The organism is Thermotoga caldifontis AZM44c09 (genome assembly GCF_000828655.1).
In the GTDB taxonomy this organism is placed as follows: domain Bacteria; phylum Thermotogota; class Thermotogae; order Thermotogales; family DSM-5069; genus Pseudothermotoga_A; species Pseudothermotoga_A caldifontis.
Map to the genome: position 1 here is coordinate 1,326,447 of NZ_AP014509.1, position 57,671 is coordinate 1,384,117.

63 protein-coding genes (2 of these 63 cut by a window edge) are annotated in these 57,671 nt (G+C 51.7%); 27 read left to right on the top strand and 36 right to left on the bottom strand.

The genetic code is table 11. The annotated features are described in order from the left end of the window. The 4 genes in view from TSP01S_RS06615 to fliJ are tightly spaced (at most 6 nt apart) and all read right to left on the bottom strand, a layout consistent with a single transcriptional unit that may run on beyond the window. Positions 1 to 823 carry the 5' portion of a threonine ammonia-lyase gene (locus TSP01S_RS06615; protein ID WP_041077324.1) on the bottom strand. 146 nt of this gene lie to the left of the window's left edge, so only the first 823 of its 969 coding nucleotides appear in the window; the start codon lies at positions 821 to 823; its stop codon lies off the left edge, out of view. Then, on the bottom strand, positions 820 to 1,524 hold the full coding sequence (rlmB, locus tag TSP01S_RS06620) for a 23S rRNA (guanosine(2251)-2'-O)-methyltransferase RlmB (protein ID WP_041077325.1): 705 nt from the start codon (positions 1,522 to 1,524) through the stop codon (positions 820 to 822). Before rlmB ends, TSP01S_RS06615 begins: the two co-directional genes overlap by 4 nt. Before the next feature lie 6 nt (positions 1,525 to 1,530). Continuing rightward, positions 1,531 to 1,926 (bottom strand): ribonuclease III domain-containing protein, encoded by a 396-nt coding sequence (locus tag TSP01S_RS06625; RefSeq protein ID WP_041077326.1) that lies wholly within the window; start codon positions 1,924 to 1,926, stop codon positions 1,531 to 1,533. After that, positions 1,883 to 2,326: a flagellar export protein FliJ gene (fliJ, locus tag TSP01S_RS06630; protein WP_041077327.1), complete on the bottom strand. Its 444-nt coding sequence runs from the start codon at positions 2,324 to 2,326 to the stop codon at positions 1,883 to 1,885. Before fliJ ends, TSP01S_RS06625 begins: the two co-directional genes overlap by 44 nt. Before the next feature lie 128 nt (positions 2,327 to 2,454). On the opposite strand from fliJ, the gene minC reads away from it, so the two are divergent. The 10 genes from minC to gltX are packed head-to-tail and all read left to right on the top strand — an operon-like array spanning position 2,455 to position 10,524. After that, positions 2,455 to 3,084 carry a septum site-determining protein MinC gene (gene minC / locus TSP01S_RS06635; RefSeq protein ID WP_041078570.1) on the top strand — a complete coding sequence of 210 codons (630 nt, stop codon included), beginning with the start codon at positions 2,455 to 2,457 and terminating at the stop codon, positions 3,082 to 3,084. Positions 3,085 to 3,103: 19 nt separating this feature from the next. Then, positions 3,104 to 4,105, top strand: coding sequence for a M20/M25/M40 family metallo-hydrolase (locus tag TSP01S_RS06640; RefSeq protein ID WP_041077328.1), 1,002 nt, complete (start codon positions 3,104 to 3,106; stop codon positions 4,103 to 4,105). A 12-nt stretch (positions 4,106 to 4,117) separates the two neighbouring features. Further along, complete coding sequence (locus TSP01S_RS06645) at positions 4,118 to 5,137, top strand: M42 family metallopeptidase (protein ID WP_041077329.1); 1,020 nt, start codon at positions 4,118 to 4,120, stop codon at positions 5,135 to 5,137. Next, positions 5,134 to 6,138 carry a M42 family metallopeptidase gene (locus tag TSP01S_RS06650; RefSeq protein ID WP_041077330.1) on the top strand — a complete coding sequence of 335 codons (1,005 nt, stop codon included), beginning with the start codon at positions 5,134 to 5,136 and terminating at the stop codon, positions 6,136 to 6,138. Before TSP01S_RS06645 ends, TSP01S_RS06650 begins: the two co-directional genes overlap by 4 nt. A 2-nt stretch (positions 6,139 to 6,140) precedes the next feature. Continuing rightward, positions 6,141 to 6,851: an SPOR domain-containing protein gene (locus tag TSP01S_RS06655; protein WP_041077331.1), complete on the top strand. Its 711-nt coding sequence runs from the start codon at positions 6,141 to 6,143 to the stop codon at positions 6,849 to 6,851. Further along, complete coding sequence (locus TSP01S_RS06660) at positions 6,848 to 7,387, top strand: ComEA family DNA-binding protein (RefSeq protein WP_041077332.1); 540 nt, start codon at positions 6,848 to 6,850, stop codon at positions 7,385 to 7,387. The genes TSP01S_RS06655 and TSP01S_RS06660 overlap by 4 nt, the downstream gene beginning before the upstream one ends. A gap of 12 nt (positions 7,388 to 7,399) precedes the next feature. Continuing rightward, positions 7,400 to 7,870 (top strand): OmpH family outer membrane protein, encoded by a 471-nt coding sequence (locus tag TSP01S_RS06665; RefSeq protein ID WP_041077333.1) that lies wholly within the window; start codon positions 7,400 to 7,402, stop codon positions 7,868 to 7,870. Continuing rightward, positions 7,870 to 8,577 (top strand): LPS export ABC transporter ATP-binding protein, encoded by a 708-nt coding sequence (gene lptB / locus TSP01S_RS06670; RefSeq protein WP_041077334.1) that lies wholly within the window; start codon positions 7,870 to 7,872, stop codon positions 8,575 to 8,577. Before TSP01S_RS06665 ends, lptB begins: the two co-directional genes overlap by 1 nt. Continuing rightward, positions 8,574 to 9,089 (top strand): TIGR00725 family protein, encoded by a 516-nt coding sequence (locus tag TSP01S_RS06675; protein WP_041077335.1) that lies wholly within the window; start codon positions 8,574 to 8,576, stop codon positions 9,087 to 9,089. The genes lptB and TSP01S_RS06675 overlap by 4 nt, the downstream gene beginning before the upstream one ends. A gap of 4 nt (positions 9,090 to 9,093) precedes the next feature. Next, a complete protein-coding gene (gltX, locus tag TSP01S_RS06680) occupies positions 9,094 to 10,524 on the top strand; it encodes a glutamate--tRNA ligase (RefSeq protein WP_082021669.1) in 1,431 nt (476 codons plus the stop codon). 38 nt (positions 10,525 to 10,562) lie between these two features. Here the strand turns inward: gltX and TSP01S_RS06685 are convergent, their stop codons facing one another. Beyond that, the gene (locus TSP01S_RS06685) at positions 10,563 to 10,916 is read right to left on the bottom strand and encodes a cupin domain-containing protein (protein ID WP_041077336.1); all 354 of its coding nucleotides are present in this window, start codon (positions 10,914 to 10,916) and stop codon (positions 10,563 to 10,565) included. 54 nt (positions 10,917 to 10,970) lie between these two features. Beyond that, positions 10,971 to 12,077, bottom strand: a complete 1,107-nt coding sequence (locus tag TSP01S_RS06690) for a Y-family DNA polymerase (protein WP_231848531.1) — start codon at positions 12,075 to 12,077, stop codon at positions 10,971 to 10,973. A gap of 298 nt (positions 12,078 to 12,375) precedes the next feature. Here TSP01S_RS06690 and TSP01S_RS06695 point away from each other — a divergent pair, with 298 nt between their 5' ends. From TSP01S_RS06695 to nuoF (TSP01S_RS06715), 5 genes are read left to right on the top strand one after another with little or no spacing between them, the layout of a single operon-like run. Next, complete coding sequence (locus TSP01S_RS06695) at positions 12,376 to 12,813, top strand: NADH-quinone oxidoreductase subunit NuoE family protein (protein WP_052463640.1); 438 nt, start codon at positions 12,376 to 12,378, stop codon at positions 12,811 to 12,813. After that, positions 12,813 to 13,190: a (2Fe-2S) ferredoxin domain-containing protein gene (locus TSP01S_RS06700; protein ID WP_041077339.1), complete on the top strand. Its 378-nt coding sequence runs from the start codon at positions 12,813 to 12,815 to the stop codon at positions 13,188 to 13,190. The genes TSP01S_RS06695 and TSP01S_RS06700 overlap by 1 nt, the downstream gene beginning before the upstream one ends. A 1-nt stretch (position 13,191) precedes the next feature. Continuing rightward, positions 13,192 to 14,991 carry an NADH-quinone oxidoreductase subunit NuoF gene (gene nuoF, locus TSP01S_RS06705; protein WP_041077340.1) on the top strand — a complete coding sequence of 600 codons (1,800 nt, stop codon included), beginning with the start codon at positions 13,192 to 13,194 and terminating at the stop codon, positions 14,989 to 14,991. A 15-nt stretch (positions 14,992 to 15,006) separates the two neighbouring features. Continuing rightward, on the top strand, positions 15,007 to 15,495 hold the full coding sequence (nuoE, locus tag TSP01S_RS06710) for an NADH-quinone oxidoreductase subunit NuoE (RefSeq protein WP_041077341.1): 489 nt from the start codon (positions 15,007 to 15,009) through the stop codon (positions 15,493 to 15,495). Then, positions 15,492 to 17,117, top strand: a complete 1,626-nt coding sequence (nuoF, locus tag TSP01S_RS06715) for an NADH-quinone oxidoreductase subunit NuoF (protein WP_041077342.1) — start codon at positions 15,492 to 15,494, stop codon at positions 17,115 to 17,117. Before nuoE ends, nuoF (TSP01S_RS06715) begins: the two co-directional genes overlap by 4 nt. Here the strand turns inward: nuoF (TSP01S_RS06715) and scpB are convergent. The 9 genes from scpB to TSP01S_RS06760 are packed head-to-tail and all read right to left on the bottom strand — an operon-like array spanning position 17,101 to position 24,188. Then, positions 17,101 to 17,598: an SMC-Scp complex subunit ScpB gene (gene scpB, locus TSP01S_RS06720; protein ID WP_041077343.1), complete on the bottom strand. Its 498-nt coding sequence runs from the start codon at positions 17,596 to 17,598 to the stop codon at positions 17,101 to 17,103. The genes nuoF (TSP01S_RS06715) and scpB overlap by 17 nt on opposite strands. Beyond that, on the bottom strand, positions 17,576 to 18,277 hold the full coding sequence (locus TSP01S_RS06725) for a segregation and condensation protein A (RefSeq protein WP_041077344.1): 702 nt from the start codon (positions 18,275 to 18,277) through the stop codon (positions 17,576 to 17,578). The genes scpB and TSP01S_RS06725 overlap by 23 nt, the downstream gene beginning before the upstream one ends. A 9-nt stretch (positions 18,278 to 18,286) precedes the next feature. After that, positions 18,287 to 19,267: a tryptophan--tRNA ligase gene (gene trpS / locus TSP01S_RS06730; RefSeq protein ID WP_041077345.1), complete on the bottom strand. Its 981-nt coding sequence runs from the start codon at positions 19,265 to 19,267 to the stop codon at positions 18,287 to 18,289. Then, the gene (locus TSP01S_RS06735; protein ID WP_041077346.1) at positions 19,264 to 20,079 is read right to left on the bottom strand and encodes a bifunctional 5,10-methylenetetrahydrofolate dehydrogenase/5,10-methenyltetrahydrofolate cyclohydrolase; all 816 of its coding nucleotides are present in this window, start codon (positions 20,077 to 20,079) and stop codon (positions 19,264 to 19,266) included. The genes trpS and TSP01S_RS06735 overlap by 4 nt, the downstream gene beginning before the upstream one ends. A 12-nt stretch (positions 20,080 to 20,091) precedes the next feature. Then, a complete protein-coding gene (locus tag TSP01S_RS06740; RefSeq protein WP_041077347.1) occupies positions 20,092 to 21,738 on the bottom strand; it encodes a formate--tetrahydrofolate ligase in 1,647 nt (548 codons plus the stop codon). Between the two features lie 12 nt (positions 21,739 to 21,750). After that, a complete protein-coding gene (nusB, locus tag TSP01S_RS06745) occupies positions 21,751 to 22,173 on the bottom strand; it encodes a transcription antitermination factor NusB (protein WP_041077348.1) in 423 nt (140 codons plus the stop codon). A 7-nt stretch (positions 22,174 to 22,180) separates the two neighbouring features. Continuing rightward, a complete protein-coding gene (locus TSP01S_RS06750) occupies positions 22,181 to 22,525 on the bottom strand; it encodes an Asp23/Gls24 family envelope stress response protein (protein ID WP_041077349.1) in 345 nt (114 codons plus the stop codon). A 13-nt stretch (positions 22,526 to 22,538) separates the two neighbouring features. Beyond that, positions 22,539 to 23,096: an elongation factor P gene (gene efp, locus TSP01S_RS06755; protein WP_041077350.1), complete on the bottom strand. Its 558-nt coding sequence runs from the start codon at positions 23,094 to 23,096 to the stop codon at positions 22,539 to 22,541. 15 nt (positions 23,097 to 23,111) lie between these two features. Next, positions 23,112 to 24,188, bottom strand: a complete 1,077-nt coding sequence (locus TSP01S_RS06760) for a M24 family metallopeptidase (RefSeq protein WP_041077351.1) — start codon at positions 24,186 to 24,188, stop codon at positions 23,112 to 23,114. Positions 24,189 to 24,244: 56 nt separating this feature from the next. On the opposite strand from TSP01S_RS06760, the gene nth reads away from it, so the two are divergent. From nth to TSP01S_RS06805, 9 genes are all read left to right on the top strand, one after another. Beyond that, entirely contained in the window at positions 24,245 to 24,865 is a 621-nt protein-coding gene (gene nth / locus TSP01S_RS06765) for an endonuclease III (protein WP_041077352.1), read from the top strand. Between the two features lie 56 nt (positions 24,866 to 24,921). Next, positions 24,922 to 26,463, top strand: a complete 1,542-nt coding sequence (locus TSP01S_RS06770) for an ABC transporter substrate-binding protein (protein ID WP_041077353.1) — start codon at positions 24,922 to 24,924, stop codon at positions 26,461 to 26,463. A 12-nt stretch (positions 26,464 to 26,475) separates the two neighbouring features. After that, the gene (locus TSP01S_RS06775; RefSeq protein WP_041077354.1) at positions 26,476 to 27,495 is read left to right on the top strand and encodes an ABC transporter permease; all 1,020 of its coding nucleotides are present in this window, start codon (positions 26,476 to 26,478) and stop codon (positions 27,493 to 27,495) included. A 12-nt stretch (positions 27,496 to 27,507) separates the two neighbouring features. Next, positions 27,508 to 28,362 carry a nickel transporter permease gene (gene nikC / locus TSP01S_RS06780; RefSeq protein ID WP_231848532.1) on the top strand — a complete coding sequence of 285 codons (855 nt, stop codon included), beginning with the start codon at positions 27,508 to 27,510 and terminating at the stop codon, positions 28,360 to 28,362. Next, positions 28,359 to 29,318 carry an ABC transporter ATP-binding protein gene (locus TSP01S_RS06785; RefSeq protein ID WP_041077356.1) on the top strand — a complete coding sequence of 320 codons (960 nt, stop codon included), beginning with the start codon at positions 28,359 to 28,361 and terminating at the stop codon, positions 29,316 to 29,318. Before nikC ends, TSP01S_RS06785 begins: the two co-directional genes overlap by 4 nt. Beyond that, complete coding sequence (locus TSP01S_RS06790) at positions 29,311 to 30,285, top strand: oligopeptide/dipeptide ABC transporter ATP-binding protein (protein WP_052463535.1); 975 nt, start codon at positions 29,311 to 29,313, stop codon at positions 30,283 to 30,285. The genes TSP01S_RS06785 and TSP01S_RS06790 overlap by 8 nt, the downstream gene beginning before the upstream one ends. Next, a complete protein-coding gene (locus TSP01S_RS06795; protein ID WP_041077357.1) occupies positions 30,273 to 31,364 on the top strand; it encodes a DUF917 domain-containing protein in 1,092 nt (363 codons plus the stop codon). The genes TSP01S_RS06790 and TSP01S_RS06795 overlap by 13 nt, the downstream gene beginning before the upstream one ends. Then, the gene (locus TSP01S_RS06800) at positions 31,361 to 32,380 is read left to right on the top strand and encodes an aminopeptidase (RefSeq protein ID WP_041077358.1); all 1,020 of its coding nucleotides are present in this window, start codon (positions 31,361 to 31,363) and stop codon (positions 32,378 to 32,380) included. Before TSP01S_RS06795 ends, TSP01S_RS06800 begins: the two co-directional genes overlap by 4 nt. Before the next feature lie 79 nt (positions 32,381 to 32,459). Further along, a complete protein-coding gene (locus TSP01S_RS06805; RefSeq protein ID WP_041077359.1) occupies positions 32,460 to 34,007 on the top strand; it encodes a bifunctional UDP-sugar hydrolase/5'-nucleotidase in 1,548 nt (515 codons plus the stop codon). Positions 34,008 to 34,039: 32 nt separating this feature from the next. Here the strand turns inward: TSP01S_RS06805 and TSP01S_RS06810 are convergent, their stop codons facing one another. The 21 genes from TSP01S_RS06810 to iolM form a co-directional block, all read right to left on the bottom strand. Continuing rightward, the gene (locus TSP01S_RS06810) at positions 34,040 to 34,711 is read right to left on the bottom strand and encodes an amino acid ABC transporter permease (protein ID WP_052463536.1); all 672 of its coding nucleotides are present in this window, start codon (positions 34,709 to 34,711) and stop codon (positions 34,040 to 34,042) included. Continuing rightward, complete coding sequence (locus TSP01S_RS06815; RefSeq protein ID WP_041077360.1) at positions 34,708 to 35,460, bottom strand: amino acid ABC transporter ATP-binding protein; 753 nt, start codon at positions 35,458 to 35,460, stop codon at positions 34,708 to 34,710. The genes TSP01S_RS06810 and TSP01S_RS06815 overlap by 4 nt, the downstream gene beginning before the upstream one ends. A 1-nt stretch (position 35,461) precedes the next feature. Next, positions 35,462 to 36,124: an amino acid ABC transporter permease gene (locus TSP01S_RS06820; protein WP_231848533.1), complete on the bottom strand. Its 663-nt coding sequence runs from the start codon at positions 36,122 to 36,124 to the stop codon at positions 35,462 to 35,464. Positions 36,125 to 36,160: 36 nt separating this feature from the next. Further along, positions 36,161 to 36,883, bottom strand: a complete 723-nt coding sequence (locus TSP01S_RS06825) for a basic amino acid ABC transporter substrate-binding protein (protein ID WP_041077362.1) — start codon at positions 36,881 to 36,883, stop codon at positions 36,161 to 36,163. A gap of 69 nt (positions 36,884 to 36,952) precedes the next feature. Further along, entirely contained in the window at positions 36,953 to 38,356 is a 1,404-nt protein-coding gene (gene gndA / locus TSP01S_RS06830) for an NADP-dependent phosphogluconate dehydrogenase (protein ID WP_041077363.1), read from the bottom strand. 51 nt (positions 38,357 to 38,407) lie between these two features. Next, the gene (locus TSP01S_RS06835; protein ID WP_041077364.1) at positions 38,408 to 39,436 is read right to left on the bottom strand and encodes an ABC transporter ATP-binding protein; all 1,029 of its coding nucleotides are present in this window, start codon (positions 39,434 to 39,436) and stop codon (positions 38,408 to 38,410) included. A 4-nt stretch (positions 39,437 to 39,440) separates the two neighbouring features. Continuing rightward, positions 39,441 to 40,250: an ABC transporter permease gene (locus tag TSP01S_RS06840; RefSeq protein ID WP_231848534.1), complete on the bottom strand. Its 810-nt coding sequence runs from the start codon at positions 40,248 to 40,250 to the stop codon at positions 39,441 to 39,443. Beyond that, on the bottom strand, positions 40,247 to 41,074 hold the full coding sequence (locus TSP01S_RS06845; RefSeq protein WP_070098382.1) for an ABC transporter permease: 828 nt from the start codon (positions 41,072 to 41,074) through the stop codon (positions 40,247 to 40,249). Before TSP01S_RS06845 ends, TSP01S_RS06840 begins: the two co-directional genes overlap by 4 nt. A gap of 47 nt (positions 41,075 to 41,121) precedes the next feature. Beyond that, complete coding sequence (locus TSP01S_RS06850; protein WP_041077365.1) at positions 41,122 to 42,270, bottom strand: extracellular solute-binding protein; 1,149 nt, start codon at positions 42,268 to 42,270, stop codon at positions 41,122 to 41,124. Between the two features lie 37 nt (positions 42,271 to 42,307). Beyond that, complete coding sequence (gene iolO / locus TSP01S_RS06855) at positions 42,308 to 43,123, bottom strand: 5-keto-L-gluconate epimerase (protein ID WP_041077366.1); 816 nt, start codon at positions 43,121 to 43,123, stop codon at positions 42,308 to 42,310. Next, positions 43,120 to 43,920, bottom strand: coding sequence for an HAD family hydrolase (locus tag TSP01S_RS06860; RefSeq protein WP_041077367.1), 801 nt, complete (start codon positions 43,918 to 43,920; stop codon positions 43,120 to 43,122). Before TSP01S_RS06860 ends, iolO begins: the two co-directional genes overlap by 4 nt. Next, entirely contained in the window at positions 43,917 to 45,011 is a 1,095-nt protein-coding gene (locus TSP01S_RS06865) for an ABC transporter ATP-binding protein (protein WP_041077368.1), read from the bottom strand. Before TSP01S_RS06865 ends, TSP01S_RS06860 begins: the two co-directional genes overlap by 4 nt. Continuing rightward, on the bottom strand, positions 45,008 to 46,678 hold the full coding sequence (locus TSP01S_RS06870; RefSeq protein ID WP_041077369.1) for an ABC transporter permease: 1,671 nt from the start codon (positions 46,676 to 46,678) through the stop codon (positions 45,008 to 45,010). Before TSP01S_RS06870 ends, TSP01S_RS06865 begins: the two co-directional genes overlap by 4 nt. 51 nt (positions 46,679 to 46,729) lie before the next feature. Beyond that, complete coding sequence (locus tag TSP01S_RS06875; RefSeq protein ID WP_041077370.1) at positions 46,730 to 47,722, bottom strand: ABC transporter substrate-binding protein; 993 nt, start codon at positions 47,720 to 47,722, stop codon at positions 46,730 to 46,732. Beyond that, positions 47,719 to 48,567: a PfkB family carbohydrate kinase gene (locus tag TSP01S_RS06880; protein WP_171816811.1), complete on the bottom strand. Its 849-nt coding sequence runs from the start codon at positions 48,565 to 48,567 to the stop codon at positions 47,719 to 47,721. The genes TSP01S_RS06875 and TSP01S_RS06880 overlap by 4 nt, the downstream gene beginning before the upstream one ends. A gap of 9 nt (positions 48,568 to 48,576) precedes the next feature. Continuing rightward, positions 48,577 to 49,323, bottom strand: a complete 747-nt coding sequence (locus tag TSP01S_RS06885) for an ATP-binding cassette domain-containing protein (RefSeq protein ID WP_041077371.1) — start codon at positions 49,321 to 49,323, stop codon at positions 48,577 to 48,579. Next, a complete protein-coding gene (locus TSP01S_RS06890; RefSeq protein ID WP_231848535.1) occupies positions 49,320 to 50,282 on the bottom strand; it encodes an ABC transporter permease in 963 nt (320 codons plus the stop codon). The genes TSP01S_RS06885 and TSP01S_RS06890 overlap by 4 nt, the downstream gene beginning before the upstream one ends. 69 nt (positions 50,283 to 50,351) lie before the next feature. Next, entirely contained in the window at positions 50,352 to 51,281 is a 930-nt protein-coding gene (locus TSP01S_RS06895) for a sugar ABC transporter substrate-binding protein (RefSeq protein WP_041077372.1), read from the bottom strand. A 45-nt stretch (positions 51,282 to 51,326) separates the two neighbouring features. Next, positions 51,327 to 52,295: a 3-dehydro-scyllo-inosose hydrolase gene (gene iolN, locus TSP01S_RS06900; protein ID WP_041077373.1), complete on the bottom strand. Its 969-nt coding sequence runs from the start codon at positions 52,293 to 52,295 to the stop codon at positions 51,327 to 51,329. Between the two features lie 2 nt (positions 52,296 to 52,297). After that, complete coding sequence (locus TSP01S_RS06905) at positions 52,298 to 53,284, bottom strand: Gfo/Idh/MocA family protein (protein ID WP_041078585.1); 987 nt, start codon at positions 53,282 to 53,284, stop codon at positions 52,298 to 52,300. 13 nt (positions 53,285 to 53,297) lie between these two features. Further along, entirely contained in the window at positions 53,298 to 54,485 is a 1,188-nt protein-coding gene (gene iolM / locus TSP01S_RS06910; RefSeq protein WP_041078586.1) for a scyllo-inosose 3-dehydrogenase, read from the bottom strand. A gap of 217 nt (positions 54,486 to 54,702) precedes the next feature. On the opposite strand from iolM, the gene TSP01S_RS06915 reads away from it, so the two are divergent. The 3 genes in view from TSP01S_RS06915 to TSP01S_RS06925 are tightly spaced (at most 16 nt apart) and all read left to right on the top strand, a layout consistent with a single transcriptional unit that may run on beyond the window. After that, on the top strand, positions 54,703 to 55,467 hold the full coding sequence (locus TSP01S_RS06915; protein WP_041077374.1) for a DeoR/GlpR family DNA-binding transcription regulator: 765 nt from the start codon (positions 54,703 to 54,705) through the stop codon (positions 55,465 to 55,467). 14 nt (positions 55,468 to 55,481) lie between these two features. Beyond that, the gene (locus TSP01S_RS06920; RefSeq protein WP_041077375.1) at positions 55,482 to 56,954 is read left to right on the top strand and encodes a tagaturonate epimerase family protein; all 1,473 of its coding nucleotides are present in this window, start codon (positions 55,482 to 55,484) and stop codon (positions 56,952 to 56,954) included. Between the two features lie 16 nt (positions 56,955 to 56,970). After that, positions 56,971 to 57,671, top strand: the 5' portion of a protein-coding gene (locus TSP01S_RS06925) for an SDR family oxidoreductase (RefSeq protein WP_041077376.1). Its footprint extends 124 nt past the window's final position; the window shows 701 of its 825 coding nt (coding positions 1–701); the start codon lies at positions 56,971 to 56,973; its stop codon lies beyond the right edge, outside the window.

The window sequence follows — 57,671 nt, forward strand, 5'->3', positions numbered from 1 at the left end:
GGATCTTGCACCGTTCGAGCAGGAAAATTACAGCCTGAGCGATCTCTTTTTCTGAAACGAGAAGAACGTCATCAACGTACTTCTGTACGATTGGAAACGTCAGTTCACCAGGGCTCGCGGTCCTCAGACCATCGGCGATCGTCTGGATGTTGTGAAGTTCGACCCTGCGCCCAGCCTTCAGAGACAAATAAGTGCTGTTACTCTGTTCGGGTTCTACGCCGTAGATCTTCACGTTCGGTCGCTTTTCCTTCACGTACGTCGCGATGCCGGCTATCAATCCACACCCACCGCATGGAACAAGAATCGCATCGATTTCGTTGAGCTCTTCTAAGATCTCCAGTCCCACCGTACCCTGACCAGCCATGATCCAGTGGTGATCGAACGGTGGCACGAAGATTCGACCTTCCTGTCTCGAGATTTCCCGTGCGCGGCTCAGCCTCTCCGTCGAAGAAGTTCCGAACCTCTCGAGCTTGGCACCGTAACCCTGTATCGCGGCTACCTTTGCAGCGGACGCATCCTGCGGAACCACAACTTTGACATCCACTCCCAGCATCTTACCAGCGAGGGCGAGCGCCTGACCATGATTCCCCGAAGAACCCGTGACCACACCTTTCGCGCGCTCCTGCTCGCTCAACGACAAAAGAAAATTCATGGCACCACGGATTTTGAACGATCCACTCTTTTGAAAGTTCTCCGCTTTCATGAAGACTTGATGCCCCGAGACTTCATCGAGCGTTTTCGATGTGAGGATCGACGTTCTATGAACGTACCCATTGATCCTCTCGTAGGCCTTCTCTACGTCTCTGTACGTCAGCGTGTTCATCTTACTGCCCTCCTGATCTTCCTCGCGATTTCGAACAGAATGATCCCGGCGCTGACAGACACGTTCAGCGAATCGATGTCGGAGTACATCGGCACGGCGATCAATCCGTCGCAGTTCTCCCTAACGAGTCTGCTCAGACCTTCTCCTTCATTACCGAAGACGACAGCGACGGGCGGCTCGAATTCCTCATCGTACACACTCTTTCCTTCCATGTCTGCGCCGTAGATCCAGTAACCTCTTTCTTTCAATTGCTCCATCGTTCTGACGATGTTTGTGACCACGACCACTGGAATCCTCAACACCGTGCCGGCCGATACCTTCACCACGGCGGGAGTGACCTTCACAGAACGATCCTTGGGCACCACTATCGCACTCGCTCCTGCAGCCACAGCGGTCCGGCAGATTGCACCCATGTTGTGTGGATCCGTTATGTGGTCTAAGATCACCACCAGCTCTCCTTCTATGTCAGATTCGTTGCCGTAGTTGAATTCCAGATCGATGACGATGCCCTGGTTCTTTTCTTCGCCACACAGCTGGGCGAGTCTTTTCTCAGAGACGAAGGTGAAAGGATAATTGGCCTTCTTCAGCCTTTCGATCAATTCGGAAGGCCTGTTCTTTCTGTCTTCTCTCAGGTAGATCATCTTCACAGGATAGCGCGTCCTGAGAACCTCTTCCAGAACACTTTTGCCGTAGACGAACATCGCTCACTACTCTCTCAAACTCGCCGACAGAATTTCCATCAGTTTCTGTCTGTCACCGATCAGATACAGATAACCTATGAGCGCTTCGAGTGCCGTGCTTTTGCGATAATCCGCGTCGTTGCCGTACCTTTTCGCGCACTTGCTGTTCAGGGCACGTTTCACCACGCTGAGCTCCCTTTCGTCGAGCTGTGAAAGGATCTGTTCGAGGCATCTGGCCTGTGCTTCTCTTGAAACCGACCTGGCAACTTTCTTATGGATCTGTGTCACGTTCAAATCGCTCAAGAATTTGATCTTGGCGAAGAACGATTGAACCGCATCACCAACGTAAGCGAGCGTCGCTATGGGCAGGGATGAAGGATCAATCCTGTCTGGAAGATGCGTACTTTCTAACAGCCAGTTCATCGAGATAGAGCCTGTGTGCTCTATCCTGTTCGAAGACATACGTTCTGAACCTTCTTTCTCTCAGGTTCTGCAGTATCCTTCTCTCTTTCCTTGCTTCCAGATACTGATCTCTCAGTGCGTTCTCGTGCTCCCTGAGTTGGGCGAGCCGTTCGTTCAACGATCGGAGCTGAACCTGAATTGAATCTCTGTAGACAAGCAGTTGTGAGAGTTCGAAGCCTGTTATCCCACGTGAGGATGTTAGATGTATTCTCAAACCGAGTTCTTTCAACTGCTCTTCGTATTTCTTAGCCTCGTCTTCCACCCGTCGCAGTTCACTTCTCAAAGCACTGAGCTGAATTTTGAGTTGCTCTTCCTGTGCGATTTTCATGGAAAGGAGTCTCGCCAGCCTGAATCTGAACATGCTCACACCCGAACTATTATAAAACACAAAGAACGAGTGAGAGGACGACGCCGATCGATTCAGAATAGAAGATGAGTCGGAGTGATAGAATGATTCTCAGGATAGTTCTTGGAGGTGTGACGATGGACCTGGTGGACTTCAAGATGACAAAGGATGGACTCATTCTCGTGATAAAGCACTACGAAAGCATCCAGGTGATTCTCGATCAGATCGTCTCGAAGCTCTCACAGATGAGAGGGTTCTTCGCGGCGGGCGATAAGATCATGCTCATGATAGAAAAGCACGAAATGCACTCGCACGACATCCCGAGGATCGTCTCACTTTTGAGACAGCACGGTATAGACGTCGCCCAGATATTGATAGGAGACTCCTTCCAGAACGATCTCAGTTCCTTGAGCAGAATGAAGTTGCTCGAAGAAAGAGAGACCAAATCTGGAACAAAAGTCGTGAAGAAACACGTGAGATCAGGTCAGGCGGTTGTCCATTCGGGCGACATCGTGGTGATAGGTAACGTGCACGCGGGTGCCGAACTGCTCGCGGGTGGGTCCATCGTCGTCTTTGGGAACGTCAAGGGAACTCTCCGCGCAGGCTTGAACGAGGGTGAGGGTGCAGTCATTGCCGCTTTGAGCATGCAACCGACCTTGCTTCAGATCGCCGGTTACACACTGAGGGAAGTTTCCAGTTACGAAGAGCCAGTCGTTGTGCACGTGAAAAATGGTAAGATCGTTGTGGAGAAAGCTAAGGATATAAAGTTCTGAGACGAGGGAGTGGTGCCTGTTGAACACGAAAGAATTACTCGTGCAGCTGTCGAACGTTGATGGACCGTCGGGTTTCGAAACACTCGTGCTCGATGTGATAGAACCCATACTGCAGAAATTCTGCGATAGAACCTGGAGGAGTGGTTTAGGGACACTCGTGGGTGAGAAGAAGGGTTCGGGCAAAAAGAAGATCGGCATTTTCGCCCACGCTGACGAGATAGGTTTCGTCGTAACGAAAATCGAGGAAGATGGCTTCTTGCGTCTTGAAACCGTTGGCGGAGTAGATCCCAAGGCTCTCTTAGCTCAGAGAGTGAAGATCTACTCCAAAAGAAAGATCGTGAGCGGTATCGTGGGCACGTTACCACCGCATCTGCAGAAGGAAGAGCACAGATCGCGTTTCCCCGATTACGACAGAATCTTCGTCGACGTTTCCTTCGATGAAGCCGCGAGCGAGGTTCGTGTCGGAGACGTGTGCGTTTTCGATGTCAAAGCGATCGAGGTGAACGGCAAGGTTTCTGGAAAAGCTCTCGATAACAGGGCAGGTTGTGCATCTTTGTTGCTCGCAGCGGAGTTTCTTCAAAGGATGAAGCACGATAGCGATGTATATTTCGTCTTTTCGAGTCAGGAAGAAATAGCGGGTCCCGGCGCAGCCTCGATCGCTTACGAACTAAGACTCGATGAAGCGATAGTTGTGGATGTGACGCACGCGAACGTGAAGCATTCTGTGTATCCTGTGATAAAGCTCGGCGAAGGGCCGGCCATAGGGGTCGGTATCCCTGTGGACTATGGATTCTACAAACGAGCGACTGAAATCGCTCAGAAGCATGGTGTGAAGATACAGACCGAACCGATTCCCGGTCGCTCCGGTACAGACACCGATCAGGTTCAGATCACCAGCGTTGGGGTCAAAACGTTGCTCATCTCCATTCCGCTCATGTACATGCACACGCCCGTTGAAACAGTCGATCCTAAGGATGTCGAAGAAACTGCAAGGCTTCTGGCATTGATCGCAGCCGAGTGAGGAGGTGTCACTGTGTATTTGAAGGAACTGTCACTGATCAACGGTGCCTCCGGTGATGAAGGTAGGGTCCGTGATTTCATAAAACGAACGATTCAGGACAGAGTCGACGAAGTGTGGGAGGACAGGCTCGGAAATCTGATCGCTTTCAGAAAGGGAACCAAAGGTAACCGCAAGATTCTGTTCGCCGCTCACATGGACGAAGTTGGGTTCATGGTGACGAACATCGACGAAGACGGAACGCTCCTCTTTGCTCCTGTCGGGGCCGTCGAAACCCAGGTGGTCGTCGGCAAACAGGTTAAGATCAAGGACTCGATCATGGGAGTGATCGGTTTCAAGCCGATTCACCTTCAGGAGAAGGACCAGCTGCTGAAACCGATCCGGTACGAAGAGTTAAGGATCTACATAGGTGCCAGAAATAAAGAAGAAGCGCAGAAGATGGTCAGCATTGGAGATTACGTGAACTTCGTGACTGAGTACAGGCAGAACGGACGAAGGGCCAGCGGCAAGGCGTTCGATGATCGCGTGGGTTGTTCGGTGCTCATGGACGTTATAGACAAACGGCAGCGTTATGAAAACGATGTTTACTTTGCGTTCGTGGTACAGGAAGAGGTCGGCCTCCGCGGCAGTGCCGTCGTGGTGGAGCAGGTCAAACCCGACGTGGCCATCGTCATCGAGGGAACGATCGCGGGAGACGATCCAGGACTGGAGAAAGACCGCTGGTCAACCCACCTGGGAGAAGGACCCGCGGTGACGTTCATGCACAGCGGTTACGTGGTCAACCAGAAGGTGTTCCAGGCCATCCTGTCGGTTGCTGAGAAACATGGCATACCCCACCAGTTCAGAAGAAGAATTCCGGGTTCGACCGACGCGGGCAGGCTCGCGAGAACTGGTCCCGGAACGGCATCGGGTGTGATCTCCGTTCCAACGCGTTACATACACAGCCCCGTTTGCATGATCGATCTCGAGGATTATGCGAACACGGTTCTGTTGATAGAGAAAATCCTGGAAGAAGGGGAGGTATTCGCAAAATGATAGAGCTCATCAAGAAATTGACACAGGCGTACGGTCCGAGCGGCAGAGAATCTGAGGTTCAAAAACTCATCCTCGAAGAACTGGCTGACCACATAGATGGTTACAAGTTCGACGCTGTTGGAAATCTCCTGGTTTGGAAACAGGGCAGCAGTGGAAAAAAGATACTGTTCGACGCTCACGTCGACGAGATAGGGCTGGTGGTCACGAACATCACCGATAAAGGTTTTCTCAGGGTCGACGCCGTTGGGGGTGTCGTGCCACACACCTTCGTTGGTCACCGGGTCAGATTTCCAAATGCCGTAGGGATCGTCTACGTGGAAGGTGAGACAGAAGAGGAGAGAAAGAAGAACTGGACGAATCTGACTCTCGATAACATGTTTGTGGACATAGGTGCGAAGAGTTACGAAGAAGCGAAAAGCAAAGTTCCCATCGGTTCCTTTGGTGTCTACGACAGTTATTTCTACCAGATGGGAGATTACCTGGTGAGCAAAGCGATGGACGACAGGATAGGTTGCGCGATCGTTGTGGAACTGTTCAAGAGACTCAGTTCGTGTCCAAACACGATCATAGGCTCTTTCTCGGTTCAGGAAGAAGTTGGCCTCGTTGGCGCGTCCGTAGCAGCCTATACGTTTGCACCAGACGTGTGTGTGGCGGTTGATGTGACCGATTCTGCGGATTATCCGAAAGCTTTCAAGAGACACTCCATGGTGCTTGGAAAGGGTCCTGCGATAAAGGTCAAAGATAAAGCGTCCGTGAGCAACAGACAGATAGTAGAGAAGCTCGTCGAACTCGCCGAGGCCAACCACATTCCTTACCAGATGGAGGTTCTCACCTTCGGAGGCACGAACGCGGCCGCACTGCAGAGGACGAGGGCAGGCATCCCGTCGGCCACCGTTTCGATCCCGACTAGGTACGTTCACAGTCCCAGCGAGACCGTGTGCCTTTCCGACGTGGAGAACGCCGTTGAACTGTTGATTCAGTACGCGATGAAAGGAGTGTGATAATGCCGCGTAGGGAGATAAGATTGACCGATACGCAGGCACGTGTGTTAGCAATTTTAATAATTATCTTCAGCGTGGGGTTCGCGGGGTTCAGCCTTGCAACGTTTCTGTTGATGAAGAGTCGGGAGAACGTGAGGGTCGAGATCGTGGAGATTCCCCCGGCCAGGGTCGAGGTGCCACAGATCGAGAAGCCAGCGATGGAACAACCAGCTGCTCCCTTAGAGTTGCCCGGAGTTTACACAGTCGAGACTTACGACTACAGGAAGTTGATATTGGAAGCCACGGAGATGGTGGAAAGAGGTGTTGAGGTCTCCTGTTACGCGCTGGAACCTAACGAGGCTGTTGGCGTGATCAGGACGGCAAAAAAGCCCTTTTTGATCACGCAAGTTTCGAGGGACACGTGCATCGTCGCTTTCGTGGGAGGTCACAGGTTACAGAACAGGCCTGAGCAGAAATCGCTTTATGGCGTGTACGTCCTTTCCAGCACGAGCAAGGAATCCGCGCTGGAAAGGATGTTCGCACTCAGGAGTGCTGGCTATCCTTCGTATCTGATGAAGTTTACAAGAGACGGCAGAGACTGGTTCACACTCGTCGTGGGTGCTTTTCCAACGCTCGAGCTGGCTGAAGAATTCAATAAGAACTTGAACTGGAACGAGGTCATGAGAATATCTGGCGCGAGTAAACCAGGTTTCACCGGGAGGATCTCTCCTTGAAGTTCTCCACTTCTGAGAAAAGGATACTCTTGCTGTTGTTCGTGGGCGTGCTGCTCCTGAGTGGAGCTGTGGTCGAACTGAGAACGAAGAAGAACGAACAGATTCCTGTTGAAACTCGCAGAAACGTTGAATTTCCCATCGACGTGAACGTTGCGAGCGTCGACGATCTGAAAATGCTTCCGGGTATAGGTGAAGTCAAGGCAAAGGCGATCGTAGAGTATAGAACCAGAAACGGGCCATTCAAGAATCTGAACGATCTCGAACGGGTGCCTGGCATTGGGAAGAAGACCGTAGAGAGGTTGGCAGCTTATGTGAATCTTTCGGGTGCAGGGAACGGCGACACTCAGAACAAGATCAACGTGAACACGGCGAGCTTGGAAGAACTGATGAACCTGCCAGGTATAGGCGAGGTGAAGGCAGCAGAGATAATCAAAATGAGGGAAAAGGTGCGATTCTCGAAACCTGAAGATCTGCTGAACGTTCCGGGCATAGGCCCGAAGACACTGGAAAAGATCAGAGATCTCATAACCTTTTAGGAGGTGCAAGGTGTGAAGCGCGTGCTCGTTGTAGGATTGTTGCTGGCAGTTGTTCTCATCTTTCTCTACGGATCGAGCTCAGGAAGTCCGAGAATCGTCTTCGCGGATGTGAACAGGGTGGTACAGGAATACCCAAAGTGGATTGAACTGAACCAGAAGTACGCTCAGGACGCACAGTTCTACCAGCAGAAACTCAACGAAATGATGGCCGAACTCGATAAACTCCAGAAAGCTGGAGCCCCGCAGAGCGAAATCGAAAAGAAGCAAGCAGAAATACTCGCCAGAAAGCAACAGTACGAACAGCTGTTACAGAGCGAATATCAGCCAAAAATGCAGGCAGTTCTGGACGAACTTGCAACAAAGATAGAATCCTTTGCGAAGACGATGGGCTACGATTTTGTGATAAAGAAAGAGGCTTTGTTGTACGCGGACGATGCGTACGATGTGACCGAACAGCTTGTTAAGTACCTCAAGAGTCAGTGATGGAAATTGTAGGCCGCGGTTTAGTCAAGAAATTCGGAAGAAAGACAGTCGTGGACAACGTAGACGTGAGGGTGCGTCAAGGCGAGGTCGTCGGACTGCTTGGTCCAAACGGTGCAGGGAAGACGACGCTGTTCAACATGATCCTCGGTCTGGTGACGCCCACGAAGGGTGAAGTTTACCTTGGTGATAGAAACATCACCAATTTGCCTGTAAGCAGGCGTGCGAGGCTTGGTATAACGTACTTGCAGCAGGAAACCTCCGTCTTCACCGGCATAAAGGTGTGGGAAAACATCGACTTTGTACTCCGATTCAGAGTGAAAGAGAGAGCTGTTCGTGAGAAGATGGTCGAAGAACTCATGCGCGAATTCGGCATCTGGGAACTGAGAAACCAGTACGCTTCGGACCTTTCAGGAGGAGAAAAGAGGAGACTGGAGCTGGCCAGGATGATGGCTCTGAAGCCTCTCTTCTTGCTACTCGACGAACCTTTCGTTGGAATAGATCCAAAAACTGTGAAGGACATACAGCAGATGATTCGTTCTTTGAGCGCCCGAAACATAGGTATAATCGTGACCGATCACAGTGTGGATGCACTCGTACCCGTGGTCGATAGGCTCTACATAATGCACAAAGGCAGAATCATAGCGGAAGGTGAACCAGAAAAAGTGCTGAACGATCCTTTAGTCAAGGAGGTCTACCTTGGTGCATGAACGTTGGAGTTGTTGGATATTCTGGACCTATAGACCAACCACCGATCAGTGAAATAGCGCAGTTGTGCCTGAATTTGGGAGAGGCCCTCGCTCGGGAAGGCTACACGATCGTGTGTGGTGGACGAGACGGTGTGATGGAACTGGTCTCGAAGGGTGCGAGAAAAGTTGGAGGCAACATCATAGGTGTTCTTCCCGTGGGAGAAGAAGGCAACCCATACCTGACGGTCAGGATCAAAACCCCGTTCGACAACGTCACGAGGTCTCTGGTCCTGGTGCAGACGAGCGACGTGGTGATTTCTATAGGAGGAGAGATCGGAACCGCCATAGAGGTTCTCATCGCTTACGCCAAAGCCAAGCCAGTCGTTCTCTTCGAAGGTACCGGCGGCTGGACGGACCGCTTCGCCGAGTTGCTCATAGAAGGCAGATATCTCGACAACCGAAAGATTGTGGAAGTCTTGAAAGCGAGGAGCGTTGAGCAGATACTTCAGATACTCAGGAAGATGAGGAGGTAGAAGTGTGAGCGAAGTGAGATTGAGATTCGCACCGAGTCCAACGGGTTATCTGCACGTTGGTGGTGCACGTACAGCACTCTTCAACTGGCTGTACGCACGGAAGATGGACGGAAAGTTCATACTCAGGATAGAAGACACCGACCTGCAGCGGTCCACCAGAGAGTACGAGCAGGCGATCATGGAAGCGTTGAGATGGTGCGGTATAGACTGGGACGAAGGTCCAGACGTGGGCGGACCGTACGGTCCGTACAGGCAGAGTGAGAGAACCAGGGCGGGTATATATGCGGAATACGCGAAGAAACTCATTGAAATGGGGCGTGCGTACTACACTGTTTACGACAAGGTGGACAGAAAGAAAGAACTTTTCAGGACCTTCGAGTATCCAAAACAGTACGTAGATGAAGGCCACGACGTGACGATCAGTTTCAAGGTACTGGAAGGAAAGACGAAGTTCTACGATCTGCTCAAGGGTGAGCTCGAGTTCGACAACTCTACGATCGAAGATTTCGTGATGATCAAATCTGACGGTTTTCCGACGTACAACTACGCCGTCGTGATAGACGATCATCTGATGCGCATCACACACGTGTTCCGTGGCGAAGACCACGTTTCCAACACACCCAAACAGATCATGATCTATAAAGCCCTCGATTGGGAGATCCCGCAATTCATGCACATACCGCTGATACTCGGATTCGACAGAACGCCACTGAGCAAACGCCACGGCGCCACGAGTGTTGAGCATTTCAGAAGCATAGGGATTCTCAGCAGAGGACTGATGAACTATCTGGCGCTGCTTGGCTGGAGCGTCGGAGAGGAAGAGATATTCGACGTCAGAGCGAGGATAAAGCAGTTCGATCCGTCCACGATATCGAACAAAGGTGTCGTTTTTGATCCTGCAAAGCTCGAGTGGGTGAACGGGAAGCACATGAGGATGATGAGCGTCGAGGAACTGCTCAACGAATTTGAAGAATGGATCCGCTTCACCGGCAGAAGAGCTCCACAGGTGGAGAGAGATTACGCACTCAAAGTGGTGCAGGCCTGCCGCGAGAAGGTCAACACCCTCGGGCAGCTCTACGACTTTGCCTATCCGTTCTTCTTCGAAGATTACGAGTTTGAAGAACAGTTCGTCACAGAGTACCTGCTGAGCCCGTACGCTGAAAGTGTGCTGAAAAAGTCGCTCGAGACGTTCAGCCAGCTTGAGGATTGGACTGTAGCCGGAACGGAAAAGGCCTGCCGCAGTTTAGCAGAGCTCGGCATCGCGTCGAAGAACAAGGTCTTCCAGACGATCCGGGGTGCCGTGACTGGTCGACTGGTCACTCCCGGCCTGTTCGAGACGCTGTCGATCCTGGGCAAAAAACGAACCGTTGAGCGATTACAACGGGCGCTGGAGTATCGCAGCAAGAAGATCCATCAAGATATCAGCCCAGCGTAGTTGAACGGGAATTCCTACAAAGATAAACGAGCGAAAGATCAAACCGGTAAGAGTATTATGACCGCCAGGAGCACGAGATCTTCGCTGGAATTGTTCTCGATCGAGTGTGTTTCTCCGGACATCGTCAGGCACACGTCCCCTGCCTGCACTTCCACAGGATTATCGTTGTCGTAGAAGATACCCCTGCCGGACAGGACAAAGAACACTTCGAATTCGTTCTCGTGCCTGTGCGGTCCTATTGATGTGCCAGGTTTGAGCGTGAGTTTCGCGAACAGTCCGGCTTCGTTGGCTAACAGGTTCCGATCAACGAGGTGCGTTATCTCCACCTGGCCCTTACCACCCCTCATGTTAGAAACGAGTTCTTTCCTCATACTGTCAGGTTTGATGACCATGGTCACACCTCCGTGTTCGATGCTAACTTCTTTGTACCACATTTTGGGGCGGTTTCAACTGCTCACCTTTTTCAAAAAGAGTTTCGATGATATCTCGACACCGTTGAGTTGAATGGCTTTCATGATCTTTTCACAATCTCTGAACAGATGAAGCTGGATCGCACCCATCGATTTGACGTCACCGAGAGATACTCCAAGCATTCTCACGGGGGTTTCTTCTATGCCTCGCGAAAGCATGAATTCCAGGACCTCTACAAAGCTCAAGAAGTCGTTCGACCAGCTGCTGAGACTTTTGGAGCAGGAAAATGTTCCATATTTTGCGTATCTGACGATCAGTGAGACTGTCTTCGCGCCGTAACCTTCCCGGATCATCCTCAAATAGGACCTGTACAGCAGGTAGAGTGCCACATGTTTCAAGATGTTTTTGTCCGATACGTCGAAATCGAAGGTTTTCATGTGTGAAAAGCTCTTGGGAGGTTTCTTCTTGAAAAATTCTTTCCTGTCGAAATTTTCGCTCAGCAGGGAAGAAACGATCTGTCTGATGCTCTCGGGTGAAGAACGATCTTTGCAGAATTCTATCAAATCCCCCACGGTTTCTATTTTCATTCGCTTCAAGTGTTCCTCCGTTTTCTTACCGACTCCCGGTACGAGCGAAACCGGCAAACCTTGCAGGAACGACGACACCTGATCTTTCTCTATCACCATGAATCCGTTTGGTTTACACATCTCAGAGGCGATCTTGCTCAAAGCGGGGTTCGGCGCCACTCCGATGGAACAGGTGATGCGGTGCGTTTGAAAGATCTCCCGCTTCAGTCTCTTCAATCTCTCGATGGGATGAGCAACGTTGAGATCGATGTAGAATTCGTCTATGCTGCTTCGAATGTAGACAGGAAAATACTTGCACACGAGGGACTCTATGTTGAGAGATACGGACTCGTACTCGGCGAAGTCAGCCTTGACAAGGATCAACTCCGGACAGAGCTTTCTTGCGATCTGTGGGGCCATACCAGTCTTCACACCGAACTGTTTCGCAATGTAGTTCGCGGAAGATATGGCGGTCCTTCTCCCCCACCCTATCACCGCAACTGGCTTGTCCTTAAGAAATGGATTCCTCGCACATTCTATCGAAGCAAAGAAGGCATCCATATCGACCAGCGCCACCATTGGATACACCCCAGACCATTATAGTATACTTATGAATATCTGTCAACTTATGAATACATTGCATTCGTGATCCGCCTCACGGAGGGCCATACGGGTTATGAAATTTCTATATGAATCAAAGATCGTTCCGTGAAGCAATACGAATCGTCTCAAAACTACTCGCCTTTGAGTCTCAATGAATTCTGTCTACAGTGATATAATCAACTTGAGCTTGTGAATTTCTTAACAGGGGGTGAAGTGTTTGCAGGACGTATGCACGACAGGTGAAAGACTGTTCAAAGAACTGGACGAGTACATGAAATCCATCAACGCAACGCCGGACAAACTCATCTCCGTTCTTCAAAAAGCCCAGGAAATTTTTGGATACCTTTCTCCACAGGTTCAGCAGTACATCGCGGACGCACTGAACATACCTGTGTCGCAAGTTTATGGAGTTGTCACGTTTTACAACTTTTTCTCCATGACGCCGAAGGGAAAGGTGCAGATAAAGGTCTGCCTTGGAACGGCGTGTTACGTGAAGGGAGCCGACAGGATCTTCGAGCGATTCTTGGAGGAACTCGGGGTAGAACCCGAGAAACCCACGAAAGACGGACAGTTCTCCGTTCACGCGGTCAGATGCCTGGGTGCCTGCAGCATGGCTCCCGTTGTTTTGATCGGCGAGAGGGATTTCTACGGTAGGTTGAAGCCTGATATGGTGCCGAGGATCATAGCGAAGTATCGGGAGGTGAAGTGATGAGCAAGATCAAATCCATCGAGGATCTCATGAAAATCAAGGAGAAGGCCCTGAAAGAACTGCAGCTCAGGGATACGGGCAAAAGGGGAAAGATCACCGTCGCAATGGGTACGTGTGGGATCGCCGCAGGGGCGAAAGAAACGCTTCGCGCAATTGTTGAGGCGCTCGCCGAGAACAACATAAGCGACATTGCCGTCGTGCAGTCCGGCTGCATGGGATTGTGCGAAGTGGAACCCACGATCGAGGTACGACTCGAGGGTCAGGAACCCGTTGTGTACGGTCATGTGACACCGGAAAATGCAAAGAGGATCGTCAAACAACACATACTTGGAAACCAGATCGTCTCCGACTTGCTGGTGAGAAAGGGAGAGATGTGAGGTGCCACTGACCACGAGTACCATCCTGATCTGCGCTGGAGGCGCTTGCATCTCGTCCGGAGAAATCAGTGTCAAAGAAGCCCTTCAGAGGGAAATAAGAAAGTACGGTCTGGACGAAGTGGTGAGGATCGTCGAAACTGGTTGCATGGGCGCCTGCAGCCTTGGACCGCTCATGGTCATCTATCCTGAGGGTGTCTTCTACCAGAAGTTGACACCCCAGGCGGCAGAAAAGATAGTTCAGGAGCACCTCCTCAAGGGCAGGATCGTGCAAGAGTATCTGTACAAAATGCCAACGGGAGAAGCCGTGCCAGAAGCGATGGACAAACTGCCGTTCTTTGCGAGACAGGTGAAGATCGCCACGCGAAACGTCGGTTACATAGATCCTGCGAACATAGAGGAGTACATCGCGAGGGACGGATACTTCGCCCTGACGAAGGTGCTGACCGAAATGACGCCGGAACAAGTGATAGAAGAGATCAAGCGCAGTGGCTTGAGGGGTAGAGGTGGCGCAGGCTTCCCCACGGGATTGAAGTGGGAGCTCACACGGAAGGCCAAGGGTGACAGAAAGTACGTGGTGTGCAACGCTGACGAAGGAGATCCAGGAGCCTTCATGGATCGATCCATACTCGAGGGTGATCCCCACACGGTACTCGAAGCGATGGCGATCGCTGGCTACGCCATCGGTGCCCAGCAGGGTTACATATACGTTCGAGCGGAGTACCCGCTCGCGATAGAGAGACTCCAGATAGCGATAGCACAGGCGAGAGAATACGGTTTCCTTGGAAAGAACATTCTCGGAACCGATTTCAACTTCGACATAGAGATCCGCATAGGTGCGGGTGCTTTCGTGTGTGGAGAGGAGACCGCGCTCATCGCGTCGATCGAAGGCAAGAGGGGTCAGCCCAGGGTCAAACCGCCTTACCCAGCTCAGAGTGGTGTCTGGGGTTGTCCCACGGTGATAAACAACGTCGAGACGCTGGCGTGCATACCTCCCATCATCATAAAGGGAGCGGAATGGTTCAGAAGCATCGGAACGGCCTCTTCGCCCGGAACGAAAGTGTTCGCACTCGCCGGTAAGATCACCAACACCGGTCTGGTCGAAGTACCCATGGGTATCACGCTGAGGGAACTGCTGTACGAAATCGGTGGTGGTTCCTCCACAGGTAAGAAGATCAAGGCCGTACAGACCGGCGGTCCCAGTGGCGGTTGTATCCCTTCGGAATACTTCGACACACCGGTGGACTACGAATCGTTGCAGAAGCTCGGAGCAATAATGGGATCCGGTGGAATGATCGTCATGGACGAGGACGACTGCATGGTGGACGTTGCGAAGTTCTTCCTGGAGTTCACCGTCGACGAGTCGTGTGGTAAGTGCACTCCGTGCAGGGAAGGAACCAGACAGATGTTGAAGATCTTGGAAAAGATAACCTCCGGTGAGGGAACCGAGGAAGACCTCCAGGAACTCGAGACGCTCGGAAACATAATCAAAGACACCTCTCTGTGCGGCCTCGGTCAAACTGCTCCGAACCCCGTGCTGAGCACGCTGAGATACTACCGCCACGAGTACGAGGCACACGTCAAGGAGAAGCGCTGTCCTGCTCTACGCTGCAAGGCACTCATAAGGTACGTTATCGACGCTTCAAAATGTGTCGGCTGTACTGCCTGCGCCCGGGTGTGCCCTGTGAACGCTATCAGCGGTGAACTCAGAAAGGTCCATTCGATCGACAACAGTGTGTGCATCAGGTGTGGAAGTTGCATAGAAGTGTGCAGGTTTGGAGCCATAAGCAAAGTCTCGCCGTGAGAGGGGGAATCGCTGGTGGTCGACCGCGAAACTGTCGTCAAGCTGGTGCGCAGTGTGAAGAATCAGGCGCTCGAAGAGAGAGACATGCTCATCAACGCGTTACACCAGATCCAGAACTATTTCGGCAATTACATACCCGTGGAAGCGGCACAACTCGTGGCTGAGGAACTGAACGTGCCCGAATCGAAGGTTTACGAGGTCCTCACGTTCTACACGATGTTTTCAACCAAACCGAGAGGAAAGTACGTCATCAGAGTCTGCGTCAACCTGCCCTGTCACGTGACTGGAGGCAGACAGATCGTTGAAACGTTGAAAGAAACGCTCGGCATCGATTTCGATCAGACCACGAAAGATGGTCTGTTCACGCTGGAGAAAACGAGTTGTCTCGGTCTCTGCGGTGTTGCCCCGGTGATCATGGTGAACGACGAATACTACGGTGATCTGACCCCGAAAAAAGTGAAGGAGCTCATCGAGCGGTTGAAGGCCGGGGGTGATGCCAAGTGAAACCCATACTCGTTCTCGTCTCCGTGGATTCCAACAGCGTTCTGCTCGGTGCGAAGCAATTCGTCAACTACCTTAAGGAAGCCATAGAGAAGTACAACCTGAAAGACACGGTCGATGTTCTCGAAACTGGCAGCATGGGCGTATACACGCAGGGTGTTGTCATGGCGGTGTTTCCGGACGATGTGTACTATTCCGTGCGCTCGATCGAGGACGTTGAGAAGATCGTTTCGGAACATCTTTTGAAAGGGAGGCCCGTGCTGTCTCTCGAAATTCCGAGAGAGCGTTTGAAACTCATCGTCGAGAGGGAGAAAGTCACAGAAGAAGTGCGCATCGTTCTGAGAAACGTCGGAGTGATAGATCCAAGGAGTATAGATCAGTACATCGCGAGGGATGGTTACTTCGCACTCCACAAGGCTCTGTTTGAAATGACACCAGAGCAGGTCATTCAAACGATAAAGGAATCCGGCTTGAGGGGTAGAGGTGGCGCAGGCTTTCCAACAGGTTTGAAGTGGGAGTTCACAGCGAAGGCGAAGGCTGATCAGAAATACGTGGTGTGCAACGCCGACGAAGGTGAACCCGGTACGTTCAAAGACAGGTTGATCATGGAAGGAGATCCCCATTCGGTCATAGAAGCGATGGTGATCTGTGGCTACGCGGTGGGTGCGAACAAAGGTTACATCTACATAAGAGGAGAGTACTACGGTTCGGTGGAAAACGTACAGAAAGCGATCAAGGATGCGTACGAGTACGGTTTTCTGGGAAAGAACATTCTCGGCAGCAATTTCTCGTTCGATCTCACCGTCAGGCTCGGCGCAGGTGCCTACGTCTGTGGTGAGGAGACCGCGTTGCTGGAGTCCATCGAAGGTAAATCCGGCAGGCCAAGGCTCAAACCACCTTACCCACCAACCCATGGCCTGTTCGGCAAGCCAACCGTGATAAACAACGTGGAAACCTTCGCGAACGTACCGCAGATAATCCTGAACGGCGCGAACTGGTTCAAACAGTTCGGTACAAAAGGTTCACCCGGCACGAAGGTCTTCTCCCTCGTTGGCAACGTCGTGAGGAGAGGTATCGTCGAAGTGCCGATGGGCGTAACCGTCAGAGAATTGATATACAAGTTCGGCGGAGGACTCGCCGGTGGAAAGCAGCTGTACATGGTCCAGACTGGTGGGACAGCCGGCACCTTCATAGGTATCGATAAGCTCGATGTTCCAATCGATTACGATTCGTTCAGAGATCACGGTGTATCCATCGGTTCTGGAGTGATACTCGCCATGGATGAAGACGTGTGCCCTGTCGATGTTGCCCTCAACACGATGGAGTTCTTCGAACACGAATCTTGCGGTAAATGCACACCGTGCCGTGAGGGTACAAGGCTCGCTGTGGAGATCCTGAGGAGAATGAGCAAAGGTCAGGGAAAGAAAGAGGATCTCGATACGCTCAGACAGATCGCCATCGTCACCCAGGAAGCCTCGCTGTGTGGTCTTGGTCAGAGCATAAACGTCCCGTTGCTCTCGATACTGGACAACTTCAGAGAAGACTTTCTTGCCCACATAGGTGCCACGAGCTGCCCAAGAGGAGTTTGCAGGTTCGAAAAACCCAAAGTTAAGACGAAGGTGTAACGCTGTGCTCGGCCTCCTGGCCGAGCACGTTCTCCACCGCCATTGTTTCCCGGAAGGATTTGCTCAGATCGTAAACGTATTTCCCGCCCTTCTTCTTCCGTGTTATGACTCCCGCTTTGTGTAGAGCTCTCACCAGGTGGGACGATTCTTTGCCCCTGATCTCGTTGAGTGCCGCCAACGTCAAAGGACCGTTGAGGAGGATCGCCGCGACGATCTCCAACTGACTCGAGGTGAGTTTAACGGTCCTCAAACTCGTGGCTTTCACGACGAGCTGGGCGTACTCGGGTTTGGTGTAGAACCTGTAAACGTCACCGAGCTTTTTGAGTTCTACACCGTGTTCTTCCCTGAGATAGTCCTTCTCGATCTCTTCAACAATTTGCAGGAGTTCCTCTTCATTCACTTCCAGCAACCTTGAAAGCCTCTTCAGAGTCATCCCACGGCTCGCAAAGAGCAACGCTTCAACCGCCGCCCTGAGGTTCAATCGGCTCGTACCTCCTCAGCAGAAAAATACCGTTTTGATTCACCAGTTCGGCTCTTCTCAAATGTACGAGTTCCAGGATCGCAAGGAAGCGAACGATCAGCTCGTATTTGCTGCCGGCATCTTTCAAAAGTTCGTAGATGTCCAGCTCGTTTCCATCGTTCAGCAGTCTCAATATCTCGCTCATCTCCTGATCGACCGTGGTGGGAAGCCTTTTGATCCTGAGCGCCGAAGCTCTTATGTTCAGCTCTTGTAACAGTGCTTTGAGTATGTTCATTAGTTTCTCCTGCTGGACGTACGGCACCGGTGTCACACGCACGATCCTGCGGGACAGAAACTTGTCAGCGTTCTTTTCAATCCGATCTGCGAGCTGTTTGACTTGCTCGTACATTTCGATCCGTCTGTAGATGTCTTCTTCCATCGTCTTCAACTGCTGCCTTTCTCTCTCCGAGAGGGAGGGTAACAGGTATCTCGATTTGATCTCCATCAGCTGTGAAGCCATGACGAAGAAGTCCGAGGCTATCTGCAGATCGAGTTTCTTCATTCTTTCAACGTACTCGATGAACTCATCCGCGAGCTGAGATATTGGGATCTGTCGCACATTTATCTTGCGCTTCTTGACCAGGTGCAACAGCAGATCGAGTGGACCTTCGAACTGAGGTAATCTGAATATTAATTCCAAGCGATCACCTCAAAAGAGTAGATTCATTCTACTCCTGACCAGTTCCATCGTGCGCTGTGCGGTGCTCTTCGCTTTGCGGTTTCCCTCCACGATCACGTCCATGGCGAAGCGTGCATCTACTTTCGAGTACCTCTCCCATATGGGTTCTAATTCTCTCAACATGTTTTTCAGAAGCAACTTCTTACAGTCGATGCATCCGATCTTCGCAGTCGTGCATCCATCGAACACCCATTGTTTCTCCTCTTCACTTATTCCGAACGCCCTGTGGTAATCCCAGACGGGGCATTTGTTCGGATCGCCCGGATCGGTTCTGCGTTTCCTCGCCGGATCGGTCACCATCGGTAAAATGCTCTTTTCGAGCTCCTTAGCAGTGTTCTCCAAAGGTATTATGTTGCCGTAACTCTTGCTCATCTTTCGACCGTCTGTTCCGGGAAGCTTCGGCACGATCGACAACACCGCTTGTGGTTCTGGAAAGGTTGGACCGTAGAAGTAATTGAACCTTCTGGCGATCTCTCTCGTCAGCTCGATGTGGTACACTTGATCTTCCCCGACGGGCACGCCTTCGGCCATGTAGATCAGTATGTCGGCCGCCTGGAGCACGGGATAGAGGAGAAAACCGGCGTTCGAAAGGTCCTTCTCGGCAAGCTGCTGCTTCATCTCTTTGTACGTTGGAACTCTCTCCAACCATGGCAAAGGAACGATCATCGAAAACAGTAGAGCCAGTTCGGCGTGCTCTTTGACCCCGGATTGAACGAAGAGAACTGATTTTTGTGGATCCAGACCGCACGCCAAAAACGCTCTCATGACTTCGATCGTGTGCTGCTGGAGCTGCTTCGTGTCATCGTAGGCCGTGGTCAACGCGTGCCAGTCCGCAACGAAGAAGAAGCACTCGTGACCTTCATCCTGAAGCAGTTTCCAGTTTCTCAGGGCACCGACGTAGTTACCGATGTGAGGTTTTCCGGTGGGTCTGACACCGCTCAGAAGCCTCAAGCCTGACCACCTCTCGATGCTGTTCGGGCAACCCGGTTCATCAGTATCGCGGTGGTCACAACACCTACACCACCAGGTACCGGTGTGACGATCGCTTTCTTCTCAACCTCTGGATCAACATCCCCCACAACCTTGTCCCCCACAACGTTGATACCAACATCGATGACGAAAGCACCATCCTTCACCACCTCAGGTTTCAAGAAGGCTGCCCTTCCGACCGCCACGACGATCACGTCCGCCTGGAGCGTCTTCTCTTCCAGATTCCTCGTTTTCGTGTGGCACACGGTGACCGTGGCACTCCTGTCACGCCTCAGCAGCATTATACTCAGCGGTAAACCCACAGTGTTGCTCCTGCCTATTATCACGACGTTCCTTCCTTGTAGGTCCATGTTCCTGCTCAGGATCTCGACAACCGCTGCGGCCGTACAAGGCGCGAAACTCTCTTCGCCGTACATGAGCTTTCCAAGGTTTACGGGGTTCCTCCCCTCGACGTCCTTGTTGGGATCTATGAGCGATGCGATCTCGAATTCATCGATTCCTTTCGGCAGTGGGTGTGCAACGAAGATGCCGTGCACCGTTTCATCTTTCGAAAGTTCCAGAAGCTTCTGCCTCAAAGCTGCGACGTCTTCCAGCACGAACGTCTCGTGATCGATGTTCAAACTTTTCGCTTTCTTCTGCTGGCTTTTGAGGTACGAGATCGTTCCTTCGTCGGGTTCTATCGCCAGACTCACCAATCGGGCACGGTTCTTGCTCGTCAAAGACAGCGTTTCTTCGTCTATGGTCCTCGCTATACTTTTACAGTCGATGTACAAGCTTTCACCACCTCAGAACAGCCCAACGATGTTACCGTTCTCATCGATGTCGATGTTCACAGCGTTCGGCTTCTTTCCAAGGCCCGGCATCAGCATGATGTCTCCAGCCACCGCCACGACGAATCCTGCGCCCGCCGAAAGCAGAAAGTCCCTCACGGTGAACGTGTAATCCTTCGGGGCACCGAGTTTGTCAGGATCGTCTGATATGGAATACTGGGTTTTTGCCACTATCAGAGGTAAATTCCCATAACCGTTCTTTTCGAGCCTCTCGAGCGAAGCTTCTGCCTCCTTCGTGAAAACAACGTTCTTCGCCCTGTAGATCTCTCGCGCGAGTATTTCTATCTTCTCACGCACGGGTTCGGATCCCTTCAGCAGGGGCTCGTACCTCGAATCGTCTGCAACCCGCACGACCTTTTCCGCAAGTTCCACGGCTCCTTCTGAACCCTTCGCGAATACTTCGTTGACCGCCACCGGAACATCCATACCTTCAACGAAGTCCTGCAAAAAGCGCAGCTCTTCCTCGGTATCGGTATCGAACCTGTTTATTGCGACAACCACGGGCACTCTGTACTTCTTCATGTTCTCGATGTGAACTTTCAAATTTTCCACACCTCTTTGTAATGCCTCAACGCTCGGTTTGCTCAGATCCTTGAGATTCATTCCTCCGTGGAACTTCAACGCCCTGACGGTGGCGACGATAACAACAGCTGACGGTCTCAGACCCGCTGTCGGCGCGACGAAATCCAGAAACTTCTCCGCACCGAGATCGGAGCCAAAGCCAGTCTCGGTCACAACGAAATCGCTCAGACCGAGCGCCATTTTCGTAGCGATGATGGAATTGGTACCGTGGGCGATGTTGGCGAACGGTCCACCGTGAACGAACGCGGGCGTGTTCTCACTGGTTTGAACGAGGTTCGGATTGATGGCATCCTTCAGCAGAACCGCGACAGAACCTTGAACCTGCAGGTCCGAAACCTTCACGGGTTTGTTGGTTCTCGTCCAGCCCACCACGATCTCCCCAACACGCTTCTTCAGATCCTGCAAATCCTTCGCAAGACACAGAATGGCCATGATCTCTGAAGCAGCCGTGATGACGAACCTGTCCTGTCTCGGATAACCGTTTGCGTGTCCTCCCAACCCCACCACGATCTCTCTCAGCGCACGGTCGTTCATGTCCACGGTCCTCGGCCACGTGATCTTAGTCACGTCTATATCCAGTTCGTTTCCGAACCTGACGTGTGCATCGATCATCGCAGAGATCAGATTGTGAGCACTCGAGACTGCGTGTATGTCACCTGTGAAATGGAGGTTTATGTCTTCCATCGGCAGCACTTGAGATTTGCCGCCACCGGTTGCCCCGCCCTTTATGCCAAACACTGGCCCGAGGGAGGGTTCTCTCAACGTCACGATGGAGGTGAAACCGAGTCTGTTCAGAGCCATCGACAGTCCTATGCTCGTCGTTGTTTTCCCCTCACCGGCGGGAGTCGGTGTGATGGCGGTGACCACGATCAACTTACCTTTGGGTCGCAGTTCTGAAAGTAGCCTGTGAGACACCTTCGCGATGTAGTTCCCGTACAGCTTCAGATGTTCCATAGGAATCGAGAGTTTGTTGGCTATCTCAATGACAGGCTTCAACTGAACGGTGTTCGAGAGCGTCATGAGTATTCCCCCTTACAAGCGCCACTTTTCTTCTGAAACGTACTGCTTGGCTATTCTGTCAAGAACGCCGTTGACAAACCTGCCGCTGTTTTCAGTGCCGTACTTTTTGGCGAGCTCTATAGCTTCGTCTAAAGTCACCTGTACAGGTACATCTGGTTCGTAGAGCAGTTCGTAAGTTCCCAATCGCAACACGGACCTGTCCACGCACGAGAGACGATCAAAGGTCCAGTTCTCCAAACACGAAGATATCTTTTCATCTATGACGTTCAGGCGTTCGTATATACCTTTGACATATCTTTCGACGTCTCTACGGATCGAATCCGATTTTTCTTTTGCGAGAACTTCTTCAAGGACAGTTTCGATGAGATCGTTTCGAAACTCGTTCTGGAATATCACTTTGAAGACTAACTCCCTCATCCTGCTGCGGCGCGACATTCTTGTCTCACTCCTTGGTCTCTTCCTCCTCTTCCTTCACCAAACTGGTTTCTTCCACATCTTCTATGGTCACATTGACCGAAGTTACCTGCAAGTCTGTCATCCGTTCGATGTCCAACTTCACCTGTTCCATCAGTTTCCGGGCGATTTCGGTGAAAGGTTTCCCGAACGGTACCGAGATCTTCATTGAAACTATGATGTTGTCTTCGGGAGTCCTTTCGATGTCAATCGACTTTTTGAGTTTCTTTTGCTTCTTCTCGTCAGAGAATTCCAGTACGGAGCAAGCACTCCTGAAGGCGATCTCCCTTATCGCGTTGTCAGATATGTCTATCGTTCCGAAACCCTTATCCATGCCCTCACCTCCTTTAAGCCCTCTCCAAGTATTCACCGGTTCTCGTGTCGACTTTGACGAGTTCTCCAGCCTCCACGAAAAACGGTACGGTGATCCTCAGTCCGGTTTCCAAAACTGCCGGTTTCCCACCGCCGGAGACCGTGTCTCCCTTGAAGCTGGGCTCCGTCTCCACGACGCGGAGCACCACCACGTTCGGGAGCTGAATACCTATCGGACTGTTCTCGAGCATCAGCAGATCGACTTCGAGATTTTCTGTCAGGTACCACTTCGCATCGCCGATTTCTTCCTCGCTGAACGCTATCTGTTCGTAATCGTCGAGCGCCATGAAATAGTAATGGTCGCCATCGCTGTACAAATACTGCGCCTTCCTGAACGTCAGGTCCGCCTCCGGGACCCTGTCACCGCTGCTGAACGTCACATCCCTGACGAGCCCGGTCTTGACGTTCTTCAACTTGGTTCTGACAAGCCCACGTCCCATCGCCATGTGATGCTTGTTCACATCGATGACTCTGTAAGGTTCATTCTCGTACATGATGACCATACCTTTCCTCAGATCACCAACTTCTATCAATACCTTCACCTCCACTCATAGAACCTGGAGTTTTCTCTCGAGATGAGTGAGTCTCTCTAAGCAGTCTTCACGAATCACGACATCCTCTTCTATTCTAACACCGAATTTGCCTTCGATGTAGATTCCAGGTTCGATCGTGACTACCGCACCAACTGGCAAGATGGATTCGTTGCTCTGATTCACCCTCGGGGCTTCGTGAACCTCCAAGCCCAGACCGTGTCCCAGTCCATGGCCGAAACACTCACCGAAGCCCTTGTTAACTATGTGAGCGCGTGCGATGGAATCGAGCTCTTTTCCGCTCATCCTTCCATTACCTTTTTCCAGCGCCAGGGTTTGAGCTTCGAGTACTGTGTTGTAGATTTTCAGGAATTCCTCGTCGGGTTTTCCAAGATAGAACGTTCTCGTGATGTCGGCACAGTATCCGTTGTATTTCGCTCCGAAGTCGAAAAGGATAGGTTCGTTCATCCTTATCCTTCTGTCCGAAGCCCTGCCGTGTGGCAGCGCCGTTCTGGGACCTGAGATCACGATGGTTTCGAACGCGATTCCATCGGCACCGAGTTTCTTCATTCGGTACTCGAGCTCAGCCGCGATGTCTTTCTCAGTGACACCGTCTTTCACCAACGGCAGAGTTTGTATGAGTGCCTCCTCACTGATATGAATCGCTCTCTTTATGTTCTCTATTTCCTGTGGTTCTTTCACCATGCGCATCCGCTCTACAATGTGGTCGATGGGTTTATAAACCGCCGGGTATCTCTCGGTGAGTTTGATGTACATCTCATGACTGACTCGTGAGAACTCGAGACCTATCGTTTGTGGTTTCACCGTTTGGAGCACGTTAGTGATGGTGTCGTACACGTTCAGACCACGATGTTCGATCAGCGTGAAAAACGTTTGCTGCTTCGCTTGTTCGAAATACCGCGAGTCGGTGATTATGAACTGATTCTCCTTCGTGATCACGAGAAAGCTCAGAGAGCCGGTGAAGCCGGACAGATACATCGTGGTTGGTCGCGAAGAATACTCGACGTTGCATACGAGCGCAGCATCTATCCCCTCTTTTTCCAGCGCTTCGATGAATTTCTTGACTCTCTCCACTTTCGATCACCTCCATCTTTTCGATTGTACAATATCGAGCGAGGTGAGAAATCTTCATGAGCCGGGTAGAAAAGATCGTCAAAACGATCGTGAATATGTTCCCGCGTGAAAAGTTTTCCTCCGATCCTTTCAGGATACTCATCTGTACCATTCTCAGTCAGCGTACCAGGGACGAAAACACGGAAAAGGCGTGCGCAAAACTCTTCGCGCGTTATTCAAACGCGTACGAACTCGCAAAAGCTGAACCAGAGGACCTTTACGAACTCATCAGAGAGAGTGGTATGTACAAGCAGAAAGCTGAAAGGATCGTACGGGTGGCGAGAACCATCGTTGAGAGATTCGATGGCAAGGTGCCGGACAACCTCGAGGAACTGCTCCAGCTTCCAGGCGTGGGAAGAAAAACTGCGAACATAGTTCTGTACCATGCTTTCGACCAGCCTGCGATAGCCGTGGACACACACGTGCACAGGATCTCGAATCGGTTGGGCCTTGTGAAAAGCAAGAAACCGGAAGAAACAGAGCAACAGCTCATGAAAATCGTTCCGAAGGATCTGTGGGGACCACTGAACGGTTCGATGGTTGAGTTTGGAAGGCGTATTTGTCTCCCGATAAAGCCGAAGTGCGAGGTCTGTCCCGTGAGTGGTGACTGCGAATATTTTTTGCAGAAAAGACGTTGAAAAGTCAAAAAATCCCGCAGTATAATGTGGTCAAACAGAACGCAGGGGGTGGCAACATGAGAAGGTTCCTCGCTTTTTGCCTCGTCGTGATGACACTCGCGGTTGCCCTCGGTCAAAAACAGACCATGGTCGTTTACGCCTACGGTTCGGAAATGATCACGCTGGATCCCAGCACCGAGTTTTCCAATTCCATAATCGTACTGAACAACGTTTACGAAACCCTGACGCGCTACGTTGACGGCAAGCTCCTTCCGCTGCTCGCCACAGAATGGTCTTCCAACGAGAACGGTACTGTGTGGACGTTCAAACTCAGGAAGGGTGTCAAGTTTCATGATGGCACCGAGCTCACATCACAGGCTGTGAAATTTTCCGTTGAAAGAACCATCAGGCTTGCGGGTGGACCTGCTTACATCTGGGACAGTGTTGCGGAAATTGAGACTCCCGATCCGTACACGGTCGTTTTCAAGCTGAAATATCCCGCTAACATCCCGCTCGTGGCTTCGGCTGGCTACGGGGCTTTCATATTCAGTCCGAAAGTGGCTGAGTTGGGAGACGATGAGGCCATCGCAAACTGGTTCAACGCAGGTAACGACGCGGGGACCGGTCCGTACACGATAAGCAAGTACGATCCCAAGACGCAGGTAGTTTTGAGAAAATTCGATGCCTACTGGCAGGGCTGGACCGACAAGAAATTCGATATAGCAGTCATCCAAATAGTCCCCGATCCTTCCCTCAGAATGCAAATGGTCACTGCCGGGAAAATTCACATCACACGAAACCTCATATACGACGATCTGAAGAAACTCGAGAACAACCCGAACGTTTACATTGTCCAAAAACCGAGCTTTCAGGTACTGTATCTGTTCTTCAATACGAAGAAACCGCCTCTGAGCAACCCGAAATTCAGAGCTGCCATCGCCTACGCGATTCCTTATGAAGAGATCATCAACCACGTTCTGTTAGGTTATGGTCTTCAACCCGCCGGTATCATACCCAAAGGAATGTTCGGTTACGCAAGCCATCTACCCGCTCTGTCCCAGGATCTGGACAAGGCGAGAGAACTCCTCAAAGAGTCGGGCATAGATCCCAAGAGCGTGAAACTGGTGCTGACCTATTTGCAGTCTGACGAGGGGGAAAAGAAAGCGTCGGAGCTGATCTGGTCAAGCCTGAAAAAACTGGGCATCGAGGTTGAGTTGCGCCCGATGAACTGGGAACAACAATGGGCCTGGGCGAGGAGCGATCCAACGAAAGCGCAGGATATGTTCATCATGTACTGGTGGCCAACGGTCATGACACCTTACGATTTTCTCTTCAGTATGTTCCATACAGAACAAGAAATACTGTTCAACTTGTCTTATTACTACAACGAGGAAGTCGACAAACTCATGGACGAAGCCGTTGCACTGGAAGGCACCGATCCAAAACGTGCCGAACAGCTCTACAGGATGGTCGAAACGATCCTCCGCAGAGACCTTCCCACCGTTCCACTGTATCAGATCAACGATGTTTACGTTGTTCACAAGTCCGTGAAGGGATTCACGCCGAACCCAGCTTACCCGAATGTCGTGTTCTTCTACGATCTTGAAAATGCGTTGTGAGGTCAGAACAACGTGAACCTCGCACGCTACATTGTCTCGAGGCTGGTTTGGTCGATCTTCGTCGTGCTGGGTGTAATATTCGTGGTCTTCATAGTTTCGAACGTGGTGCCTTCTGATCCAGCGGCACTGTGGGTTGGCCCCAAGGCTACCCACAGCGCCATTCAGATGGCGAGGGAAAAGCTCAAACTCGACGAGCCTCTACTGGTCAGGTTTGGATACTTCTTGAAGGATCTTCTACGATTCGATTTCGGAATATCTATAAGAACGCACAATCCTGTGATTCAGGACATAAGAACCGCCTTGACCGCGACCTTCGAACTTCTCCTCGTCGCGGAATTCCTCGCTGTCGCACTCGGTATACCGTTCGGTGTTTTCGCCGCGGTGAAGAGGAACAAATGGTTCGACAATCTGAGCAGACTGTTCGCCGTCGTCGGAGTGTCTCTGCCGAGCTTCTGGTACGGAATGATTCTTCAGCTTCTATTCTTCAAATGGCTCGGTGTTCTGCCGTTGTCGGACAGGATCGATACGTTCGTTTCGCTGCTCCATCCTTTCCATGAGAGAACAGGATTCTATCTGATCGACACCCTACTCGCCGGAAACTACACCGCCTTCCTCGATGTGATCAAGCATCTCATACTCCCATCGATAACGCTCGCAGCGTATCCAATCGGTTTGATCACCAGGCAGGTGCGATCCATGATGGTCGAAGTCTTGCAAGAGAATTACATAAGAACTGCGTTTGCTTACGCCATTCCAGAGAGAAAAATATATTTCGGGTACGCTCTGAAAAATGCGATAGCACCTGCGATGGTGACAGTTGCGCTCTCCTTTGCGTACACGCTCGTGGGAGCTTTTCTTGTGGAGTTGATATTCAACTGGCCTGGTTTGGGACGATACGCGGCGAATGCCATTCTGAGTATGGATTATCCGGCAATCGTCGGCGTAACGATCGTCACCTCGGTGTGCTACGTCTTCATCAATTTCCTCGTGGACGTGATTCAAGCGAAGATCGATCCCAGGATAAGGTTCTGAGGAGGTATAATTTTGAACCTGAAACTTCTGAAGCTTGCGTTTAAAAATACGTTTGCCAGATTCAGTCTCCTGATCGTTCTGATTTTCGTCACAATGGCTCTGACAGCTCCGTGGATAGTTCCCTACAGGGAGCAGGCGCTCGGTGAACCAAACATGGCTGAACGTCTGCAACCGCCGAGTTGGAGACACCCCTTCGGTACCGACCACATGGGTCGAGACATTCTGAGTCGCGTAATGTATGGTTCAAGGACGTCACTCGTGACAGCGGTCCTGGTCGTGTTCCTGTCAGCGTTGATAGGCGTCCCCATCGGTCTGATCTCGGCTTACTTTGGAGGATTCGTGGACAACATTCTGATGCGTTTCACCGATATCTTTCTCTCCTTTCCACCGCTGTTACTGGCTCTCCTGATCGCCTCTACACTCGGCAAGGGTTTGTTCAACGCCATACTTGCATTGGTGGTGACGTGGTGGCCCTGGTACGCTCGGTTGGTGAGATCTCAGGCACTGTCTATAAAGACTTTTGCGTACGTAGAAGCCGCCAAAGCTGCGGGTGTTTCCAGCGCAAAGATCATGTTCAGGCATATTCTGCCGGGCTGTATCGCTCCACTCGCAGTTCAGTGCACGATGGACATGGGTAGCGCGATACTCGAGGCGGCAGCACTATCGTTCCTCGGTCTCGGTGTTCAACCCCCGAAAGCCGATTGGGGATTGATGATCAGCGAGGGAAAGGCTTACTTTTTGAACTACTGGTGGGTTCCCACGTTTCCAGGATTGTTCGTGCTGTTGCTCGTTGTGTCCTTCAACCTGCTCGGTGACGTACTCAGAGAATTGATAGATCCAAGGTTAAGGAGGAGAATGCTGGTTTGAAAGAACTGGTCAGGTTTGAAAACTATTCTCTGAGTTTCAAAACGCTTTACGGAGAAGTCAGGGCACTGAGGAACGTGTCTCTGACCATCCAGGATGGCGAGATCGTCGCTCTCGTCGGCGAAACTGGCTGTGGTAAAACGGTGACAGGCCTCTCGATCATAGGACTTCTACCGGAAAATGCTGTATACAGTGGTGGGATCTTCTTCAAGGGGATGAAAATCGATCGAGAGACCGTCAGAAGGATACGCGGCAAGGAAGTGGCGGTTGTCTTCCAGGATCCTTCGTCTTCATTGAATCCACTGTACACTGTTGAACAACAACTTCTCGACGTTCTGATGAGCAGATGGAATATGACCAGAAGCGAGGCAAAGGAGAGAATTCCCGAACTGCTCAAGCAGGTTCAGCTCTTCGATGTGGACAGGGTGCTTCGAGCCTATCCACACGAACTTTCTGGAGGGATGAGACAGCGCATCATGATAGCCATGGCACTGGCTTGCGAGCCGAGCTTACTCATAGCAGATGAACCGACCACGGCACTCGATGTCACTGTCCAGCGGCAGATTCTCTATCTGCTCTGGGAATTGCAGCGGGCGAAGAAATTCTCAGTTCTCTTCATCACGCACGATCTCGGTATCGTTGCTCAGCTTGCCGATAGGATCGTGGTGATGTACGCGGGAAGTGTTGTTGAAATTGCACCGAAGAGGTTACTGTTCACGAATCCACTGCATCCATACACGGTTGGTCTGCTGAATTGCGTGCTGGATCCCCGACGGAAAAAGCTTCCAGAGCCTATTCCTGGTTCTTTACCATCGCTCAATGAAATCTCCAGCGAATGTGCTTTCCGGGAGAGATGTGGACACGCGTTCGATGAGTGCAGCATCTCGACACCCAACCTGGTGGAAGCAGAACCGAACCATTTCGTTTCCTGTCACCTTTGGAGGGGACAACGTGGTTGAGGTGAGGAACCTCAAGAAATACTTCGTGCTCCGAGGAAAAGGTCTGTGGGGCAAAAAGATTCTTGTCAGAGCGGTTGATGATGTGACCTTTTCGGTGCAGGATGGTCAGAGTATCGCCATCGTGGGAGAATCGGGCAGTGGCAAAAGCACGCTGATTCGGTGTATCAACGGTCTGGTCAAGCCAACCAGCGGACAAGTCTTCATAGATGGTCAATCCGTCACACTTCTCAAAGGGAGAGAATACAGAGAAAAAGTTGCAAAGAAAATTCAGATGGTCTTTCAAGATCCTGTCACATCTCTGAACCCACGACTCAGGGTTTTTGACATCGTCGTCGAACCCGTACTTGCACAGCGGAGAATGCGCAGATCGCAGCTGATTGATCTTGTCAACGATCTTCTCCAAAAGGTGGGGCTGGATCCCAAACTTTCAGAGAGGTACCCCGGAGAACTCAGTGGCGGTCAATGCCAGAGGGTGGCTATAGCCAGGGCACTCTCCGTGCAACCGAAGATCCTCCTCCTGGACGAACCCACTTCTTCTCTGGATGTCTCGGTACAGGCGCAGATCCTGAGGCTTTTAAACGAGTTGCGGCAGAATTTGCACCTGAGTTACATATTCGTCAGTCACGATCTGGGAGTGGTGCGAAACATTGCAGAAAGGGTCCTGGTCATGTATCTGGGAAAACTGGTTGAAATCGGCCCAACGGAAGAAGTCATGGACCACCCCATGCATCCCTACACAAAACTCCTCATGGAATCTGTATTCTATCCAGACCCGAACGTTGAAATGAGAAAACCCGTCACTCTGAAAGAATCTGACGGATACACCGGTACTGGTTGCAATTTCAAAAACAGATGCGTTCATGCCACTCGGGACTGTGAGGATTACGATATGAGCCTTGTCGAAGTTTCACCAGAAAGGTTCGTATCGTGCATCAGATGGAAGGAGGTAAATTCATGGTCGAACTGACCTTGAACGATGTCGAAACGATCCTTTTTGGCTGTGCGATCTTAGGAACCGGTGGAGGAGGAGATCTACAAAGGGGCCTCGAAACTGTGAGAAGTGCTGTGAGAGACAGAATAATTCTGATGTCAGTCGATGAACTCAGCGACGATGATCTGGTTGCGTGTCCGTATTTCGTCGGATCTGTTTCTCCACGGGATGTGAACGAAACGCAAAGAAGAGTAGGATCACCAGTGCTAGAATCCTTTAAGCTTCTGGAACGCTACATGGGAAAGAAATTCAGTGCCGTTTTCCCAACCGAGCTCGGTGGGGGAAACACAGCGGCTGCTTTCGAAGTCGCCGCGCGTTCGAACGTCCCAGTCCTCGATGCGGATCCTGTTGGAAGAGCGGTTCCCGAGGTTCAGCACACGAGTTTCTACCTGCTCGAAATTCCCATGACACCCTTCACAATCTGCAACTATCTCGGTGACAAGGTGATAGTGGATGAAGTCTGTTGTGACGAACAGGCTGAGGAGATCACCCGAGCCATCGCCGTGGTCAGCGGTGGCAAGGTGGGCGTGACTTCTCATCCATTGAAAGGTTCTGTCGTGAGAAAAAGTATCGTGAAGGGTACGGTGAGTCTCGCCTGGCAGGTTGGAAGGGCGAGGCAGGAGGCTTTGCAGAAAGGGGAGGACCCCGTAAAGGCCATCGCAAGAGTACTCGATGCAAAGATTCTCTTCGAAGGAGTGGCAGACTCCGATGCCGTATGGGAAGATAAAGCTGGTTTCACGTACGGTGACATGTTTTTCACAGGCGTTGGCAATTTTGCGGGCAGAAAATTCAGGATCTGGTTTAAGAATGAAAATCTGATCGCATGGTTGGACGGACAGGTGTGTCTGACATGTCCGGACCTCATCATCGTACTGAGGGCTGAAGATGGTTCACCTGTGCTGAACCCACACCTGAAGAAAAAAGAACACGTGTTCGTACTCGGTGTGGCGGCCAGTGAATTGTGGCGGAGTCAGAGGGCAATAGAGATTTTTGGGCCCAGACATTTCGGTTTCGATTTCGACGCCGTACTTTTGAAGAAGGAGGAAGGCAGATGAGGTTCGACCTGTCCAGGCCCGCAACAAAATTGGTTCGTGAGGTACTGAGGGTGAAAAGCGATGAAGAAGTCGTGATCAGTTACGATACACTTTCACATTTTGCAGTGATAGAAGCGGTTGCAGGTGAGGTTGTTAGAGCCGGTGCAAAGCCGCTCTTGTTGTGTGTGGCAGCTCCGAAGGGAGTGGGCAAGGCCGCAGATCCTGAACTACCTTTGAGATCCCTGAGTGCAGCGCTCCAGAACGCCGATGTCTGGATCGAGTTCAACGAGCGATGGTTGCTGTATTCTTCGGCCTTCGAAACCGCGATCAAGAACCAGAATTTGAGGTACATGTGCTTGGTTGGAATGGACGAAGCGATGTTCGTTCGGACACTGGACATAGACCTCGAGAAGCTGGGCAGGTTCATGAAGACCCTCTCCGAGATTTTGAAGGAAGCCAGAGAAGTTCGGATACAGAACCCATCTGGAACAGATGTGACGTTCAGGAACCATCCTGAACGGCCGATCATCAGCGATCATGGAGACGCCAGTAAACCAGGTATCCACATGCTGCCCGGTCAGATGAGCTGGAGCCCGATCGAAAATTCAATCGACGGCACAATAGTGTTCGACGGCTCGATCGTCCCACCCGTGGGAGTACTGAGAGAACCCGTAGCCCTGACAATCAGGGCAGGTAGAATCGTCGAGATAACGGGCGGCAAGGAGGCTCGGCGTTTCGAAGCCTGGTTGAGATCCTTTGAACATGAGGATATGTTCAAACTCGCACACATCTCGCTCGGTTTGAACCCCGGAGCCGTGCTGAGTGGGAACATTCTGGAGGACGAACGCGTCTGGGGCTGCAGTGAATGGGGCATAGGTTACACGAGCGAGGACCTCGTTCCCGATCGAACAGAGCCCGATCGGGCACCTTCGCACTGCGACGGTGTGTGCCTGAACTCCACGATCGTCGTGGATGGAAGAACCATCTTCAAAGATGGCAACTTGGTGGACGAGGAACTGTTGAAGATCATCAGTTGAAAAGTCAGGATCGTTATCCGATTCATTTTGTTTTCATCGTGTGGTGCGATACAATCTTTTCACGAGGGGGTGACTCAAGGTGAGAAGGTTCGTAATCTTCTTGCTGTTGATCTGCGTCGTCGCTCTGTTTGCGGCGAGACTGACGATCCTGCACATCAACGATACGCACGGTCATGCGTGGCCATGGAACGAAACGAACAATCCAAACATCGGAGGATTCGCCGCGATCGCAACCATTGTGGAAGAGGTAAGAAAAGAGGTAGAATCTGCGGGAGGCCACGTCCTGTTCCTGCACGCTGGGGACATGAACACGGGTGTTCCCGAGTCGGACATGCTCGATGCCGCACCGGACATAGTCGCATTCAACATGATGAGGCTCGATGCGATGGTGCTGGGGAACCACGAGTTCGACAAACCCAAACAAATACTCGCACGACAGATGAAACTCGCCAAGTTCCCGATGCTGAGCGCCAATTTCCACGATCCGGAAGGCGTTGTGAAGCCTGAACCATACATCGTGAAGGACTTTGGAGATGTGAAAGTGGCCATCATTGGTCTAACCACTGAGGAAACTGCGATCCTTGAACCACTGCATCTGAAAGGTGCAACGTTCGCCAACTGCGTCGAAACGGCGAAGAGACTCGTCGAAGAATTGAAGGACAGAGTGGACATCGTAGTGGTTTTGGCGCACCTTGGATGGGAACCCGAAGGGGAAGGAAAGACCACCAGCAAGCAACTCGCTCAACTTGTGAACGGCATCCACGTGATCGTGGATGGTCACAGCCACACGAGGTTCGAAACGGCGCAGGTTGTGAACGGTGTCATCGTTGTACAAGCCTGGGAATGGGGTAAATACGTTGGGAGGCTGGATCTCGAGATCGAGAATGGAAAGATCGTTTCTCACAGCTGGAGGGCGATACCAGTTAACTTGAAAGTGTACAAGGGGAAGGACGAGCAGGGTAAGGACATCTACGAGTTCATCGATAAACCATACGAAGAACATTTCTACGTCAAAACCGTGCTCGACTACTTCAGACAGCTTGGCGATGAGCGACTCAACACGGTGATCGGTAGAACACACGTTTTACTCGACGGAGAACGTGCGAACGTACGTTCTAAGAGCACGAACCTGGCGAACATGATCTGCGATGCCATGATGTGGAAGGTCAACGCCGACGTCGCACTCATGAACGGTGGAGGAATAAGGGCTTCGATAAGACCTGGTGACATCACCGTGAGAGACGTCCTGACAGTTTTACCGTTCGGGAACACGCTCTACGTCTTGAAGATGACCGGAGAACAGTTGATGAAAGTCTTAGAGTACGCCGCGACTGTGAAGGAAGGACAGGGTGCCTTTTTGCAGGTTGGAGGTTTGACGTGGAAAAGCGTCGCTGGCCAGGTCGTTGAGGCCAAGGTGAAAGGCGAACCCATAGACCCCAACAAGGTGTACGTGGTCGTGACGAACAACTACCTCGCCGGTGGCGGTGATGGCTACACCGTGCTCACGAACCTGCCCGGTTACGACACCGGTTTCAGGCTCGACAGTGTGCTCGTAGAGTACATCCAGACGGTGCTCGGAGGAGAGATAAAAGACTACGATTCGTCGCCGAGGTACATAAGGGAATGAACGGAGGGGCCCGGTCAGGGCCCCTCTTCTTTCTATCTTTCCCCCAGGATCGTTCCAGGTATCCTCAATTTTTTCTCGAGCTGTGAAAAGACGTACGCGCTGAGCCACACTATGGAGAGGTAGATCAGCGCTGTGAGCAAATACACTTTGAAGAACTCGAAGTTTCTGCTCGCTATGAATTTCGCCTGCGCCATCATTTCGGGTGCCCCTATGATGTAAGCCATCGAGGTGTATTTGAGCAGGTAAATGAACTCGTTTGTCCATGCGGGAATGACACGCCTTAAAGCTTGTGGTAGGATGATCAACCTCACAGCCTGCCATTTGCTCATACCGATGGAGTAAGCTGCCCTCATCTGTCCCGCTCCGATCGATTGAACCGCACCCCTTATGTATTCGGCTTGGTACGCCGCACTGTTTATTGTGAAGCCTATCAACGCTGCGACCAGCGGTGAGAGTCTTATCCCGTAAACTGGCAGACCGTAGTACAGTATGAAGAGCTGAACGAGCATGGGCGTTCCTCTTATCAATTCTATGAAACCAGCGCAGAGCATGCTCACAAATCTGTTCGCAAAAACTCTTCCCACGCACAACGCTGTGCCGATTAAAAGTCCAGCCCCGGCAGCGAACATGGTGAGATACAACGTAACTACGAGCCCGTTCATCAGCCTCGGCAAAGCTTGCTGTACGATTTGCAAAAAGCTCATCGCGCCTTCTCCCCGTACAGCTCGCTGAGTTTCTTGAGAAACTGTCTCGCACGGTCGGTCTTGGGGTTGGTGAAGAACTCTTCGGGTGTGCCTCGCTCCAGAATCACTCCACCTTCCATGAATATGATCTCGTTCGCCACGCTCCTCGCAAAACCAAGTTCGTGCGTAACCACGACCATCGTCATACCTTCCTTGGCGAGGTCTGTCATCACCGACAAAACTTCACCGATGAGCTCAGGATCGAGTGCCGAGGTGGGTTCGTCGAAGAGTACGAGTGTCGGCCTCATCGCGAGGGCTCTGGCGATAGCGACACGCTGTTTTTGACCACCGGAAAGCTGAGACGGATAATGATTCGCCTTGTCCAGTAATCCGACCTTTCTGAGCTGTTCGAGCGCGATTTCTGTCGCTTCTTCCTTGGAAAGCTTCTGAACCTTCATGGGGCCGATCCTCACGTTGTCGAGCGCGGTCAGATGGTTGAACAGGTTGAAATCTTGAAAAACGAAACCTATCTTCTGCCTCATCTTCTGGGCGTTCTTCGATGTGATCTCCTCGCCTTCGAGAAAAACTCTGCCAGAATCGGGTTCAACGAGGCGGTTTATGCAGGCGAGCAGGGTGCTCTTCCCCGTCCCGCTGGGACCCAGAATGACTACAGTTTGTCCCCTCCTCACCTCGAAGGAAACACCCTTCAGCACTTCGAGAGAACCGAAACGTTTTCTCAGATCCTCTACTTTCAGCACGACGTCATCCACGTCAGTGCAGTACCTCCCTCATCTCGAAACCGGGGATCGTGAGTTTCTTTTCAATCGCGGCAAAAATCTTGTTGGCGGAAACTGTCAAAATGAGATATATCGCCGCGCAGGTCAGAAAGATCAGCGTGGGTTCGTACGTTCTCGCCACGATGTAACTGCCCTGCCTGAGAAGTTCCACCACACCGAGCGCGTAGGCCATCGAAGAATCCTTCAGCACCACCGTGAGTTCGTTGGTCCAGGGAGCGATCGAGAACCTCAGAGCCTGGGGAAAGACGACGTGCCAGAAGGTTTGCATCCTGCTCATACCGAGCGAGTAAGCTGCGAGCGTCTGCCCCTTAGACACGGAAAGTATCGCACCTCTGAAGATCTGTGACTGGTACGCTGAACTCCTTATGGCGAGTCCGAGGACGCAGGCGAGGAACGGTTCGAGCCTGATCCCTATCTCGGGAAGGCCGTAGAAGATGAGCATGAGAAGAACGAGCAAGGGTATACTGCGAAAAGTTTTTTCGTAGATCGAACAGATGAACCTGCTGACTCGTCCGCCGTAAACCTGTAAGAAACTCACAGGCACGGCGATGATGAGTCCAAGCGAGAGGGAAAGTGCGGTCAACCAGACCGTCACGAGCGTTCCTTTAAGCAGGAACGGTAAGGATTCGACGATCAATTTTAACTTCTCTATGCTCTACACTCCCCACGATCTTCAGAAGTATTTATCGATCAACTCGGCCATCTTTCCAGAATCGATGATCTGCTGTAGCGCTCTGTTTATAGCTTCGAGGAGCTCTTTGTTCCCTTTCCTCACCGCGATACCGTATTGTTCTCCCGTCACTATGATACCGACAACCTTGACGGGCTTCGTTGCAGCGAACCTGTTCGCAACGGGTGAGTCGAGTACTATCGCGTCGATGTTTCCGTTCAACAGATCGCTCAGCGCCAGTATGAACGTGTCGTACCTTTTCAGGTTCTTCTCCGGCAGGATACCCTTTCCAACGAGCTCGTCCGTGCACCAGAGATCGCCCGTTGTACCTGTTTGAACCCCGATTCTGTACTTGCCGAACAGCACGGTGATCGTCAGGTTCGAATCAGCCCTGACCACGACGCTCTGGTCCGCAGTCCAGTAAGGTATCGAGAAATCCACAACCTGTTTTCTTTCATCCGTGATCGTCATCGCCGCCGCAGCCACATCGATCTGTCCGGCACGGAGTGCAGGTATGAGCGAATCGAAACTCATGTCCACGAACTTCAACTCGAAGCCGGCGATTTTCGCGATCTCTCTCATCAGATCCATGTCGAATCCGACGAACTGACCGTTCTCGATGTACTCGAAAGGTGGAAAGTCCGCACTGGTCCCGACCGTGATCGTTTTTGAGAACGACAGCGTCACCACGGCGCACAGCACGAGAACAAACAGTTTGAACTTCACGGATGCCACCTCCCTTGAGATTACATCGAACACCTTAGTTGTGATAAACATTATACCATGAGTTTCACATCACTCAAGTGGTTGCCATTCAACATGGAACGTTCCTGGCTTGTCGATCCGCTGGAACGTGTGTGCACCGAAGAAGTCTCTCTGCGCCTGTATCAAATTTGCTGGCAGATTCTCGCTGATCAAACTGAACAGATAATCCAGACACGCGCTCAGAGCGGGTGTGGCTATCCCACAGGATCTTGCGAAGTTGCTGACCTTGATCGCCGATGGGAGCCTTTCTTCAACGAACTTTCGAGCTTCTTCATCGTCCAAGAAGGTTACGTTCTCCGGAGAATTTTTCAGCAAGCTTCTGAGAAAATCCAGCATCTTCGACCTGATGATGCAACCACCCTTCCAGATGCGCAAAACTTCGAGCAGATTCACCCCATAGTTGAAAGATTTCGAAGCCTCGTGGATGAGCCAGATTCCCTGAGAGTAAGACAGAAAGTAAGCGAGCGACAAGGCCCGTCTCAATTCCTCAACCTCGATGCTTCCATCCGGTTTCAGGACAGGTTCGTACCGCTTCGAAAGTTTCTGTCTTTCTTCTTTGTAATAGGACACCACGCGGGCGAAAACCGAGGCCGCCATCGAGAAAACAGGAACCCCCAGATCGAGGGCGACTTGAGTGGACCATTTACCCGTTCCTTTCTGCTCGGCTCTGTCGAGTATCAATTCAACGAGAGGTTTGTTGGTTTCCTCATCTTTCCAGTTCATGATCTTGAATGAAATCTCCATCAGGAAAGACGAGAGTTCTCCCTTGTTCCAGTCTTCAAATATTTCTCCGATCCGCCCGCTGGAAAGTTTGAGAGCCTTTCTCATCACATCGTAAATTTCCGCGATGCTCTGCATGATGCTGTATTCGATGCCGTTGTGGACCATCTTCACGAAATGTCCTGCCGACCCATCTCCTACGTAGGTGCAGCATGGCCCATCCTCTGTCTTGGCGGCTATGTCGAGCAGAATCTTTTCAACGAGCTGGTACGCCTGTCTGGTCCCGCCTGGCATGAGGGATGGACCGTGCAAAGCACCGTACTCACCGCCCGAAACACCCATACCCAGATAAAGGATGCCTTCCTTTTCGAGCTCCCTCAACCTTCTGTCCGTATCAGCGTAGTGTGAATTTCCACCATCTATGATCAAATCTCCACGTTCCAGATGTGGCAACAGCTCGCCGATCATGTCGTCCACAGGTTGACCCGCCTTGACCATGAGTACGATTTTCCTCGGCTTTTCAAGGCTGTCCACGAAATCTTCGATGCTGTAGGCGGGTATTATCTTTTCAGACCTCACCCTGTCTTCGACGAACTTCTTCGTCCTCTCGGCGGTTCGGTTGTACACTGCGACACTGTAACCTTTTCGAGCGATGTTCAGAGCCAGATTCTGCCCCATGACGGCAAGACCAACGAGACCTATATCTGCTTTCACACTGTCCGACCTCCTCGAGCTTTCGTTTCGATACAATGATACAACACAACGTCACGGGAAAAGGAAATAGCTACCTTCTTTCAACAGAATCTGAACGGACTCCCCCACTTCGAAATCTTCATCGCTGTTCACAAAAATGTTCTCTTCCAGATCCGTCAATCTGATCTCATAACGTGTTCTCGCACCGATGTAGAGTTTGCCGACAACAGTACCGTTCAAAAGTAGTTCCTTTGCCTCTCCTTTCTTCAACGTTCCGGGACGGGCCAACCTCGCTTCCTCTGCCCTTATAACCACGTTCACCTCTTCCACTCCTTCGGGAACGTCCAGCCCGATCCTTTCCACAAGCTGCGGCCTCGTGCGGACGACACAGTTCACACCAACGAAGTCCGCAACGAACAAGTTCGCTGGCCTGAGGTATATTTCGCGGGGCTTTCCAACCTGCAGGATCTTTCCGTTGTTCATGACGGCGATTCTATCGGCTATACTCAACGCTTCTTCCTGATCGTGTGTAACGTACAGCGTCGCAATGTTGAGTTTCTTGAGCATCGCTCTGAGTTCGAATCTGATCCTCATTCTGATCTTCGCATCCAGATTCGACAACGGTTCGTCGAGCAACAGCAGATCCGGTTCAACCACGATCGCTCTCGCCAGTGCCACTCTCTGCTGTTGTCCTCCGGAGAGCTGGTTGGGTTTTCTATCCGCAAGGTGCGCTATGTCGAGAAAGTTCAGCGCCCATTCCACTTTTTCTCGTATCTTTTCCTTGCTGAGTTTCCTCACCTTCAAACCGTAGGCGACGTTTTCGAAAACGGTCATGTGTGGCCAGAGCGCATAGTTTTGAAAAAACATCGCCACGTTTCTCTTCTCCGGAGGTAGGTCCGTCACGTCGCGACCCTTTATGTAAATCCTCCCAGCATCCAGTTGCACAAAGCCTGCGATGGATCTCAGCAAAGTTGTTTTTCCTGAACCGCTCGGCCCGATGACCGCGAACAGTTCACCTTCTTCGATCTCCGCAGACACGTCGTCCAACGCCCTCACGCTGCCGTAATACTTCCTGAGGCCCTGAAGCCTCAGCACGTCCATATTTTCAGCCCCCAATCCCAGCTATGTACTCAGCCTTCAGGAACTTCTCGATGACGAGCATGAACAGCAGAGACGGCACCATCAGCACGATGGCGATCACACTCGCTATCTGCATGTTGTAACCAGCGCTCGCGGTGTACATCAGCACGGGTGCCGTTTGTATGAAGGGAGCACCGATGAAAAACGCAGCGTTGAATTCACCCATCGACCAGAGAAACACGTGTATCGCACCCGCAACGATACCCGGAATTCCCAGTGGAAACGTGATCGTCCAGAATACACGGAATCTGCTCGCTCCGAGATTCTGTGCCGCCTGCTCGAGATCGAGCGGGATGGACTTGAACGTCGCAGTTATTATCCAGAGGGAGAAAACGAGCGAGGCCATAGTGTGTGCCAGGATGATACCCCACGGATTGCCTCTCAGTCCGATCTTTCCGAAGACGCGAGCGAGGTTGATGAAAACAGGAAGCTGAGGAAAAGCTTGAGGCATCAGAAACAGAAAGAGCAAAACGCGCTCCGCCGGTAATCTGTAGCGGGCGAAGGCGTAGGCAGCGGGGATCGCAATCGAGATCGAAAGACCCACGGTTATCAGAGCTATCCTCAGACTCAGCATCAGAGAACTCAGCACTCTTCCCTGTCTGAACACTTCAGCCCAATAACGCAGTGTGAATTCCTGCGGAATTGGGCTGGGCCAGTACCAGATTCTTGCGAAACTCCAGATCACTATCCCCACGAGTGGTCCCACCACGAGCAAAAGCACTACGAAAATCAATACAACTTTCAGAGTCATTTTGAGGATCGAGAATCCTGTCACGCTTTGATACCCCCTCGCTCGGCCGCCATGAACTTCAGATAGTAGATCGCAAACACCATGACGATCAAATAAGAAATCACACCTAAAGCGTTCGCAGTACCCCAATCGTTGAAGTAGTTCACCCTGAACATCATGTTCACCGTGATCATGTTCGGGCTGGCGGGTCCGACCATGATCGGTATCGTCAGACTGCTTATCGTTCTCACGAAGGTCAGTATGAACGCCACCATGATGGAAGGCCTGCACATGGGTATCAAAACGTCGAACACGATCTTCCATCTGGATGCTCCCAAATTCCGCGCAGCTTCGATGTAAGCGTTGTCCAAGCTCCTGAACGCTCCAAGCACGATGAGCGCAGCGTAAGGGGTCATAACCCAGACGAACGCCCAGACCAAGCCAATCCAGCTTCGAGAAAGACCAGGTAGTTCTTCAATGCGCAGAATTCTGGTCAACAAGTTGTTCAGGGTTCCGTGTGGCGCCAAAAACACTCTCATCGCATGTCCCACGATCAGGAAGGGTATGAATAGGGGCAATTTGTACATGATTTCCAGGAACTTCCAGCTCTTGAAACGCAGATAACCGGACACACCGATACTCAATCCCAACGTGACAGCGGTGGCAACTAGGCTTATGGCGACACTGTAGATGATGTCACGCCAGTAAATCTCAAAAACCTTGAGATAGTTCGCAAGGCTGAACCTTCCCTGCACAACAAAACTCATGTAAATGGAGAGTACCAGTGGATAAACGTACAGAGTAACCAAGACAATCAACGCGGGGAGGATCAACAGAAAGCCAACCATGAGTTCCTTTCTCCGTCTCATGATTTCATCCTCCAAAAAGAAAGGCGAGGCACGGAGCCTCGCCTGGTTCATTTCTCAACCCATTTTTCGTAAGCTTCCAGCATCCTGGTTCTGTAGTCGGCTATGGGCATGCGTTTGCCAAACTTGAGGAGCTCTTCCTCTTTGATGTCCCGGTAGAGTCTGTCAAAAACCTCCTTGCTCAGATACGGAGAGACGTATTCGATTCCGATGGCTGGATACCAGTTGAACCTGTCGACGATGTACTTTGCGTGCACGGCGGGGGACGTAACGAGTTCGATCATCTTGAGCGCGTAATCTGCATTCGCAGCCTTTGTCGGTATCGCGAAGTACATGGGCTGGCCGGGCATGCCAGGTTCTGGCAGGATCAACCTGATGTTCGGGTCCATCCTTCCTTCCCTTATCCACGTGTAGAACATGTCTACCCAAACTGGACCCATCCAGATTTCTCCTCGGTTGAGCGCATCGAGAGTGCCCGCGTTTCCCGACGTCAGTGTTACGTACTTGTTGAACTCCTTGAGTTCGGCGTAGATCTGTGGCCAGTCTTCCATGTACTTCTCGTCGAATGGGCCGTTCATCAACACGTCAGGGTTCTTGGATTTCCAGTACACCCAACCGAACACGAACGACACGCCAGACATACCACCTTTGATACCGTTGTAACCGAACTTCTTCGGATTCTTCTTCACCCACTCGACGAGCTCGGCGTAGCTCTTTGGTGGGTTCTTGACGAACCTCGGGTTGTAAGCGATGGCCGTCTGACTGTGGAACATCGGCATGACGTACCCGTTCACGTTGACGCCGAGTGCGACTTCTGCGGTCTTCATGGTCACCAGTCTTCTCGTGGTCAGAAAGTCTGTGTACTGTCGTATGAGTCCACGCTCGATCGCCCAGATCGCCCCAGCCTCGTGGATCACGACCAGATCGATCGCCCACTTGTCCTTTCCAGAATCTTTCTCAAGCTGCAACTGCTGGATGATCTGCTGTGAGCCCGCATCTCCCGGACCGGTACCGACGACCTTGACCTTCACGTTCGGGTACAGTTTTTCGAACTCTGGAGCGATCTCGTACTGGAAGAAGTCAACCATGTTCTGATCTCCAGCCACCATCATGGTGAGTGTGACCTTGATCGGGATGTCCGCCTGGGCAAGCAAGACAGCCGCGATGATCAACATCACCACGCCGCACAGTTTCCTCATAAAAACTCACCCCCCTCTGGATTTGGCCATAGAAAGTTCAGAGTCTTTTCAAAACGCTTTGCAAAGTCTTAAAGGCCAAAGTCGCTGCCTCTTCCTGACCTCCAGGCAGTGGTAAGCACTCGACCGAGACGTAACCTTCGTAATTGACTTCGTGCAGAGCCTTCAATATGGAATCGAAATTCAGATGTCCCGAACCAGGTGCCCACCTGTTGCTGTCCGCGACATGGAAGTGCTTGATCCACGCGCCAAAATTTCTTATGCTTTCCTCCAAGTTCACCTCTTCGATGTTCATGTGAAACGTGTCCGCGAGGATTCCAACGTTGGGTTTATTCAGATTCTGCAGAACCATTTTCGCTTCCTGCAGTGTGTTGATGAAATCAGTTTCGTATCTGTTCAACGGTTCGATGACGAGTTCAACCCCTTTTCCCGCCGCGTGGTCTGCAAGTTCGTTGAGGCTTTCTATGAACAGCTGGAATACCCTTTCGAAAGTCCTCTTCTCTCTCTTACCGCGGATCAGTCCAACGATCACTTTGGCCCCAAAAATGGAAGCGAAATCGATGTGATCCTTCAACCTGTCCAGCGCGCGCCGCCTGATGAAAGGATCTTCCGATGTGATGCTCAAACCTTCCACAAGGTATGCCTGTCCCGTTCCGACCGCGGCAACAGGCATTTTCAGCTCATCCAAGAAGCCTTTGAGCTCTTTCACGTTCACGAGTTTTGGATCCCTCACAGCGATCTCAACCGCGTCGTACCCAATCCTCTTCGCCATCTCAACACCCTTCAACAAATCACCCTTGAACGCCAGTGCGTCGAACGCCGCATCCGATGTGCTTACAACCAGCGCTAGTTTCACCGTAACACCGCCCTTTCGATGTGCTTCTCAACGAATTCCCTGAGCCCGACGTATCCGCAAGTGCTCAGGACCATCCTGGCGTGATACCTCAAAGATGGCGGTGCATCCGCGAACGTGATCCCAATGCCGGCGGTTTTTATCATCTCGAGATCGTTTTCACCGTTCCCGAACGCGACAACGTCCTTCAGATCCAGACGCAGAAAACCGCACAACCACTTCAACGCCTCAGCCTTGCTCACCCCGGCCGGTAGCACCTCGAGCAGGTTTTCCTCAGATCGTGTCACGTTGATACGAGGGTCATTGAACTCTGTGGAAAATCTGAGTTTTGTCAACTCGTTGACCAAACCGGCAATGACGATCTTTGTGACCGTTCTGCCAGATAACTGGCTAAGGTTCGTTAAGGAAAAATAGCTCAGACCATCGCGGAAGATGTAATCACTCGCGTGCAAGCCCGGGTTCATAGCGTAAACGTCTTCGTCGACGAAAAAGAATGAGCTCACGGAAACTTCTCTGCACCGCGAGACGAACCTTTCAACGACGCTCCAAGGTAGCGATTTGGAATAGATGTAACTACCGCTCACTGGATCGTACACACGTGCCCCGTTGAAGAGTACCACTGGGATTTTCAGCGGGAGTGTCTCAATGAAGTGTCTGGCGCTTTTCAGGGAGCGCCCCGTGGCGATGGTGCTCTTCACACCAGAGCTGTCGAGTTGTTTCAACAGGTCCACGGTCCTTGGATCGAGCGTTCCGTCTTTTTCGAGGAGTGTCCCATCCAGATCAAACACGAGAAGCCTCACTGTTTCCTCACCACCGCCATGGATGATCTTTCGAAGTTGACATGAACGATCTCCCTCACCTGCGGAACGTTTTGAGTCTCGTGGGCGTGGAGTTCCACACTTATCTGTCCCAGATCGGTTTTGATTTCAAAGTAGAACGTTGAGCCCGTGTAGATCCTCGTCACAACCTCACCACTCAAGATTCCTTCCCGATCGGGCACGAACCGACCACCCTCGGGTCTGAGCACCAGCAACACTTCTTCTTTTGGACTGAACGTCGTTCCCTGCCTTACCTCGACACTGATCTTTTTACCGTTGTTCAGTTCGACGAGGCAGTCGTTCATCCTCTGTTCCACGACCCTCGCTTCGATGAAACTCGCCCGGCCTATGAAGCCAGCCACGAAGACGTTCGCGGGAAATCTGTACAGCATCTCAGGTGTGTCTTTCTGGACGATCTTTCCATCTTTCATGACTATCACGTAATCAGAAAGCGTCATTGCCTCGAGTTGATCGTGCGTGACGTAGATGCTCGTGATACCGAGTTCCATCTGTATCTTTCTCAATTCAACCCTCATTTGCTCTCTCAGTTTCGCATCGAGATTGGACAGCGGTTCGTCCAAAAGTAACACCTTCGGTTCGACCACCAAGGCACGTGCCAGTGCGACCCTCTGCTGTTGTCCACCGGAGAGCTGGCTGGGATATCTTTTCTCCAGTCCTGAAAGTCCAACCAGGTTCAGCATGTGCATGACCTTTTCACGGATCTTTTCCTTCGACATCTTTCGCACCCTCAATCCGTAAGCCACATTCTCGAACACGTTGAGGTGTGGGAACAGCGCGTAGCTCTGGAACACCATCGATGTCGGACGACGGTTCGGAGGAAAATCGTTGACGACGACACCGTCGATCAATATCTCGCCCGATGTGGGAATTTCGAATCCACCTATCAACCTCAACGTTGTTGTCTTACCGCAGCCGGATGGTCCCAGCAATGTCACGAGCTTTCCCTTTTCAACGCCAAAACTCACACCGTCCACGGCCCTCACGATCGAGTGCGTCGCGGGATCTTTAAACAGCTTGACCAGATTTCTGACTTCGACGTAGTATTCACTCACCTCTCGACCCTCCTGAGCTTCATCTGATAGGAAAGGTTGACCGTCATGAACCTCATCAGGAACATCGCGACGATCACGAAACCTATCAGTGTGCAACTCAACGCGGCGGCCTGCGAAAGATCCCCATTGCTCACTGCTCCTAAGATGCGCACCGTGATCAAATTCCATTTCGCCGAAACGACGAAGATCACGGCACTGATGGCCGTCATGCTACGCACGAATGCGTTGAAGAGTGCCGTGAAGAATGCGGGCATCAAGAGCGGTAACGTGATCTTCCAGAACGTTTGGTAACTGTTGCTTCCAAGGTCCATGGATGCCTCCTCGATGGACTTGTCGATCTGGTAGAGCGCTGCAACCCCGTTTTGGACACCGACCGGAAGTTCTCTGAAGACGAACACCAGAATTATGATCAGGGCAGTACCGGTCAGGATCAGAGGTTTCTGGTTGAACGCCAGCAGATACCCGATACCAACGACGGTACCGGGAACCGCGAAAGGCAGCAAGGAAACAGCCTCCATGATCCTTCTGCCAAAGAATTCTTTTCGGGCGACGAGATAAGCGGTCATGATGCCGAGCACACCGCATATGGGAGTCGCTATGGAGGCGAGTAGCAACGTGTCTTTCAAATATTCCCAGCTGAAATTGAACACGTATCTGTAGTTGTCCAGGGTGAACGAATGATTCACACCCCAAAGTTTGGTGAAGGAACCGAGAAAGACCGTACCGTAGAAGAGCAATATTGAAGCTGTAAGCAAAAGACAGATCACTGTCAAGATGGCTTTCGCCCATCTCGGTAACTCCATAGCTTTAGATATGAAACTCTTCCCAGTCACGGTCACAAAAGATTTTCTGGACAGCCAGTACCTTTGAACGAAGAAGGCGATCAGTGTGGGTATCAGCAGTATGATGGCGAGGGCTGAACCGTGGGATACTCTGTAACTGCCGGTGATCTCGAGGTACGCAGCGACACTGAGAACGTGGTATCTACCACCGAGCACGAGAGGATTACCAAAATCGGCCATAGATTGCGAAAAGACCAGCAACCACGCCGACAGCACGCCCGGCAAACTCAGGGGGAAAGTCACGCGCCAGAAGGTCCTCCATTTGCTGTACCCAAGGCTCTGCGAGGCCTCTTCAAGGTCCGATCCTATCGATAGCAAAGTGCCTTCGAGCGTCAAGAAAGCCGTTGGAAAGTACGCAAGCGTTTCCACAATGACGAGGCCCCAGAAACCATATATTTCGAACGGCGGGATCCCACCGAAGAGCTTTCTCGTGAAAAGACCGTTCCTACCGAAGAGCAGAATCGCGGCCAGTGCAACGACGAACGGCGGTGAAACTATGGGAAAGGTCGCAACGGTTCTGAAAAAGTTTTTCGCAAGCACGTTCGCCTTCGCCACTGAATAGGCGAAGACGTAACCGATCAGGACACCGAAACAGGCCACAGTGACTCCAAGCTTGAGGGTGTTGAATATCGGTATTAGGAAGTACCTTTTCGAAAATATCGTTCTGTAGACCGTCAAATTGAAGACGCCGGGTTTCGGCTCAAAACTCTTCAAACCGACCATGAAGATCGGATAGATCACGAACAGGAACAACAGAACCCATACGAACACTATCATGGCAAACAGAACCGGTTCGTTCAGGAGCCTCTTCACCTGCTTGAACATTCCCCCGCACTCCTTGACGAGCTGGCGCGCAGACGCGCGCCAGCCTCATACTCACCTGTTGTATTCGATTTCTTCTTTCCAGCGTTCGATCAACCTGTCTTTTTCTTTACCGAAGTATTCGAAGTCCATCGGGACGAGCTTGACTTCCTCGAGCCTGATGACGCCTTCGGCGACTTCGGCTTCGGGATTTGCTGGCAGCCTGTACCACTCTTTCATCAAGTTCTGAGCCTCGACGCTGAGCATCCAGTCGATGAACTTCGCTGCGAGGTCTGGTTCTGGTCCACCCTTGATGATCGACATGGCCCCTATCTCGTACCCTGTTCCCTCTTTCGGGAACGTCAGCACCAGCGGATAACCCTTGGCGATACCCCTCGCGATGATGTCGTGGGCGAACGCGATACCAATGGCAGCTTCGCCAAGCCCAGCTTGCACCACTGGTGCGGAACCGGACTTCGTGTACTGCTGGATCTGCTTGTCGAGCTTTTTCCAGTATTCGAACGCCTCATCTTCACCCATCAGTGCTATCAAGGATGCTAAGATCGTGTAGGCTGTACCGGAGGTGTACGGGAGCGCCACCGAGATCAAACCCTTGAATTCGGGTTTCAAAAGGTCGTACCAAGACGTGGGCGGATCCACCTTGAGTTTCTTCAAGATTTCCGTGTTGCTCGCAAAACCGATGGCACCGAAGTAGATCCCGACCCAGTAACCCTCAGGATCCTTCAAGCTCTCCGGAACCTTCTCTGTCATCGCAGATTTGTACGGTGCGAGCAACCCTTTCTTCTTGGCCGCGATCTGATCCACTGCGGGTCCGCCGAACCAAATGCTCGCCCGAGGATTCTTCGATTCGGCCTCAACGCGCGCGAGTAGCTCTCCGGAGGACAACCTGACCACCTCGACTTTGATTCCCGTCGCCCGCTCGAACGCCTTCACGTAGATGGGCCATTCATTTTCGTCCAGTGCGGTGTACATGTGCAGGACTCTTTCGGCTGCCAATCCCACAAACGCAAGCAACAGGATCAATCCGATCGAGACGATTTTCCTCATACAACCTCACCCCCTCTGTACGGTCCTGCGTATTGCATCTTGACCGAGGTTACTCTCGCCGCGAGGTCAACGGCTTCTTTCAGACTTTTTCCAGTCAACAAGGCTGCCAGAAAGCTCGCTAAGCATGTATCACCTCGACCTGTACGACCCAACATCTTGTATTCCGAAAAATTCGCCCGGTAGAAATCTCCGCCATCGAACGCGACGACCCCATTCTTGTGTGTTGCGAGCACGATCTTCACTCCGAAGTCTGAGAGGACTTTGCACGCCCTTTCTAAGTCTTTTTCTTCAGTCATGATGTAGGCTTCGTTGCTGTCGACTTTGAAAACGTCGATGAGCGGAAGGTGCTCTTCTTTATCCTGCCAGTCGTGATAGACCATCCTGCCATCCTCAAGTACGTTCCTCAGAAAGCCCTGAGCATCGGCAACGAGCATGTCAACCCGTTGACGCAACTGCTTCAAGAGTTCCTCTGGAAACTCTCCGTGCCACAGTGCGCTGACAACTACCACGTTTGTTCTCACATGAACCAGATCGGTCGCTTCGAAGGGGTCTGCCCTGTGGAGGACACGGCTCATCCTTTCGTCGGGGTTGTCCGAAGGATAGACGTTCTCTATCGTAGTGGTTTGAGGACTGGTCAGTGCGATCAGCTCTGCGCCAGCCTCTTCGATCGGTTTGAACAACGAAACATCCCGGCTCGACACCTTCGTTACCACAACGCACTGCACACCGAGTCTTTCCGCCGCGATCGAACCGTAGAAGACTCCTCCTCCCGGCACGACGACGGTTTCGCTTGATGTCTTGTTGATATCCTTGGAAACATGGCCAACGAACGTGATTTTCGCCACCCGATCACCTCATTTGACTCCCGCAGCGGCAGCTATGAGTTCCATCACCTGCTTCGGTGTGACTTCTTCGCGTTTGTAATCGCCGATTTTCTCTCCACGTTCCAGAATCACAAGCCTGTCAGCGACCTCATAAACGTGGTAGATGTTGTGACTGATGAGCACGACCGATATGCCCCTTTTCTTTGCCTCGAGTATGTGTTCGAGCACGCGTTTCGTCTCACCAACCGAGAGCGCCGCGGTGGGTTCGTCGAGTATCAGAAGCTTGGCTCCGAAGTGATACGCTCTGGCTATGGCGACGGCCTGCCTCTCACCACCTGAGAGAAAAGCCACCGTGTCGTCTACGCTCCGCACGCTTATTCCTATGTCTGAGAGTGCCTCACGTGCGATCTTTCTCATCTTCTTCTTGTCCAAATATCGAAACGGTCCAAACCCTCTCACGATCTCCCTACCCAGAAAGAAGTTGCGCCAGAGCGGCATCAGATTGACCAGCGCGAGGTCCTGATAAACGGTCTCGATACCATGCTCGCGCGCATCGCGTGGTGAGTTGAACTTCACGGGTCGACCCTCGAAGTAGATCTCACCTTTGTCGGGCTGATAGTAACCCACCAGGACCTTTACGAGCGTCGACTTCCCGGCGCCGTTGTCACCCAGCAATCCAACAACTTCCGTGTGACCCACGGCGAAGTCAACACCCTTGAGCGCTACAACTCTTCCGAAACTCTTCCATATGTTCTTCATTTCGACCAGGTAACTCATCCGGCCACCTTCTTTCTGATGCGTGCGTTGATCACTGCCGCGACGATCAATATGACACCGATGAAGGCCCTGTACCAGTAGGCCGGAGCACCTGCCAGCACCAGCCCGTTTCGAACCATACTTATCATGAACGCGCCTATGGACGCCCCCACCACGCTGCCGTAGCCACCCGTCAGAAGCGTGCCTCCCATCACCGCACTCGCGATCGCCTCGAGTTCCAGTTCCTGACCGAACGTGGGATCGACCAGCCTGAACCTTGCGAACGTTGTGAGACCCGAGAAACCTGCGAGAACGGACGAGAAGATGAAATTGGTGAGCTTGACGCGATCTGTCGAGATTCCGAGGGCTCTTGCGGCTCCAGGATTTCCACCGGTTGCAAACACCCAGTTTCCAAATCTTGTCTTTTCGAGTACGATCCAGAAAACGAACGCCAGAATTAAGAACCAGATTGCTGAATATCTCAAACCACCCACAACCCTTCCGCCGAGATACTGAAGCATGTCCACACGACGAGACAATATGATAGGAAAACCACCCGTTACCGCGAGCAGAATGCCCCGCCAGAACATCATCATGCCGAGCGTCGTTATGAAAGATGGGATACCGGTTTTCAGCGTGACGGTACCATTCACCACACCGATACCGACACAGACCAGCAGGGCGGCAAGCAGCGAAAAATAAGGATTCAAATTCGCGTTGATCATGGTTGCAAAAACCATCGGTGCGACAGCGAACACCGATCCAACAGACAGATCGAATTCACCACTGATGATCAGCATTGCAACTCCAATCGATATGATGCCGAGCTCTGCAGCCATCGTGAGTGTGTTGAAAAGATTCTCGGCGGTTAGAAACCTGTTCGACAAAAGCGAGAACATGACCAGAAAAATGGCCACACCGACGATGGCCCCAAACTCTTTTATTCTCAAAGATTCAAGAATCACCTTTTCCTTTGTCAAAGATCTTCCCTCCCATAGAATGGGGTGGTCGAAGGACCACCCCTTCTTTCTCAAAACGTTCAGCTTGGATCAGCGATAGCCAAGCTGCACAGTTTTCTCGACGATGTCGACGTTGCTCTTGTCCACGATGGATGGACCGGTCAGCACGTTCTCGTGTGGGATCAACCCGTACTCCTTGTAAAGGTACAGGAACACGATGGGCAAATAACCCTGCAGATACTGCTGCTGGTCAATGGTGAAAACGACCACACCTTTTTTGATCGCGTCGGTGATTTTCGTTGTCAAATCGATGGCACCTATCTTGACCTTGCCGACGAGTTTTTCCTCCTCCACAAGCTGGATCGCCGGATGTGCACCGAGTGGTCCGAGGGTGAAGATGGCGTCCGTGTCTGGATACTTCGCGAGATAACTCTTCAACAGAGTCAAGGCTTTGGTTGGATCCGTGGTGATGTCCAGCTTTTCAACTGGTATCTTTTTCTCTTTGAATACATCCATGATACCCTTCGCCCTTGCCTCGAGTCCCGCGTGACCCGGCTCGTGGATCGCTATCACGGCACGTTTCGGGGTGAATTCCTGCAGCATTCTTCTGGCGGCGTAAACCCCGGCGAGGTATTCATCCATGCCAACGTAGCACAGATAGGGTATTTTCTGATCGACAGGTCTGTCATCGGGAACGTTGATCGCCACGACGGGTATACCCATCTCGATCGCACGTCTGAGTGGTTCATCCAGGGCCACTGGGTTGGTTATCGTTACTACGAGTCCGTCAGGTTTCTTGGCGATCGCCGCATTCACCAAATCGATGAACTCTTTGAGCGAGAACTTCTCAGGTCCAAGATACACAGCCTCGACTTTGAACTTCTCTGCCGCGTCCTTGACACCTTTCATGACCACGCCCCAGAACGGATCCGCAGGACCACCATGTGACACCACGTAGAACGTGTAACTGAAAGCTGCGACCGCAAGCAGAACCATTGACACTACAAGCAACCTTCTCACAAGTATCCCCCCTCGAAACGGGCGCTCATGGCGCCCGGATTTCGATCACCACATGTTACCGATGCTGTATATACTTCTCCAGCCAGGTGTCAAGGGTTCTTTGAGCACAGATTCGAGTTCTTCTTTCGGTCTCTGCGATAACTCGTGCGCTGGAGGCAGTTTACCTGCCGGGAACCTTTCCATTATGTCGTTAACGAGTTTCTCGAGATAGTCCAGCAACGCCTCAACACCTTCTTTAGCTTTGTCGGCGCTCGCGGCTGTGGCTTTCCCGACGACACCTTCCGGGTAAGCGACGACTTCTATGGGTCCTCCACCGACGTGACCGTACCAAGCGATCGGTCTGTGAAGCAGGTTTCCTGCTTTGTCGATGTGACCCTCAGGTAGATAACCGCGCGGCTGGGTATCCACTGCCCATTCCTGATGGCAGAACTCCGGGAAGAGCGCCAGACTCCAGGAAGTCTCCACTTCGTCGGCGTGTATGAATCTCGTTTCGTACGGTCCACCTTCCTCTTTGGTCTTGAACTTGTCCTGGATCGCGTGGTACCAGTTCACGTTCACGATTATCGCTGGCACCTGGAATATCTTCGCGAACTTGTGTATCGCCACTGGTATGACGAACTCCTGACCATGGCCGTTCAGAAGAATCTGTTTTCTGAAACCACTGTTCCAGAACCCTGCGATGACGCTCACCAAATAATCGATGAACGCCTCATCCTTGACGGGCACTGTTCCGGGCATACCGATGTGATGGTACGGATGGAATCCGTACCAGATGGGTTCCGCAACCGTGCATCCTGTTTTGAGCGCGACCTGTTCCGCCATGCGCGTTACGAGGAACGTATCTTCACCCGTAGGTGCGTTGGGACCGTGGTTCTCTGTGCTCCCAACCGGAATGATTAAAAGATCGCACTTCTTCAATCTCTCTTGTATTTGTTTCATCGTCATGGTCTGAAAGTAAACGCCGGTCGGTCTTTCCATATGACCTCCTTCGGGAGGTATCTGCCACTTGGCCATCGTCATCCCTCCATTCGTACGTGAGCGTTTCCGCTCTCAACAGCCTTGTAGCAAGCGTCTATGATTCGAATCACCGCAACACCGTCGCAAACAGTGACAGGGGGTGTCTTTTTCTCCTTGACGCAGTCGATGAAAAGTCTGTTTTCTTCCACGTAACCCCATTTCTCTTTGAAATCGACTTTCATGAAATCGTGACTCTCAACTTCCTTACCCAATCCTTTACAAAAGTGAACCTTCTCCATCTCTTCGTTCATGAGCATGTTGTGTTCTCCGTACACTTCAACTCTTTCGAACGGGATCATCCAGCTCGCGTGGGCGCAGGAGGTGAAGGTTCCAATCAGTCCATTTTTGAGTCGCATCGCTATGGCCCAGTCATCTATATCCGGATAGACGCTCTTCTTACCGAGCACGTACATCTCTTCGATTTCTCCAAAAAGCCATCTGACCATGTCGAACAGATGTATCGTGCTCTCGAACAGAAAACCTCCGGTGTAGTTACGGTCACTCGTCCACGGAGGATTCAGCAGCTCTCCCCGGTTCATCTTTATCTGGAACGACAACGGCTTGACCAGGCCTTCTTCGATCTTCTGCTTCATGAACTTGTACACGTAGGCGAACCTCCTGTTGTGGCCAACCTGGAAAACGACGCTTTTCTCCTTGACCTTCCTTTCAAGTTCCATCGCGTCTTTCAAAGAAATCGTCATCGGCTTTTCGCAAAAAACGTTGAACCCCAGCTCGAGCGCCTGCATCGCGTAGTCGAAATGGGTTCTGTTCGGTGAGGTGATGTAAACGGCCTCGACACCGGCTTCACGCATCTGTTTCAGACTGTCATAAACCTTCGCACTGAACCTCTCCGCAACTGCTTTGGCTCTGCCCTTTTCCACATCCACCACACCAACGATTTGAACATCTGGAAAGGTCGAGAGGATCTCGAGATGAACCTGTCCGATGAAACCTGCTCCTACAACACCGATCTTCACTTTGTCCATCATTCCTCACTCCTCACGGGTTGAGCATCGTTACCTTCACCAGCTCCTTGTCAGTCTGGAGCTTCTTTATGTACTCGGGCACCTCTTCGATACTGATGGTTTTCGATACGATCTTCGTCATATCCATTCCGGTGGCCATCAGACTGATCACCCTCGGGAAGTTGCCGTGCCCAGAATGACCCTGAGAACCGACGATTTGAGCACGTCTCACCTGGAACACCTCACCTGTGAGTGGTATCTTCGCATCCGCACGCGCAACGATGACCACCGTTGCGTTGATCCCCCTCGCCCTCCAGATGACCTCCTCTATGTCTTTCCACACCACCTGTGGTAATCCCGTCGCTTCGAGGTACAGTTTCGCACCCATACCGTTCGTGCTGTCAAGTACCGCTTCCACGAAGTTCTCCTTCGTTGGATCGATCACAACGTCCGCTCCGAGCTGCTTTGCGATGTTCCGCCGTGTCGCCGATGGCTCGGAAAGTATCACCTTTGCCGCACCAGCCCTCTTGAGTATGGCCACCGCCGCGAGTCCGATGGGTCCACCACCCAGGATCACCACGTTGTCGCCCGGTCTTATGCCACCACCTCTTTCTATAACTGCGTTGTACGCAACCGACGTTGGTTCCACCAGACTGCCCGCCAGGAAGAGACGATCACCTTCATAGACCCCTTCGAGCTCTTTCAAACTCCAGAGGTACTTCGATTCGAGTACGATGTATTCAGCGAACGCTCCATCAACGTCGAAGCCCATTTCATGGAGGTTCTCACAGTGGTTCGGATAACCGTCAGCACACGGTCTGCAGTGTCCGCACCAGAACATCTCCTCTGATGTCACAGGCTCACCGGGTTCGAAGCGTTTGTTTGTTCTTCTATTTATCGCCTCAGGACCAGCTTCAACGACGATGCCCGAAAACTCGTGGCCCAGCGTCGTTGGAAAACCTGTCAAGCCAGGATAGAGGATGTAACCTTCTGCGTCGGTTTGAGCCATGTGCACATCGCTTCCACAGATGCCACAGGCCTTCACTTTCACAAGGACTTGCGTTGGCTTCGTGATTTTTGGCTCGGGCACCTCCTCGACCCGGACCTCAGGATACCTCCAGACCTTGCTGCCAAGCCAGCAGACTTTTCCCTCAACGTCCTTAGGTCCAAGCTTGAATCCAGGCCTCGGATCCCACTTGGCATGTAATCTGACCGCCTTCATCCTCGTCCCTCCCATCTGCCCAACACCCTATTATGAAGTTTATACCACTGTGAACACGTTTCCAACCGTCAAAATTTCCCGTTAACGCCACTTAAAGTAGCTTTCGTTCTAATTTTCTTTTGCTTCCTTTTCATTGCGTACAATTACACCACGTTTCATTCGATTTCGAATTTTCCTTTCGCAAGGTTGGTGCTATAATCTCGAGGGGGTTAGAAGCGTGTTCACCGAGGAAAGAAGGAACATGATCCTCGACATTTTGAAACGAAAAGGCAAAGTAACGGTGCAGGAACTCGTCGAGAAGTTCAACGTGAGCAGTGTAACCATACGAAAGGATCTCGAGTTTCTGGAATCCAACGGATCGATCGTGAGAACGCACGGTGGGGCCATCCTTGCGGATCATTCCAGGTCCGAGTGGAATTTCCTGAGAAAAATACACCAGAAAGAGGCCGAAAAAAGACGCATCGCAAAAAAGATTGTGTCTCTCATAGAAGACGGAGACACAGTCATACTGGACAGCAGCAGTACCAACTATTACGTAACTTACGAGTTGAGGCATGCGGACTTTTCCTCCATAACCGTGGTCACCAACAACGTCTTCATCGCGGCGAAGCTCATCGAACAGGGCGTTGAGGTACTCGTGCTCGGCGGTGTTGTGAGAGAGAACAGTCTCTCACTCGTTGGACCCTGGGCCCTCAGGTTCCTGGAGGAAATCAACGTGGACAAGGCGTTCCTCGGTACCACGGGCTTTTCCATCGAAAAGGGTTTCATGACACCAAGCATCGTGGAGGCGGACGTCAAGAAGGCGATGATCAAGAGTGCTTCGAAAGTTTACATCGTGACCGATTCAACGAAATTCCACAGGAGCGCGTTCGCTTCTTTCGCTATGCCGGAGGACATCGATGGCGTCATAACGGACATGGGCATTCCCGAAGAAGTTGAAAGATTTCTCATCGAAAAAGGTGTTCAGGTTTACAAAGTATGAAAGGAGCTGGTTGGATGTCTGATTTTCTTCAGCGCTTCGAGCGATTGACCCAATTCAGGATGAAACCTTACGCTTCGTCTGTGAGAAAAACCAGAGACGCCACCTTCTTCCTGGTCCGGGACGATCGTTCCAAGTACCTCGTGGTGATCGGCAAGAGGGGAATATGTGAGCGTTTCGAAGGACAGAAGATCGGAGAGATCGAACAGGACGACGTCCTTCTCTGCCCGATGAACAATAAAAACTGTGAAACCCTCACGGAGTTTCTTCCCTCACTCAAACCAGCGACCTGCACCATGAAGCTGTCCTTCGGTTTTGGAGACAGGCTCGGTGTCGCCACGGCTGCCCATGCTCAGTGTGTGAACAAAGAAAAGTGTTTCCCCGTGTTCGCACAGCAATCGGTGAGGGAAATCACACGAACTGAACGAACGTGGTCGGATGTGCTGTACAGTGCCATTTGGGGCGTGTTCGAGAGCGGTTACGATGGGCTTTTTGGCGCGGATGCGGATCATGTGAAAAAGATCGAAGATCTGGAGAAGGCCGCGCGTGTTGGCTACACCATGTTCACGATCGATCCGTCGGACCACATCAAAGATCCCGCGAAGTTCGATAGAAGAGAGCTCGCAAGGTTTTATGAAGAACATCCTTTGAGACGTGCTATAGAGACGCGTTACGTCGGGAAGAGTTTCACAATCCTCGGAGAAAGATTGACGTTCGACGAGGAAGAATTTGCTGAACTGTTCGTGACCTACATCGACGCGATCGATCATGTGGAAGAATGTTACAAGGCGTTGAGAGCTACCATCGGTGGAAGTTTCGACCTCGAAGTTTCGATAGACGAAACGTCCCTGCCCACGACACCACTCGCGCACATCTTCTTCGTACAGGAACTGGTGAGACGCGGTGTCGAATTCCAGACGCTCGCACTGAGGTTCCCCGGTGAGTGGCAGAAGGGCATCGACTACATAGGTGATATCGATCTGTTTGCGGAAGAACTCGACAAGCACGTCGCCATCGTGAAAATGTTCACAGGTTATAAGCTCTCTCTGCACTCCGGTAGTGACAAGTTCAGCGTTTACCCGATCCTGGCAGAAAAGACGGAAGGAACGGTTCACGTGAAAACCGCAGGAACGAGCTACTTGGAAGCCATCAGGGTGGTTGCGAAATTTGCACCGGATCTGTACAGGGAGATTCACAAGTTCGCTCTTTCCAGGTTTGAACAGGACAGAGCCTCTTACCACGTTACAACCGATCTTTCCAAGATTCCGGACGTTGACAGTCTCAGCGATGATGAGCTCGTTCATCTTCTCGATCAACCAGACAGCAGACAGTTGATACACATAACCTACGGTTCTGTTTTGACTGCGAAAAAAGATGGCAAGAGCCTTTTCAAAGAGCGTATAATGAAAGTGTTGTTCGAACACGAGACTGACCACTACGCGTTTTTGAGAACTCATTTGGGAAAGCATCTGAAACTCTTAGGAGTATGAAAGGAGTGTGAGTGGCATGAACGAGGCCTACAAGCTTTTCAGTCTCGAAGGTAAGGTTGTCGTCATCACCGGTGGGGCAGGCATCTTAGGATCTGCGATAGGTGAGGGCATGGCAAGGTTCGGTGCGAGCATCGCCATATGTGACATCAGAAATTACGAAGAGAGGGCGAGCCAGTTCAGAGAAAAAGGTCTGAACGCTAAGGGTTACTACATGGACGTGATGAACGTCGAGAGTATCAAAAAAGCGCACGACGAGATACTCAAAGATTTTGGAAAAGTCGACGTGCTCATAAACGCTGCGGGTGGAAACATGCCCGAAGCCACAACGTCGCCTCAGCTGAGCTTCTTCGACATACCCCTCGAAGCACTCCAGAAAGTGGTGGGTCTGAACCTGTTCGGAGGCGCGATACTACCGTCTCAGGTGTTTGGAAGGACGATGGTGAAAAACCCCGACGGCGGTTCGATCATCAACATATCGTCGATGTCAGCCTTCAGGCCACTAACGAGGGTACTTGGATACTCCGCAGCCAAGGCTGCCGTGAGCAATTTCACGCAATGGCTCGCCGTGCATCTGGCTCTGGAGTACAGCAAGAAGATCAGGGTGAACGCGATCGCACCAGGTTTCTTCCTGACGAACCAGAACAGATACCTCCTGCTCGACGAACAGGGCAACCTTACACCGAGAGGTAAAGCGATCATAGAACACACACCCATGGG

Coding starts and splice junctions, on each gene's coding strand:
- rlmB (WP_041077325.1), bottom strand. CDS start 1,524: ATGTTCGTCTACGGCAAAAGTGTTCTGGAAGAGGTTCTCAGGACGCGC.
- TSP01S_RS06625 (WP_041077326.1), bottom strand. CDS start 1,926: ATGAACTGGCTGTTAGAAAGTACGCATCTTCCAGACAGGATTGATCCT.
- fliJ (WP_041077327.1), bottom strand. CDS start 2,326: ATGTTCAGATTCAGGCTGGCGAGACTCCTTTCCATGAAAATCGCACAG.
- TSP01S_RS06650 (WP_041077330.1), top strand. CDS start 5,134: ATGATAGAGCTCATCAAGAAATTGACACAGGCGTACGGTCCGAGCGGC.
- TSP01S_RS06655 (WP_041077331.1), top strand. CDS start 6,141: ATGCCGCGTAGGGAGATAAGATTGACCGATACGCAGGCACGTGTGTTA.
- lptB (WP_041077334.1), top strand. CDS start 7,870: ATGGAAATTGTAGGCCGCGGTTTAGTCAAGAAATTCGGAAGAAAGACA.
- TSP01S_RS06675 (WP_041077335.1), top strand. CDS start 8,574: ATGAACGTTGGAGTTGTTGGATATTCTGGACCTATAGACCAACCACCG.
- TSP01S_RS06685 (WP_041077336.1), bottom strand. CDS start 10,916: ATGGTCATCAAACCTGACAGTATGAGGAAAGAACTCGTTTCTAACATG.
- TSP01S_RS06695 (WP_052463640.1), top strand. CDS start 12,376: ATGAAATCCATCAACGCAACGCCGGACAAACTCATCTCCGTTCTTCAA.
- TSP01S_RS06700 (WP_041077339.1), top strand. CDS start 12,813: ATGAGCAAGATCAAATCCATCGAGGATCTCATGAAAATCAAGGAGAAG.
- TSP01S_RS06740 (WP_041077347.1), bottom strand. CDS start 21,738: ATGACGCTCTCGAACACCGTTCAGTTGAAGCCTGTCATTGAGATAGCC.
- nusB (WP_041077348.1), bottom strand. CDS start 22,173: ATGTCGCGCCGCAGCAGGATGAGGGAGTTAGTCTTCAAAGTGATATTC.
- TSP01S_RS06750 (WP_041077349.1), bottom strand. CDS start 22,525: ATGGATAAGGGTTTCGGAACGATAGACATATCTGACAACGCGATAAGG.
- nth (WP_041077352.1), top strand. CDS start 24,245: ATGAGCCGGGTAGAAAAGATCGTCAAAACGATCGTGAATATGTTCCCG.
- TSP01S_RS06770 (WP_041077353.1), top strand. CDS start 24,922: ATGAGAAGGTTCCTCGCTTTTTGCCTCGTCGTGATGACACTCGCGGTT.
- TSP01S_RS06795 (WP_041077357.1), top strand. CDS start 30,273: ATGGTCGAACTGACCTTGAACGATGTCGAAACGATCCTTTTTGGCTGT.
- TSP01S_RS06800 (WP_041077358.1), top strand. CDS start 31,361: ATGAGGTTCGACCTGTCCAGGCCCGCAACAAAATTGGTTCGTGAGGTA.
- TSP01S_RS06810 (WP_052463536.1), bottom strand. CDS start 34,711: ATGAGCTTTTTGCAAATCGTACAGCAAGCTTTGCCGAGGCTGATGAAC.
- TSP01S_RS06835 (WP_041077364.1), bottom strand. CDS start 39,436: ATGGACGTGCTGAGGCTTCAGGGCCTCAGGAAGTATTACGGCAGCGTG.
- TSP01S_RS06845 (WP_070098382.1), bottom strand. CDS start 41,074: ATGAGACGGAGAAAGGAACTCATGGTTGGCTTTCTGTTGATCCTCCCC.
- TSP01S_RS06850 (WP_041077365.1), bottom strand. CDS start 42,270: ATGAGGAAACTGTGCGGCGTGGTGATGTTGATCATCGCGGCTGTCTTG.
- TSP01S_RS06870 (WP_041077369.1), bottom strand. CDS start 46,678: ATGTTCAAGCAGGTGAAGAGGCTCCTGAACGAACCGGTTCTGTTTGCC.
- TSP01S_RS06875 (WP_041077370.1), bottom strand. CDS start 47,722: ATGAGGAAAATCGTCTCGATCGGATTGATCCTGTTGCTTGCGTTTGTG.
- TSP01S_RS06885 (WP_041077371.1), bottom strand. CDS start 49,323: ATGAGTTACCTGGTCGAAATGAAGAACATATGGAAGAGTTTCGGAAGA.
- iolN (WP_041077373.1), bottom strand. CDS start 52,295: ATGGCCAAGTGGCAGATACCTCCCGAAGGAGGTCATATGGAAAGACCG.
- TSP01S_RS06905 (WP_041078585.1), bottom strand. CDS start 53,284: ATGGACAAAGTGAAGATCGGTGTTGTAGGAGCAGGTTTCATCGGACAG.
- iolM (WP_041078586.1), bottom strand. CDS start 54,485: ATGAAGGCGGTCAGATTACATGCCAAGTGGGATCCGAGGCCTGGATTC.
- TSP01S_RS06920 (WP_041077375.1), top strand. CDS start 55,482: ATGTCTGATTTTCTTCAGCGCTTCGAGCGATTGACCCAATTCAGGATG.